Source organism: Mesorhizobium sp. M0016 (assembly GCF_040324035.1).
Lineage (GTDB): Bacteria > Pseudomonadota > Alphaproteobacteria > Rhizobiales > Rhizobiaceae > Mesorhizobium.
The window spans coordinates 1-56,924 of record NZ_JAMYVM010000005.1 but is presented as its reverse complement, the minus strand read 5'-3'; the positions used below and the strand labels follow the sequence as shown (position 1 = coordinate 56,924).

At 63.8% G+C, this 56,924-nt stretch carries 49 protein-coding genes (1 of these 49 running past the window's edge); 26 read left to right on the top strand and 23 right to left on the bottom strand.

The window, feature by feature from the left end:
• Positions 1–308, top strand: partial view of a phosphotransferase gene (locus NKJ88_RS09480; RefSeq protein ID WP_352443977.1) — the 3' end only. 595 nt of this gene lie to the left of the window's left edge; the window shows 308 of its 903 coding nt (coding positions 596–903); its start codon lies off the left edge, out of view; the stop codon is at positions 306–308.
• A 1-nt stretch (position 309) separates the two neighbouring features.
• Here the strand turns inward: NKJ88_RS09480 and NKJ88_RS09475 are convergent, their stop codons facing one another.
• Complete coding sequence (locus NKJ88_RS09475) at positions 310–1,233, bottom strand: DMT family transporter (RefSeq protein WP_023712613.1); 924 nt, start codon at positions 1,231–1,233, stop codon at positions 310–312.
• Between the two features lie 72 nt (positions 1,234–1,305).
• A complete protein-coding gene (locus tag NKJ88_RS09470; RefSeq protein ID WP_023712614.1) occupies positions 1,306–2,586 on the bottom strand; it encodes an amidohydrolase family protein in 1,281 nt (426 codons plus the stop codon).
• Positions 2,587–2,761: 175 nt separating this feature from the next.
• Here NKJ88_RS09470 and NKJ88_RS09465 point away from each other — a divergent pair, with 175 nt between their 5' ends.
• A complete protein-coding gene (locus NKJ88_RS09465) occupies positions 2,762–4,519 on the top strand; it encodes an ABC transporter ATP-binding protein (RefSeq protein WP_023698913.1) in 1,758 nt (585 codons plus the stop codon).
• 528 nt (positions 4,520–5,047) lie between these two features.
• Here the strand turns inward: NKJ88_RS09465 and ilvD are convergent.
• Complete coding sequence (gene ilvD, locus NKJ88_RS09460) at positions 5,048–6,892, bottom strand: dihydroxy-acid dehydratase (RefSeq protein WP_352443976.1); 1,845 nt, start codon at positions 6,890–6,892, stop codon at positions 5,048–5,050.
• A 270-nt stretch (positions 6,893–7,162) separates the two neighbouring features.
• On the opposite strand from ilvD, the gene NKJ88_RS09455 reads away from it, so the two are divergent.
• Positions 7,163–7,633 carry a VOC family protein gene (locus NKJ88_RS09455; RefSeq protein WP_023688814.1) on the top strand — a complete coding sequence of 157 codons (471 nt, stop codon included), beginning with the start codon at positions 7,163–7,165 and terminating at the stop codon, positions 7,631–7,633.
• 83 nt (positions 7,634–7,716) lie between these two features.
• Here the strand turns inward: NKJ88_RS09455 and NKJ88_RS09450 are convergent, their stop codons facing one another.
• Positions 7,717–9,309, bottom strand: a complete 1,593-nt coding sequence (locus NKJ88_RS09450; RefSeq protein ID WP_286461313.1) for a peptide chain release factor 3 — start codon at positions 9,307–9,309, stop codon at positions 7,717–7,719.
• A gap of 138 nt (positions 9,310–9,447) precedes the next feature.
• Here NKJ88_RS09450 and NKJ88_RS09445 point away from each other — a divergent pair, with 138 nt between their 5' ends.
• Positions 9,448–10,521 carry an NAD(P)/FAD-dependent oxidoreductase gene (locus tag NKJ88_RS09445; protein ID WP_352443975.1) on the top strand — a complete coding sequence of 358 codons (1,074 nt, stop codon included), beginning with the start codon at positions 9,448–9,450 and terminating at the stop codon, positions 10,519–10,521.
• Here the strand turns inward: NKJ88_RS09445 and NKJ88_RS09440 are convergent.
• The 3 genes from NKJ88_RS09440 to NKJ88_RS09430 all read right to left on the bottom strand — a co-directional run bounded on the left by NKJ88_RS09440 (position 10,515) and on the right by NKJ88_RS09430 (position 13,246).
• Entirely contained in the window at positions 10,515–11,888 is a 1,374-nt protein-coding gene (locus tag NKJ88_RS09440) for an amidase (RefSeq protein ID WP_023823796.1), read from the bottom strand. The genes NKJ88_RS09445 and NKJ88_RS09440 overlap by 7 nt on opposite strands.
• Positions 11,889–12,181: 293 nt before the next feature.
• Positions 12,182–12,976 (bottom strand): class II glutamine amidotransferase, encoded by a 795-nt coding sequence (locus NKJ88_RS09435; RefSeq protein WP_023823797.1) that lies wholly within the window; start codon positions 12,974–12,976, stop codon positions 12,182–12,184.
• Positions 12,977–12,991: 15 nt separating this feature from the next.
• Positions 12,992–13,246 (bottom strand): DUF6356 family protein, encoded by a 255-nt coding sequence (locus tag NKJ88_RS09430; RefSeq protein ID WP_031199307.1) that lies wholly within the window; start codon positions 13,244–13,246, stop codon positions 12,992–12,994.
• A gap of 114 nt (positions 13,247–13,360) precedes the next feature.
• On the opposite strand from NKJ88_RS09430, the gene NKJ88_RS09425 reads away from it, so the two are divergent.
• From NKJ88_RS09425 to NKJ88_RS09400, 6 genes are all read left to right on the top strand, one after another.
• On the top strand, positions 13,361–13,831 hold the full coding sequence (locus NKJ88_RS09425; protein ID WP_023690042.1) for an Lrp/AsnC family transcriptional regulator: 471 nt from the start codon (positions 13,361–13,363) through the stop codon (positions 13,829–13,831).
• 85 nt (positions 13,832–13,916) lie between these two features.
• Positions 13,917–14,402 carry a dUTP diphosphatase gene (gene dut, locus NKJ88_RS09420; RefSeq protein WP_023698959.1) on the top strand — a complete coding sequence of 162 codons (486 nt, stop codon included), beginning with the start codon at positions 13,917–13,919 and terminating at the stop codon, positions 14,400–14,402.
• The gene (locus NKJ88_RS09415) at positions 14,403–15,062 is read left to right on the top strand and encodes an HAD family hydrolase (protein WP_023725825.1); all 660 of its coding nucleotides are present in this window, start codon (positions 14,403–14,405) and stop codon (positions 15,060–15,062) included. It abuts the gene before it with no gap.
• Positions 15,063–15,238: 176 nt separating this feature from the next.
• Positions 15,239–16,057 carry a hypothetical protein gene (locus NKJ88_RS09410; RefSeq protein WP_352443974.1) on the top strand — a complete coding sequence of 273 codons (819 nt, stop codon included), beginning with the start codon at positions 15,239–15,241 and terminating at the stop codon, positions 16,055–16,057.
• A gap of 77 nt (positions 16,058–16,134) precedes the next feature.
• Positions 16,135–16,938: an isocitrate lyase/PEP mutase family protein gene (locus NKJ88_RS09405; protein WP_352443973.1), complete on the top strand. Its 804-nt coding sequence runs from the start codon at positions 16,135–16,137 to the stop codon at positions 16,936–16,938.
• 13 nt (positions 16,939–16,951) lie between these two features.
• Entirely contained in the window at positions 16,952–17,950 is a 999-nt protein-coding gene (locus NKJ88_RS09400; protein WP_352443972.1) for a proline racemase family protein, read from the top strand.
• 5 nt (positions 17,951–17,955) lie between these two features.
• Here NKJ88_RS09400 and NKJ88_RS09395 read toward each other — a convergent pair whose 3' ends face one another.
• Together NKJ88_RS09395 and NKJ88_RS09390 are read right to left on the bottom strand one after the other, a co-directional pair.
• Entirely contained in the window at positions 17,956–18,657 is a 702-nt protein-coding gene (locus NKJ88_RS09395; protein WP_023692652.1) for a sulfate transporter family protein, read from the bottom strand.
• Positions 18,658–18,855: 198 nt separating this feature from the next.
• Positions 18,856–19,758: a DMT family transporter gene (locus NKJ88_RS09390; protein WP_023690035.1), complete on the bottom strand. Its 903-nt coding sequence runs from the start codon at positions 19,756–19,758 to the stop codon at positions 18,856–18,858.
• Positions 19,759–19,973: 215 nt separating this feature from the next.
• Here NKJ88_RS09390 and NKJ88_RS09385 point away from each other — a divergent pair, with 215 nt between their 5' ends.
• The gene (locus NKJ88_RS09385; RefSeq protein WP_023738127.1) at positions 19,974–20,966 is read left to right on the top strand and encodes an adenosine kinase; all 993 of its coding nucleotides are present in this window, start codon (positions 19,974–19,976) and stop codon (positions 20,964–20,966) included.
• Between the two features lie 71 nt (positions 20,967–21,037).
• Here the strand turns inward: NKJ88_RS09385 and NKJ88_RS09380 are convergent, their stop codons facing one another.
• From NKJ88_RS09380 to NKJ88_RS09370, 3 genes are all read right to left on the bottom strand, one after another.
• On the bottom strand, positions 21,038–22,117 hold the full coding sequence (locus NKJ88_RS09380) for a GGDEF domain-containing protein (protein ID WP_023685126.1): 1,080 nt from the start codon (positions 22,115–22,117) through the stop codon (positions 21,038–21,040).
• A gap of 124 nt (positions 22,118–22,241) precedes the next feature.
• The gene (locus NKJ88_RS09375) at positions 22,242–24,521 is read right to left on the bottom strand and encodes an NADP-dependent malic enzyme (protein ID WP_023685127.1); all 2,280 of its coding nucleotides are present in this window, start codon (positions 24,519–24,521) and stop codon (positions 22,242–22,244) included.
• Between the two features lie 144 nt (positions 24,522–24,665).
• Positions 24,666–25,847: a glycosyltransferase family protein gene (locus NKJ88_RS09370; protein WP_031204317.1), complete on the bottom strand. Its 1,182-nt coding sequence runs from the start codon at positions 25,845–25,847 to the stop codon at positions 24,666–24,668.
• Positions 25,848–26,012: 165 nt separating this feature from the next.
• Between NKJ88_RS09370 and mutS the strand changes: the two genes are divergently transcribed.
• The 3 genes from mutS (at position 26,013) to NKJ88_RS09355 (ending at position 29,901) form a co-directional block, all read left to right on the top strand.
• Positions 26,013–28,742, top strand: a complete 2,730-nt coding sequence (gene mutS / locus NKJ88_RS09365; protein ID WP_352443971.1) for a DNA mismatch repair protein MutS — start codon at positions 26,013–26,015, stop codon at positions 28,740–28,742.
• Between the two features lie 73 nt (positions 28,743–28,815).
• Entirely contained in the window at positions 28,816–29,280 is a 465-nt protein-coding gene (locus NKJ88_RS09360) for a nuclear transport factor 2 family protein (RefSeq protein WP_023834362.1), read from the top strand.
• Positions 29,281–29,346: 66 nt separating this feature from the next.
• Positions 29,347–29,901, top strand: coding sequence for a TetR/AcrR family transcriptional regulator (locus tag NKJ88_RS09355; protein ID WP_023834363.1), 555 nt, complete (start codon positions 29,347–29,349; stop codon positions 29,899–29,901).
• Between the two features lie 4 nt (positions 29,902–29,905).
• On the opposite strand, the gene NKJ88_RS09350 is transcribed toward NKJ88_RS09355, so the two are convergent.
• The 4 genes from NKJ88_RS09350 to NKJ88_RS09335 form a co-directional block, all read right to left on the bottom strand.
• The gene (locus NKJ88_RS09350) at positions 29,906–30,664 is read right to left on the bottom strand and encodes an MBL fold metallo-hydrolase (protein WP_023698948.1); all 759 of its coding nucleotides are present in this window, start codon (positions 30,662–30,664) and stop codon (positions 29,906–29,908) included.
• 52 nt (positions 30,665–30,716) lie between these two features.
• Complete coding sequence (locus NKJ88_RS09345) at positions 30,717–31,562, bottom strand: aldo/keto reductase (RefSeq protein WP_023698947.1); 846 nt, start codon at positions 31,560–31,562, stop codon at positions 30,717–30,719.
• 92 nt (positions 31,563–31,654) lie between these two features.
• Complete coding sequence (gene copM / locus NKJ88_RS09340; RefSeq protein ID WP_352443970.1) at positions 31,655–32,038, bottom strand: CopM family metallochaperone; 384 nt, start codon at positions 32,036–32,038, stop codon at positions 31,655–31,657.
• 43 nt (positions 32,039–32,081) lie between these two features.
• Positions 32,082–34,595: a heavy metal translocating P-type ATPase gene (locus NKJ88_RS09335; protein WP_023834366.1), complete on the bottom strand. Its 2,514-nt coding sequence runs from the start codon at positions 34,593–34,595 to the stop codon at positions 32,082–32,084.
• Between the two features lie 176 nt (positions 34,596–34,771).
• Between NKJ88_RS09335 and NKJ88_RS09330 the strand changes: the two genes are divergently transcribed.
• From NKJ88_RS09330 to NKJ88_RS09305, 6 genes are all read left to right on the top strand, one after another.
• Positions 34,772–35,614: a glycosyltransferase family 25 protein gene (locus tag NKJ88_RS09330; protein WP_023698944.1), complete on the top strand. Its 843-nt coding sequence runs from the start codon at positions 34,772–34,774 to the stop codon at positions 35,612–35,614.
• 33 nt (positions 35,615–35,647) lie between these two features.
• Complete coding sequence (locus NKJ88_RS09325) at positions 35,648–38,443, top strand: [protein-PII] uridylyltransferase (RefSeq protein ID WP_352443969.1); 2,796 nt, start codon at positions 35,648–35,650, stop codon at positions 38,441–38,443.
• Between the two features lie 76 nt (positions 38,444–38,519).
• Complete coding sequence (gene murJ, locus NKJ88_RS09320) at positions 38,520–40,127, top strand: murein biosynthesis integral membrane protein MurJ (RefSeq protein ID WP_352443968.1); 1,608 nt, start codon at positions 38,520–38,522, stop codon at positions 40,125–40,127.
• Between the two features lie 172 nt (positions 40,128–40,299).
• Entirely contained in the window at positions 40,300–41,367 is a 1,068-nt protein-coding gene (trpS, locus tag NKJ88_RS09315; protein ID WP_023672858.1) for a tryptophan--tRNA ligase, read from the top strand.
• Between the two features lie 101 nt (positions 41,368–41,468).
• The gene (locus tag NKJ88_RS09310; protein WP_023672856.1) at positions 41,469–41,960 is read left to right on the top strand and encodes a universal stress protein; all 492 of its coding nucleotides are present in this window, start codon (positions 41,469–41,471) and stop codon (positions 41,958–41,960) included.
• A gap of 200 nt (positions 41,961–42,160) precedes the next feature.
• Positions 42,161–42,730: a NifU family protein gene (locus tag NKJ88_RS09305; protein WP_023685140.1), complete on the top strand. Its 570-nt coding sequence runs from the start codon at positions 42,161–42,163 to the stop codon at positions 42,728–42,730.
• A 182-nt stretch (positions 42,731–42,912) separates the two neighbouring features.
• On the opposite strand, the gene NKJ88_RS09300 is transcribed toward NKJ88_RS09305, so the two are convergent.
• Positions 42,913–43,530 (bottom strand): L,D-transpeptidase, encoded by a 618-nt coding sequence (locus NKJ88_RS09300; protein WP_023692663.1) that lies wholly within the window; start codon positions 43,528–43,530, stop codon positions 42,913–42,915.
• A 238-nt stretch (positions 43,531–43,768) separates the two neighbouring features.
• Between NKJ88_RS09300 and cueR the strand changes: the two genes are divergently transcribed.
• The gene (cueR, locus tag NKJ88_RS09295; protein WP_023823809.1) at positions 43,769–44,188 is read left to right on the top strand and encodes a Cu(I)-responsive transcriptional regulator; all 420 of its coding nucleotides are present in this window, start codon (positions 43,769–43,771) and stop codon (positions 44,186–44,188) included.
• Positions 44,189–44,447: 259 nt separating this feature from the next.
• Here the strand turns inward: cueR and NKJ88_RS09290 are convergent, their stop codons facing one another.
• Positions 44,448–44,795: a hypothetical protein gene (locus NKJ88_RS09290; RefSeq protein ID WP_023823810.1), complete on the bottom strand. Its 348-nt coding sequence runs from the start codon at positions 44,793–44,795 to the stop codon at positions 44,448–44,450.
• 59 nt (positions 44,796–44,854) lie between these two features.
• On the opposite strand from NKJ88_RS09290, the gene NKJ88_RS09285 reads away from it, so the two are divergent.
• Positions 44,855–45,355, top strand: a complete 501-nt coding sequence (locus tag NKJ88_RS09285) for an MmcB family DNA repair protein (protein WP_023713558.1) — start codon at positions 44,855–44,857, stop codon at positions 45,353–45,355.
• 53 nt (positions 45,356–45,408) lie between these two features.
• Here NKJ88_RS09285 and nhaA read toward each other — a convergent pair whose 3' ends face one another.
• From nhaA to NKJ88_RS09260, 5 genes are all read right to left on the bottom strand, one after another.
• Positions 45,409–46,596 carry a Na+/H+ antiporter NhaA gene (gene nhaA, locus NKJ88_RS09280; RefSeq protein WP_023732524.1) on the bottom strand — a complete coding sequence of 396 codons (1,188 nt, stop codon included), beginning with the start codon at positions 46,594–46,596 and terminating at the stop codon, positions 45,409–45,411.
• Between the two features lie 370 nt (positions 46,597–46,966).
• Positions 46,967–47,530 (bottom strand): ActR/PrrA/RegA family redox response regulator transcription factor, encoded by a 564-nt coding sequence (locus tag NKJ88_RS09275; RefSeq protein ID WP_023672848.1) that lies wholly within the window; start codon positions 47,528–47,530, stop codon positions 46,967–46,969.
• 86 nt (positions 47,531–47,616) lie between these two features.
• Positions 47,617–48,942 (bottom strand): ActS/PrrB/RegB family redox-sensitive histidine kinase, encoded by a 1,326-nt coding sequence (locus tag NKJ88_RS09270; protein ID WP_023823811.1) that lies wholly within the window; start codon positions 48,940–48,942, stop codon positions 47,617–47,619.
• A 32-nt stretch (positions 48,943–48,974) separates the two neighbouring features.
• Entirely contained in the window at positions 48,975–51,437 is a 2,463-nt protein-coding gene (gene hrpB / locus NKJ88_RS09265; RefSeq protein ID WP_023823812.1) for an ATP-dependent helicase HrpB, read from the bottom strand.
• A gap of 41 nt (positions 51,438–51,478) precedes the next feature.
• Positions 51,479–52,369: a DMT family transporter gene (locus tag NKJ88_RS09260; protein ID WP_023694178.1), complete on the bottom strand. Its 891-nt coding sequence runs from the start codon at positions 52,367–52,369 to the stop codon at positions 51,479–51,481.
• Between the two features lie 26 nt (positions 52,370–52,395).
• On the opposite strand from NKJ88_RS09260, the gene NKJ88_RS09255 reads away from it, so the two are divergent.
• The 4 genes from NKJ88_RS09255 (at position 52,396) to NKJ88_RS09240 (ending at position 56,802) form a co-directional block, all read left to right on the top strand.
• A complete protein-coding gene (locus NKJ88_RS09255; RefSeq protein ID WP_023711244.1) occupies positions 52,396–53,094 on the top strand; it encodes a PIG-L deacetylase family protein in 699 nt (232 codons plus the stop codon).
• A 254-nt stretch (positions 53,095–53,348) separates the two neighbouring features.
• Positions 53,349–54,680, top strand: a complete 1,332-nt coding sequence (locus NKJ88_RS09250; RefSeq protein WP_023713419.1) for an ABC transporter substrate-binding protein — start codon at positions 53,349–53,351, stop codon at positions 54,678–54,680.
• A 227-nt stretch (positions 54,681–54,907) separates the two neighbouring features.
• Entirely contained in the window at positions 54,908–55,855 is a 948-nt protein-coding gene (locus tag NKJ88_RS09245) for a carbohydrate ABC transporter permease (RefSeq protein WP_032886129.1), read from the top strand.
• The gene (locus NKJ88_RS09240) at positions 55,852–56,802 is read left to right on the top strand and encodes a carbohydrate ABC transporter permease (RefSeq protein WP_023711245.1); all 951 of its coding nucleotides are present in this window, start codon (positions 55,852–55,854) and stop codon (positions 56,800–56,802) included. Before NKJ88_RS09245 ends, NKJ88_RS09240 begins: the two co-directional genes overlap by 4 nt.
• Positions 56,803–56,924: the final 122 nt, after the last annotated feature.

The window sequence follows — 56,924 nt, the reverse complement described above, 5'->3', positions numbered from 1 at the left end:
CGGGGATGAATGACCCGCTCTGGGATCTCGGCGACCTCTCGGTCGAAGGCCGGTTCGACACCGCGCAGGAGGAAGAGATGATGCGCGCCTATTTCGGCGGCGAGGCGAAACCGGCCGAGCGCGGCCGCGTCGTCACCTACAAGGCGATGTGCGACCTGTTGTGGACGCTGTGGGGGCTGATCCAGCTTGCCAACAACAACCCGGTCGAGGACTTCCGCGCCTATGCCGACGGCCGCTTCGCCCGTTGCAAGGCGCTGATGGAAACGCCTGAGTTTTCACGGCATTTGGCGGCGGTGCGCCAAGGTTAGGTCAATTCACGCCTTTCGGCACGTTCTCCCGCGGCACGACTGTTTCGACCACCTTCTGGCGGTGGAAGATGAACAGGCCGGCGAGCACGACGATGGCCGAGCCGATCAGGATGCGCGGTCCCGGCACGTCGCCGAAGAAGGCCAGGCCGAAGATCACCGCCCATAGAAGCAGGCTGTAGTGCAGCGGCGCCAGCGTCGAGGCAGGGGCCAGTTTCAGCGCCCTGGTAATCATCAGATGCGCGCTGCAGGAGACGATGCCGAGCAGGAGCATGGCGCCGAAATCGAGTGCCGAGGGCGTCTGCCAGGCGCCGATGGTCATCACGCCGCCGACCAGCAGCGTGCCGATAGTCTGCCAGGTTACCAGCGTTGTGTCGCTGGTGCCGCGCAGGCGGCGGCTGAGGATGATGGCGAAGGCGAAGGCAATGCTGCCGACCAGTGCGAACAGCGAGGACTGCGAGAACGCAGCCGAAGAGGGCTTCAAGATGATCAGCACGCCGCAGAAGCCGACCAGGATGGCGGCCCAGCGGCGCCAGCCGACCTTTTCGCCGAGCAGGAAATGCGACAGCGCCGCCACATAGATCGGCCCGGCCATGTAGAAGCTCATCACATCGGCCAGCGGCAGATAGACGACGGCGGCGTAGAACAAGGCTGTGTCGACCGTCGTCGCCACCACGCGCAGAAGCTGGAGGACTGGCCGCTCCATCTGGAACAGCTTTGCGGCGCCCTGGTTGGCGATCATCGGGCCGAGCACGATGAAGGCCCCGATCGATCGGATCAGCACCACCTGCCCCACCGAGAAGCTGGCGACCAGCCATTTGCCCATCGCGTCGTTCAGCGCGAACATGAAGTCGCCGGCCAGCATCAAAAGGATGCCGGCCAAAAGCACGTTCCTGATGGTAAAGGTGCGGACGAGCGACTGGGCCATGCGGCTCCCTAGCTGCAAGCGGCCGCTTTGACGAGGCAAATCGGTAAGACCAGCGGCGGAAATCGGCTGTTTCTACGCAGCTTTGTGCCGCCGGTTCACCTGTCCGGGACGGCCGGCGATCGACAGCCGTGTCTCCTGCTTCGTGCGCTCGGCCACCACCTTGCCCCTGGCGACGACGCACAGCCGTTCGGCACGCAGCCTCAAGGCCTCGATCGGGTTGCCTGCATCGAGGATGACGAAGCTGGCGCGCTTGCCCACGGCAAGGCCGAGATGATCGAGGCCCATGATGGCGGCGTTGACGTTGGTGACCATGTCGAAGCAGCGCGCCATGTCGGCAGGGCTCGACATCTGAGCGACGTGGAGGCCCATGAAGGCGACGTCGAGCATGTCGGCGGTGCCGAGCGAATACCAGGGGTCGAGAACGCAATCCTGGCCCCAGCCGACGCGGATGCCGAGCGCCTGCATCTCCTTCACCCGGGTCATGCCGCGGCGTTTGGGAAACGTGTCGTGGCGGCCCTGCAGCATGATGTTGATCAGCGGATTGGGGATCGCCGAGACACCGGTCTCGGCGATCAGCGGCAGCAGCTTGGAGACGTAATAATTGTCCATCGAGTGCATGGAAGTCAGGTGCGAGCCGGCCACCTTGCCCTGCAGGCCAAGGCGCTGCGTCTCATAGGCAAGCTGCTCGATGTGGCGCGACAACGGATCGTCGGTCTCGTCGCAATGCAGGTCGACCATCAGCCCGCGCTTCGCCGCGATTTCGCAAAGTTCGGTGACCGAGCGCGTGCCGTCGGCCATGGTGCGTTCGAAATGCGGGATGCCGCCGACGATGTCGACGCCCATGTCGAGCGCGCGCAGCGTGTTCTGGCGCGCCGTCGGCGAACGGTAGAAGCCATCCTGCGGGAAAGCGACCAGTTGCAGATCGATATAGGGCGCGACAATCTTCTTGACGTCGAGCAGCGCCTCGACCGCCAGCAGCCGGTCGTCGCAGACATCGACATGGGTACGGATGGCGAGCAGGCCCATCGAGACCGCCCAGTCGCAATAGGCGAGCGCCCGCTCGCGCACCGCGTCATGGGTCAAGAGCGGCTTCAGTTCGCCCCACAGCGAAATGCCTTCCAGCAGCGTGCCCGAAGCGTTGATGCGTGGAATGCCGTAGGACAGCGTGGCGTCCATATGGAAATGCGGATCGACGAAGGGCGGCGAGATCAGATTGCCACGGGCGTCGATCGCCGTGCCGGCGCTGACATGCAGTTCGGACTCGATGGCGACGATCGTCTCGCCGATGATGCCCAGGTCGGCGACGGTGCCGTCGGGCAGCGTTCCGCCGCGCACAACAAGGTCGAAATCCATCTGTCGTCATCTCCCTGCAGATCAGTCGCCGCAATCGTGGCGCAAAAGACACCGTGCCGCAGCCGATTGTCTCCGCGACAGCGAAAGGTTCCATCCGGCCACAACTCGCTCTATAAGCCGCCTTTCGCCCCGGTGGCGAATCCGAAATTCGTCAGTCAGGCATGGGATCGGCCATTTGTTTCGCTTCTTCCGTTCGACGGAAAACCAGCGCCTTATCGCAAGGCTTTTGCGGGAATCCTTTCACGCGCATAGATTTGGCTACGCTGCGGCCATTCTGTCGATGCTGGTTGTGGCGGCAACGACAGCAGCCAGCGCCTATATGCTGCGCGAAATCACCAATGAATTCGTGGTTTACAAGCGGATTGGGCAGGTCAATCTGATCGCGGCGGCGACCGGAGCGATTTTCATTCTCAAGGGCTTCGCAAACTTCATCCAGGCCTACTTCATGAGCAGGGTCGGCAATGCCATCATCGCCGACCGGCAGCGCAAGATCTATGACAGCATTCTTGCGCAAGGCATCGAATTCTATCATTCGACCTCTTCGTCCGAACTGATTTCGCGCATGACGAACAATGCCCAGGCCGCGCGCAGCGTGCTCGACCAAATCGTCACGTCCTATGTTCGCGACCTGGTGACGCTGGCTGCGCTGGTGGGGGTGATGGTCTGGCAGCAGCCGGCGCTGTCCCTGATCTGTCTGGTGATCGGGCCGATCGCCATTTACGGCGTCAATCGTATCCTGAAGCGCGTCCGAAAAATTGCCTCGCAAGAATTCCGTTCGCTCGGCCAGATCGTGCAGGTGATGCAGGAAACGGCGATCGGCGTGCGCGTCGTCAAATCCTTCGGTCTCGAAGGCGCCATGCGCAAGCGCATGTACAAGGCCGTGTCGGACGTGGAGAGCCGCGCCAACAACATCGCCACGCTGGAGGCCGCCACCAGCCCGGTGATGGAAACGCTTGCGGGGCTGGCCATCGCTGGCGCCGTTTTTGTCAGCGGCTTCCTGGTTCTGGGCGGCGGCGGTCAGATGCCGGGCAACATCATGGCGTTCATCGCGGCGCTGCTGTTGGCCTATGAGCCGGCCAAGCGCCTGGCCCGCGTACGCATCTCGCTTGAAACCGGCATTGTCGGCGTGCGCATGATGTTCCAGCTCGCCGACCGGCCGCTGACGCTGGCCGAAAAGCCGGATGCAAAGCCGCTGCGGGCCGGGCCGGGCGAGATCCATTTCGACAATGTCAGCTTCGCCTACCCCGAAAGCGCGCCGGTGTTCGAGGGACTGGACCTGACGCTTGCCGCAGGCAAGATGACGGCGCTGGTCGGACCCTCGGGCAGCGGCAAGTCGACCATCCTCAACCTGATCATGCGCATGTACGACCCGCAGGTCGGCAGGGTGATGTTCGACGGGCAGGACATTTCTTGTGCCACGCTCACCTCGGTCAGGGAAAAGATCGCCTATGTCAGCCAGGACACGTTCCTGTTTGCCGGCACGATCATGCACAACATCAGGCTCGGGCGCGAGGGCGCCACGGACGAGGAAGTAATGGCCGCCGCAAGGGCCGCCAATGCACATGACTTCATCAGCGCCCAGGCGAAAGGGTACGACACGGATGTCGGCGAGAATGGCGCGCTGCTGTCAGGCGGCCAGCGCCAGCGCATCTCGATCGCGCGCGCCATGCTGCGCAATGCCGAAATCCTGCTGCTAGACGAGGCGACCAGCGCGCTCGACGCCGAATCCGAGGCGCTTTTCCGCGACGCGCTGCAGCAGCTGACGGTCGGGCGCACCACCATCGTCATTGCCCACCGCCTGTCGACCGTGCACCAGGCCGACACGATCGTGGTGCTGGAGGCCGGCAAGGTGGTGGAAAGCGGCGCGCATCGCACGCTGCTCAACCAAGGCGGGCTGTATCAGAAGCTTTATGAATATCAGCTGATGCCATAACGGAGTGCGAGTATGCGCGCTGCTCGGTTCATGTCCTTTCTACGATCCGTCTTGTTGGGCACCTTTGCCGCGCAATCTCCTGCCATGGCTCTCGACTACGACAAGGCGCATCACCTCGACGCGGAGAACCTCGCCGAACAAGGAATCGCAAAGACCTACCAAGAAGTTTTGCCCGAGCTTCGGCAATATGTGAAAGACCCAATCGCAATCGAGGAAAGCGTAGACATGTACGCTTCACGATATGCCGTGCGCTCGGCTGGCCAGGAGTTCGTGATATACGCCCCGGATAGTGTGGGCAGCGAAGACAAAAGCTGGGGCACGGCCACTTATGTCTTCTTCAAAATCATCAATGACCAACTCACCCATTCGGGCGTGCGATACTACGCGCTCAACGGTGGAAACGACCTGTTCGGCATCTTCTATCACAGGCGGAAGACGCAAAGCGATCGCTGCCAACCCGCACGGATTGGCCCTATCTTCCCGATCCGAAATCGCCTTGGTACGGCCAGTACCACTAGCCGGGCTGGATCACTCCGGCACGTGCCGCACCGCGCCCTTGTCGGCGCTGGTGGCGAAGGCGGCGTAAGCGCGCAGCGCGGTCGTCACCTTGCGCTTGCGCTTTTCCTCGGGCTTCCAGGCCATGGCGCCCTTTGCCTCCACGGCCGCGCGGCGCGCGTCGAGTTCAGCGTCGCTGACAGCAAGCCGGATCGTGCGGTTGGGGATGTCGATCTCGATCGTATCGCCTTCCTGCACCAGTCCGATCGTGCCGCCTTCCGCTGCTTCGGGCGAGGCATGGCCGATCGACAGGCCTGATGTGCCGCCGGAGAAGCGGCCGTCGGTGACCAGCGCGCAGGCTTTGCCGAGGCCTTTCGACTTCAGATAGCTCGTGGGGTAGAGCATTTCCTGCATGCCGGGGCCGCCACGCGGCCCTTCATAGCGGATGACGACGACATCGCCGGCCTTAATTACGTTGGACAGGATCGCTTTGACGGAAGCGTCCTGGCTTTCGAACACGCGGGCCGGGCCGGTGAACTTCAGGATCGACTCGTCAACGCCGGCCGTCTTCACGATGCAGCCGTCGAGCGCCAGATTGCCTTTCAGCACGGCAAGACCGCCGTCTTTCGAGAACGGCGTCTCGGCTGAGCGGATGACGCCCTTCTCGCGGTCGAGGTCGAGCTCGTCCCAGCGGCGGTCCTGGCTGAAGGCGACCTGTGTCGGCACGCCACCCGGAGCGGCGAGAAAGAAGTCGCGGACGCTCTGGCTTGAGGTGCGGGAAATGTCCCAATGGTCGAGCGCTTCGCCGAGGCTTGCCGTATGCACCGTCGGCAGGTTGCGGTTGAGCAGCCCGGCATTGTCGAGCTGGCCGAGGATCGCCATGATGCCGCCGGCACGATGGACATCTTCCATATGCACGTCGGACTTGGCCGGTGCGACCTTGCACAGCACCGGAACGCGGCGTGACAGCCGGTCGATGTCTTCCATGGTGAAATCGACCTCGCCCTCATGGGCGGCGGCCAGGATATGCAGCACGGTGTTGGTCGAGCCGCCCATGGCGATATCGAGCGTCATGGCGTTCTCGAAGGCGCCTTTGGAGGCGATGCTGCGCGGCAGTGCCGACTCATCATCCTGCTCGTAGTAGCGCTGGGCGAGATCGACGATGAGATGGCCGGCCTCGACGAACAGCCGCTTGCGGTCGGCGTGGGTTGCCAGGGTCGAGCCGTTGCCGGGTAGCGACAGGCCGAGCGCCTCGGTCAGGCAATTCATCGAATTGGCGGTGAACATGCCGGAGCACGAGCCGCAGGTCGGGCAGGCCGAGCGTTCGATGACCTTGACGTCCTCGTCGGAGATCTTGTCGTCGGCGGCGGCAACCATGGCGTCGACCAGGTCGAGCGCTTGTGTCTTGCCGGCGAGCACCACCTTGCCGGCTTCCATCGGCCCCCCGGAGACGAAGACGCTTGGGATATTGAGGCGCAAGGAGGCCATCAGCATGCCGGGCGTGATCTTGTCGCAATTGGAGATGCAGACCATGGCATCGGCGCAATGCGCGTTGACCATATATTCGACCGAGTCCGCGATCAGCTCGCGCGACGGCAGCGAATAGAGCATGCCGTCATGGCCCATGGCGATGCCGTCATCGACGGCGATGGTGTTGAATTCCTTGGCGACGCCGCCGGCCTTCTCGATCTCGCGCGCCACCAGCTGGCCAAGGTCTTTCAGATGGACATGACCCGGCACGAACTGGGTGAAGGAATTGACCACCGCGATGATCGGCTTGCCGAAATCCGAATCCTTCATGCCGGTGGCGCGCCACAGGCCGCGGGCGCCGGCCATGTTGCGGCCGTGGGTGGTGGTGCGGGAGCGATAGGCAGGCATGAATTTTCCTTGGCTGGCTGGCTGCGCCCGGTGCGGAGCGTGGCGGCGCGGAACTTGGATCGCAGGGTTTATAGACCGGCAAGTATGGTCTGGCCACTTTTTTGCAATGCGCCAGAGTCTCGCTGAAAATCAGGGTTTCGAAAAAGATTGCCGGCCAGTGTCGGATCGCTAGCCCGGCATCCGTCCTTGGACGACGGCAAGGGAATGGCACCATTTCTATAAGTCAGCAGCTTCACCTGTAACCGCAACCAAACACCCGAGGAGCATGACATGCAAAAGATCACCACCTGCCTGTGGTTCGATGGCCAGGCCGAAGAGGCGATGAATTTCTACGTCTCCATCTTCAAGAATTCGAAGGTGCTGAGCGTGCTGCGTTGGCCCGAAGGCCAAGCCGATGCCGGCAAGGCGCTGGTGACCACGTTCGAACTCGACGGCGTGCAGTTCCAGGCACTCAACGGCGGACCGCAATTCAAGTTCAACGAGGCGATGTCACAGTCGATCGACTGCAAGACCCAGGAAGAGGTCGATTATTTCTGGGACAAGCTCATCGAAGGCGGCGGCGAACCGTCGCAATGCAGCTGGCTGAAGGACAAGTTCGGCGTCTCCTGGCAAGTCGTGCCGGAGCAACTGCCGCGCCTGCTTCTGGATCCGGACCGGGCCAAGGCCGGGCGGGTGATGTCGGCGATGATGCAGATGAGCAAGATCGATATCGCCAAGATCGAGGAAGCTGCCAAAGGCTGAGTGAAGCCCTCAACGCCTCGCTGCCCCTCATCCGCGCTTCGGGCACCTTCTCCCAGTGAACGGGGAGAAGGCAAGATGGCGCCTTACGCCGCCTTGTCGCGGACCTGGTAGTCTTTGACGGTTGCGAAGCGGATCGCCTTCCAGCGTTCGGCTTCGTAGTTCAGCGAGAAGGCGTGCTGGGCCAGAAACACAGGGTCGTTGTCGAGGTCGCGGGCGATGTCGCCGCGATGCGCTTCGATGAAGCGAAGCGTCTCGCCCTTGTCGTCGGCCGAGATCCAGCGGCAGACCGAGAAGCGCGACATTTCGAATTCGACCGGCAGCGTGTATTCGAAATTCAGCCGCTCCTTCAAAACGTCGAGCTGCAACGCGCCGACAACGCCGACGATGGCCGGCGAGCCGTCTTCCGGCGAAAACAGCTGCACGACGCCTTCCTCGGCCATCTGGTGCAGCGCTTCCTTGAGTTTTTTCGCCTTCATCGCGTCGCCGAGGCGCACACGGCGCAGGATTTCCGGCGCGAAGTTGGGTACGCCGCGGAACAGTATCTCCTCGCCTTCGGTCAGCGTATCGCCGATACGCAGCGTGCCGTGGTTGGGAATGCCGACGACATCGCCGGCAAACGCTTCGTCGGCGGTGACGCGGGTGCGGGCAAAGAAGAACTGCGGCGCCGACAGGCTCATCGGCTTGCCGGTGCGCACCAGCTTGGCCTTCATGCCGCGCTCGAGCTTGCCCGAACAGACGCGCACGAAGGCGATGCGGTCGCGATGGTTGGGGTCCATATTGGCCTGGATCTTGAACACGAAGGACGTCATCTTCTCCTCCGTCGCCTCGACCTTGCGGGTGTCTGCGTCCTGCGCACGCGGCGGCGGGCCGAAGGCGCCGAGCGCCTCGATCAGGTCGCGCACGCCGTAATTGCGCAGCGCCGAGCCGAAATAGACCGGTGTCAGATGGCCTTCGCGGAAGGCGTCGATGTCGAGCGGGCGGCAAGCTTCGCGCGCGAGCTCCAGCTCCTCGATGAAGGCCTCGCGCTCGTTTTCCGGCAGCAGGCCGGCGACGCGGTTGGAGTCGGGGCCGTTGACCGGCGTGCGCTCTTTCTCGGCATCGCCCCTGCGCACAGCGTTGAGCGCCAGGTGGTAGGTGCCGGCAAAAGTCTTGCCGCGGCCGATCGGCCAGGTGATGGGGGCAGTGTCCAGCGCCAACTTCTGCTCGATCTCGTCGAGAATTTCGAACGGGTCGCGGCTTTCGCGGTCCATCTTGTTGATGAAGGTGATGATCGGGATGTCGCGCAGCCGGCAGACTTCGAACAGTTTCAGCGTGCGCGGCTCGATACCCTTGGCGGCGTCGATGACCATGACGGCGCTATCGACCGCCGACAGGGTGCGGTAGGTGTCGTCGGCAAAATCCTCGTGGCCGGGCGTATCGAGCAGGTTGAAGACATTGTCCTCATATTCGAAGGTCATCACCGAGGTGACGACCGAAATGCCGCGCTCGCGCTCGATCTTCATCCAGTCGGACCGGGTCTGGATGCGATCCTTCTTGGCCTTGACCTCGCCGGCAAGCTGGATGGCGCCGCCGAACAGCAGCAGCTTTTCGGTGAGCGTCGTCTTTCCGGCGTCGGGGTGGGCGATGATCGCGAAAGTGCGGCGGCGCGATACCGCCTGTTCGATGTCTTCAGCCAATTTCTGGAATCCTGTCTGTGGCGCGGGCTTCTAGCAGCGCATTGCTGGCCTGTCGACAGTTTCGGGCCGGCAGGCCGACCACACTTGAGCTTGAATCGTTACGGTGGCATCAGAGGAGCCCATTCTGAGAGGTCCGGTATGAGCAGCGCTAAAGAAGTCATCGTCATTGGCGCCGGCATTATCGGGGCGTCCATCGCCTGGCACCTGACCAAGGCCGGGGCGCGGGTGACTGTGATTTCCGATAGTGGTGCCGGCGGCGTCGCCACGCCAAACTCCTTTGCCTGGATCAACGCCAGCTGGGGCAATCCCGAAATCTATTTCCGGCTGCGCATCCGTGCGATGGCCGAATGGAAGCGGCTGGCAAACGAGCTGCCCGGCCTGCCGCTCGCCTGGTGCGGCGGGCTGTGCTGGGATCTGCCGGCCGACAGGCTCGAAGCCTACGCGGCTGAGCATGCTTCCTGGGGTTACGGCATCGAACGCGTCGACGCCGGGCGGGCAGCGCAAATCGAGCCCAATCTCGTCGAGCCGCCTGAATTCGCGGTTAATGTCGCGGAGGAAGGCGTGGCCGAACCGGTTGCGGCGGCCAAGGCGCTGCTGGCCGATGCAGAACGGCGCGGCGCGCGCATTCTTTCCAGTTCTGTAACCGCGATTGTCCAGACAGATGGCAGGATTAGCGGTGTCGATACATCGCATGGGCTGATGGCAGCCGACGAGGTGGTGATCGCAGCCGGTGTCGGGGCACCCGATATTGCCGCTACCGCCGGCATCAAGCTGCCGATCGAGACGCCGCCCGGTCTGATCGTCCACTCGCAGCCCTACAAGAAGCTCCTCAACGGGCTGGTGCATGCCGAAAAGCTGCATATGCGCCAGACGGCGGAGGGCCGCATCATCGCCGGCTCGGATTTCGCGGGGAGCGATCCCGGTGAGAATCCCGACGCCACGGCGCGCGAGCTGTTTGCAGCAATGAAGGCGGCCTTGCGCGGCGCCGACGAACTGGAATTCGATTTCCACACGGTTGGCTACCGGCCGACGCCGATCGACGGCTTTCCGATCATAGGCCGCGCCGAGGGCGCCGACGGCCTCTATGTCGCCGTCATGCATTCCGGCATCACGCTGGCGCCGGCGGTCGGGCTGTTCGCCACGCGCGAAATTCTCGACGGCGAGCGTGATCCGCTGCTGACGCCTTATGGGTTGGGTCGGTTTGCTCAGTAGCCCGGCGGACGCTTGAAGCCGCCGGTGAACGCTTCGATTGCCTTCCCGATGCCAAGCAGGCGCGATTCCGACCAGCGCTTGCCGACCAGTTGCAGGCCGATGGGCAGGCCGTCGCGGTCTTGCCCGCAGGTCAGCGAGAGTGCCGGATGGCCGGAATAATTGAAGACCGCGCCATAGGCCGGTAGCATCCAATAGCTTAGCTCCTTGCCGTCGACTTCGATCGGCGTGCCGGGCTCACAATGCGCGAAGGCCGTGGTCATGGCGACCGGGCACAGCAAGGCATCGCAGGTTTCGAAGAACCTGTCCCAGGCCAGGATGGAGCGGTCGCGGCGAGCGAGCGCCTCGAACCAATTGGTGATCGGCGTTGGCTGCTCCGGTGGTTCGGGCTGCGCTGCCTCCAACATCATGCCGATCAGATCGCCGCCCTGCTCCAGATCGTCATGCAGATCGATCTCAGGCAAGTTCGCTTCTTCCACAATCACCCCTGCTGATTGCAACCGCTTGGCCAGGATTTCGACTGCGGCAGCGATTTTGCCAGCCACCGGAAAGCCGGGAAAGGACGGCGCGGCGGCGATGCGCAATGTCTTGAGGTCGAGCCTGGGCATGGCCTCTAAATGCACCGGCGCGAGGTCGGTGTCTGCTCCGTCCGGGCCGGCGATGATTTTGTAGATCAGCGCAAGATCGTCCACGCTGCGCGCCAGCGGGCCGAGGCAGGACATCAACCGCACGCTTCGCGCCGCGCCGTTCGGATCGGGGAAGGCGCCGGCCAGCGACACGCGGTGCTCGGTCGGTTTCAACCCGTAGACACCGCAAAAAGCCGACGGCAGGCGGATCGAATCCTGCATGTCGGTTCCGACATCGAACGGCGTCATGCCGGTCGCCACCGCTGCCGCGGCGCCACCGCTGGACCCGCCTGACGTGCGCGAGCGGTTCCACGGATTGCTGGTGCGACCGAACAGCGGGTTGTCCGACTGCCAGTCGCCCAGCATGGTCGCGACATTGGTTTTGCCTATCAGGACGCCGCCTGCGGCTTTCAATCGGGAGACGACCGGGCTGTCCGATTTTGCCGTATGGTTGGCGAAAGGCGGGAAACCGACCGTGGTCTCCATGTCGGCCGTTTCGTGCGTATCCTTCAGGGTGAAGGGCACGCCATGCAGCGGGCCGAGCGCATCGCCATGCGCCAATGCCACGTCGGCGTTTTCAGCGCGCTCACGGGCGCCTTCGCGGTCGAGATTGACGATGGCGTTGACGGCCTCGTTGTGTCGGTCGATTTGGACCAGATGGGCGTCCAGAGCTTCGACGGCGGAGATCTTTCGCGCCGCGATTGCGGCGGCGAGATCGATGGTCGAGGAAAAGGCGAGGTCCATGATTGCTCCGGCTGCTGCCAAACGTATCGCGGTTTAAAACCAAGTTCAGCATTCGGAGATCATCGGCGCTTGATCAAAATTGCGCTTGCCGGTCGGTTGAGGTTGGCGCTCTACGGCGCCCCCCTCTGTCCTGCCGGACATCTCCCCCACTTTGGGGGGCGATTGGCAGCTTTGGCTTCGGCGCCCCTTTTCCTGCGTTGAAAATTGGCGAAGGCCGCCGTGACCTCCAATCTCCCCCCTCGTGGGGAGGGCAGGACAGAGGGGGGCGCGAAGAATGCGGCCTAGACTAGGGCCTAGACGACCAGTGCCAGCCTTGCCACAGCCGGCACGAACGGCCGAATGCTCATCCCATCACCCGTAATGGTCACAAAACTCGCCGGCGGGATGGCCTGCCATTCCCCGCCCTCGCGATCGAAAGGCTCCGACACGATGCAACGGCCGGCATTGCGCACCGACGTGTACAGCGTCGGCGCGTGGGCGTCGCTGGCGTAGCGCACGGCATAGAGCGCCTGCCCATCCGAGAACGCTGCGGTCAGTTTCACGGCTGGCTCCAGACCGGCGTGGCGTGACGCCTCTAGAACCCGAGCGGTGGCGCGCGATACTGCCCCTTGCGGGTCGCCAGCAAGACCCTCATCGATCATCAGCAGGAAAAACAATTCGGAATCGGTGGTGCCCTCGCGCTGGTCGAACACGGCGTCGCAGAGCGAGTTCTCCAGCGCGCGGCGGATCTTTTCGAAGCCGCCGATCTGGCCATTGTGCATGAACGACCAGCTGCCGGAGATGAAGGGATGGCAGTTCATGCGGCTGGTGGCGCCGCCGGTCGACGCCCTGACATGGGCGAGGAACAGGCCGGATTTGATCTGCCGGCACAGGCTTTTCAGATTGGGATCCGACCAGGCCGGCAGGATGTCGCGGTAGAGGCCGGGCTCGGGCCGGTCGCCATACCAGGCAAGGCCGAAACCGTCGCCATTGGTCGGCGACTTGGCTTCCTGGGCGCAATGGCTCTGGGCAATCAGCGAGTGGCAAGGCGCGGTGACGACGTCTTCGAGGAAGACCGCTTCACCCAGATAGGCCGCCCATCGGCACATCGCTTCTAACCAATCCTAGGCGCGATCCAAGAGAGCCTGGGGCTCCTTGAACGCGTGCGAGCCTCTGTTGTGCGTCCGCTCGTAGAGTTCGCGAACGATTCGGCTTGCCGCAGTTTCGAAGAGAAACGGCAAGAAAGCGTGAACGAGTGCCGCACCAGCGGCCATCAGGAGGCGCGAGCAGAACCAGGCGGCAAAGGCCATATGGCTGAAATAGGTCTCGCCCACCTTGGCCGGGTGAGAGGTGAACAGCTTCGAAAACAGCGTCGTCATGGTGATCCCTCCTGCCGGGATAAGCCCCGATGTGGGTATCCTGCCACAGGGTAAAGGTTCATCGGTCTCAATTTGTCCTTGTCTAACGCCGTGGTTCGGGACATTCATCCCAACATGGCGCTTGAATTCGATGAAATCGACCGAAGATTGCTGGCCGAGCTGCAACGCGACGGCACACTGTCGGTCGATCAGCTCTCCGAAAAAGTGTCGCTGTCGCGCAACGCCTGCTGGCGCCGCGTCAAGCGGCTTGAAGAGGACGGCGTCATCACCGGACGGGTGGCGCTGGTCGATGCCGACAAGCTCGGGCTCGGGCTCTCGGTGTTCATCCTGATCCGCACCTCCAATCATGACCCGGACTGGCTGCAGAAGTTCCGTGCGGCGGTGACTGGTTTTCCCGAGATCACCGGGGTCTATCGCATGTCCGGCGATCTCGACTACGTGCTGCGCGCCCGCGTCGCTGACATGAAGGCCTATGACCGGCTCTATCAGCGGCTGATCGCCAAGGTGGCGCTGTCGGACGTTTCCGCCTCCTTCGTCATGGAGGAGATCAAGGAGACGACCGTCGTTCCGGTGGAATTGCGCTAGGTCACACTGACGCCTGAAAGAAAGCCGTTGATAGGCCTGCGGACGAGTTGACCGAATCGCCGTTCGCGCCGATAGGATCGATTTTATGCGCGCAGCCTTCCAAAATTCCTCCGTCATTGGTCCCACTGTCGGCTTCGTCAGGTTGCCGCATGGAGATGGACTTCCTCTTCCCGCCTATGAAAGCACCGGCGCCGCCGGCATGGATCTGCGCGCCGCGGTGCCGGAAGACCGGCCGCTGCTGATCCTGCCTGGCAAGCGCGCCTTGGTGCCGACCGGTCTGATCCTGGAAATTCCCGAAGGAATGGAAGGCCAGGTGCGGCCGCGCTCCGGCCTTGCCTTCAAGCATGGGCTGACCGTCCTCAATTCACCAGGCACGGTCGACAGCGACTATCGCGGCGAGGTTAAGGTGCTGCTGGTCAACCTCGGCGACGAGGATTTCGCGGTGACGCGCGGCATGCGCATTGCCCAGATCGTCTTTGCCGCGGTGACGCAGGTGACGGTTGAGGAGCGCTCGCTGGCCGGCGCCACGACGCGCGGCGCGGGCGGGTTCGGATCGACCGGCACCGCCTGAATGAGCATACCGAAACTGGTCATCTTCGACTGCGACGGAATCCTGGTCGACACCGAGAACCTTGCCAACCGGCGGCTTGCCGAGTGGTTTGTTGCCGCCGGTTATCCCACCACATTCGAATATTGCCGCAAATATTTTTCCGGCCGCAGCATGGCTTCGGTGCAGAAGGAAATCGAAGAGACGACCACGGTGCGGCTCGGCGCCGATTTCGTCGATCGCTGGAATGCCGGCCTGCCCGATCTGTTTGCGCATGGGGTCGAGGCGATCCCCTATGTGCGCGACTTCATCGAGGCGGTTCGCGCGGCCGGCATTCCCTATTGCGTCGCCACTTCTGCGCGTATCTCGAAGATGCACATCACGCTCGGCCAGACCGGGCTACTGCCGCTGTTCGAGCATGCCATGTTCTCTTCGACCATGGTCAGCCGCGGCAAGCCGTTCCCGGACCTGTTCCTGCATGCGGCAAAGACCATGGGTTTTGCGCCGGCCGACTGCATCGTCATCGAGGACAGCGTTGCCGGCACGCAGGCCGGCATTGCCGCCGGCATGCGTGTCTATTCCTATCATGGCGATCCCTATTCCGACCGCGATGGCCTGGCCGGCGCTGGCGGCGTCCTGTTCGACGACATGCGCGAACTTGCCGGGCTGGTGCCGATCCACTGAAGCTGTGTTAGGTTCCGCGCGGCCAGCCTGAGGCACCCATGCCAACGAACCTGCTTCGCTCCATCCTAAAGCGTTTCACCGTTTCATGGAAACGGCGAACCGCTCTATCTTTTTGTTTTGTCGCAATTTCCGGCCGGAAAACCGCACACACTTTTCCTGAAATTGCTCTAGCGCTTGTGCTGCTGCCGTGGCTTTGGACCGCAGCCAGCGCGCAAGCCGTCAGCTTCCCGGAATTCGGCACCGCCATCCCCGATCACATGGATGTGACCTATCTGGACCTCGCAAGGATGGTCATTCCCGGCCTCGCAGGTGACAGCAACGGTTTCTACCGGGGTGGATTGCCGATCGAGATGCGCCACATCGAGGGACCGGATGGCGGCGGTTCGCCGCCTGAGACATCGGGCCTCTCCAACGCCGGCGTGCTCGCCATCAAGGCCGGGGGTAAGGACCGGCTGGCGATGCTCTACGACCTCGGCGACTCCCCCGACAGCGCCGAAGGCTATGCCGTGCTGGCGCTCTACGACATCACAGACAGGCCGAAGCTGCTCGACGTCGTCAATGTCGCGCTCGACCGCGGCACCTATTTCCGTGAACCGGGCAAGCTTTCCGTTGGGCCGAACGACGACATCGTGATCACCATGAGCGCGCATTTCAATTCAAGCCAAAACTACGCGATCACGCCGCTGATCATGGTGCGCGACGACAAATTCCAACTGATCGACATGATTTTCACCTTCGATGAGAACCTGTGCGCCTACAGCCGCAAGCAGGATGTTGCTTTCCAGACGATCGCTGACGGACAGCCTTATGCCGCGGTCAAAGTGACGGTGACCGACGCCACGGTGCTCAACGGCGAGAGCTGCGACGACCAGCCGCCCAAGCCTGAAGCCCACACAATTTCCGTTACCTATCATTGGGACAAGAAGACGTTGCACTACGTCAAGGATTCCGATGCGCTGGACAAATTGGCAGGAGAGAACGCCAAACGCTTCTGAGCCAACCGCATTTGTTTGCCCGGTGCATTGCTGCACGATAGAATCTGCCGGCATTTCCGCATCTGAAGGGAGCACTCATGGACAAGGGCAAGATCTTTCGCGACCTGCACGCCTCGACCTTCGTCATGCCCAACCCCTGGGATGTCGGCACGACCAAGCTCCTGGCCTCCTTCGGCTTCAAGGCGCTGGCGACGACCAGCGCCGGTTTTGCCTTCTCGCGCGGCCTGCCCGATGGCGCAGTGACCTTCGAGGCGATGATCCACCATTGCCGCGAGCTGACGGCGGCGACCAGTCTGCCGGTGTCGGCCGATCTCGAGAAAGGCAAGGGCGACAGCGCGACGAGTGCCGCCGAGACGGTTTTTGCGGCCGAAGCGGCAGGTTTCGCCGGCTGCTCGATCGAGGACCATACCGGCGATCCCGACAAGCCCATCTATGAGTTTTCACACGCCGTCGAGCGCGTTGCAGCTGCTGCTGAGGCCGCACGGGCGCTCAAGCATGATTTCGTCTTCACCGCACGGGCCGAGAATTTCCTTTGGGGCAAACCGGATCTCGACGACACGATCAAGCGGCTGCAGGCCTTCGAAAAGGCCGGCGCCGATGTGCTCTATGCGCCCGGCCTCAAAGATGTCGAGACCATCCGGAACATCTGCTCGGCGGTGAGCAGGCCGGTCAATGTCATGGCACTCCCGGCCTTCACCATCGCCGACCTTGCCATGGCCGGGGTCAAGCGCATCTCGCTCGGTCCGTGGCTGACCAATTTCGCCTTCGGCATGCTGGAAACCGCGGCGCGCGAGATCCAGCAGGACGGCACGTTCGGCTTCACCCGGGCCGCCATCCCGTTCGGCAAATTGCAGGCGCTGTTTTCCAAATCCTCAGGCTAGGGGGTCCCGGCGCATGACGCTCACCGTCGTCGACATGCACACCGGCGGCGAGCCGCTCAGGATCGTCACCGGCGGCTATCCAGACATTCCCAAAGGCACGATCCTGGAAAAGCGCGCCTATGTGCGCGACCACCTCGACCATTTGCGCAAGCTGCTGATCTTCGAGCCGCGCGGCCACTACGACATGTATGGCGCGCTGCTGGTGGAGCCCGACCTGCCCGGCGCCGAGCTGGCCGTGCTGTTCATGCACAACGAGGGCTATTCGACGATGTGCGGCCACGCCATCATTGCGCTTGGCCGCTACGCCGTCGACGAAGGCCTGGTGGCGAAACAGGAGCCAATCACCATGGTCAACATCGAGGCGCCGTGCGGCTTGGTCGTCGCTTCGGTGGAGGTCAAGGACGGCAAAGCGGGATCGGTGTCGTTCGAAAGCGTGCCGGCCTTTCTGTTTGCCCATGACCAACAAATCGAATTGGGGGGATACGGCAAGATTGCGTTCGACATCGCCTATGGCGGCGCCTTCTACGCGCTGGCCGACTGCCATCAATTCGGCCTGGAGTTCGGCCGCAGCCGGGTGCGCGATTTCGTCGACGCGGCAACCGCGCTGACCGAGCGGCTGAAGGCGGCGTTCCCTCTATCGCATCTCGACCATGCCGATCTCGCTTTCCTCTACGGCACCATCCTCACCGATGGACACGATGCGTTCTCCGGCGAGGCAACAAAAAACATCTGCGTCTTTGCCGATGCCGAGGTCGACCGCTCGCCGACCGGCTCCGGCGTCACCGCGCGGCTGGCGGCAATGCATGCCAAGGGTGAGATCAACCCTGGTCAGGAGCGGTCCTTCGAAAGCATCGCCGGCTCGCGCTTTTCCGGAGCGGTGGCGCGCACGACCATGGCCGGCCCGCATGATGCGATCATCGCCCGCGTCGGCGGCCGCGCCTACTATTCGGGCCGGGCGGAATTCACCGTCGAGCCGGATGACGAATTGGGACGCGGTTTTCTTCTGCGTTGATAGGCCTATCGCCCGGCGCTCTCCCGCGCGCCGACCGCCTTGTGCAGATGCACCATCATGGCGGCGGCAAAGAGCGGCGTCAGCAGGTTGAGCAGGGGCACGGCGAGGAAGGCAGCGATGAGCAGCCCGGCCAGAAAGACGGTGCCGGCATATTTCCGGCGCAACGCCCTCGCCTCATCTTCCGGGCGGAAGCGCATGGCGGCGAATTCGAAGAATTCACGTCCGAGCAGATAGCCGTTGACGATGAAGAAGGCGGCGATGTTGACGCCTGGAACCAACAGAAGGAGCAAGGCGACGATGTTGCCCAGGATGACGACGCCGAAGAATTTCACCGACAACACGAGCGAGCGCAGCGCCGGCATGGCGCGTCCGACGGGATCGGCCGGATAGTCGGTGCGCTCGACCACTTCGGCGATGTCGTCGAGAAACAGGCCCGCCACGATTGCCGTCACCGGCGCGATCAGCAGCGCCATCCCGAAGGCAAGAGCGATGGCCGCGATAATGCCGCCCAGCCATCCGGCCCAGGACGGCAGGCCGGGCAACAAGGAGTGAACCCATGGCAGCGCCAGCCAATCGACAAGCCCGGTCAAGACGAACCACAAGGCGACCAGCGCCAGGACGGTCAAGCCCAGCGTCTTCAGGAAAACCGCGCGGAATTCGGGAGAAAACAGCCGGCTGAAGGCGGCGCGGGCAGCGTTGGAGATCACGGCGTTTCCACCCCCAGGAACAAACGGACATCTCCGACATAGGCGGAGACCCTATCAGCCGCAAGCCTGCTGGAGCGGGCGCAATTCCGGACGGGAACTAGAGCATGATCCCAAAAAGTGGGTACCGGTTTTTGGAAAAGATCATGCTCCAACAAAGGGTTAGATCATGATGAGATTTCAACCAAATCTCATCACGATCTAGCGCGCCAGCGCCCGGGAGCGGGCGGGGATGGTCATTGCCGCAACGCCGGCGACGACGCAGCCCATGCCCCAGAAAGCTGTCGGCCCAAGGCTCTCGCCGAGGAACACGACGCCGATGCCGACGCCGATCGGCACGCGCAGATAGGCCTGCGACGTCGTGCCGACCGAACCAAGCGTGTGGATTAGGCGGAAAAAGATGCAGAAGGCCAGCGCCGTGGAGAACACCGACAATGCCAACAAGGCCAGTATCGACGCCATTGAAGGCGACAGGGTCCACGGGCGGTCGAAGGCCAGGCTCAAGGGGACGAGGATGACTGCGCCGCACAGCATCGAGCCGGCGGCCGGCAGCATCGGGTCGAGTCCCCTAAAGCCGCGGCCGAAAATGGCGGCGCCGGCATAGCAGACCGTGGCGGCAATGACGGCAAGCTGCGCCCACAATTGATGGCCGAGCCCGCCAAGCGCCTGGGTGCCGACGATCAGGCAAATACCGGCGATGCCGGCACCGACGCCGAACAGCTTGCGTGCGGTCACGGATTCGTGGCGGGTGATCAGCGCGGTCAGCAGAAAGGTGAAGATCGGCGAGGTCGCGTTGAGAATGGTGGCCAGGCCGGCATCGATGGAACGCTCGGCGGCGGCGATCAGCGTGAACGGCACGACGCTGTTGAGGCAGGCCTGGACCATGAACCGCCACAAGGTCGCGCTGTCCTTGGGCATGGCGAGGCCGCGCCAGCGGATCAGCGCGAGCAGGATGGCGCCGGCAATCAAGGTGCGGGCAGCGATGAAGGATATCGGCGGGATCGTCTCGACACCGATCTTGATGAAGGTATAGGACGCGCCCCACAGGGCGGCCAGCACGCCAAGCAGCGCCAGTTCGGTGGTCATGTCGGTCTTTGCTTGCATGCGGGTGCTTCCAGCGCTTGATTTGAGGCCAAGCTTGTAGGCGACCCGGCGGTCAGATGCTTCGGCCACGGTCGAACTGTGATGGAGCCTCGTCCCAGGCGCGCGCGCCGGCTTGGGCCGGCAAAGGATGGAAATCGGTTGCCATTTTTCGGGGTGATGCTGTAGACCCGCCCGGGCGCGGCAGAAAGCCGGCAGGTTCCGAGGCGGAGACATTGATGCCGGATTTTGACGTGCTTTGCATCGGCAATGCCATTGTCGACATCATCGCCCAGTGCGACGACGCTTTTCTCGAGACCAACGGCATCATCAAGGGTGCGATGAACCTCATCGACACCAAGCGCGCCGAGCTGCTCTACAGCCGCATGGGGCCGGCGATCGAGGCCTCGGGCGGCAGCGCCGGCAACACGGCGGCGGGCGTCGCCAGCTTCGGCGGCCGCGCCGCCTTCTTCGGCAAGGTGTCGAACGATCCGCTCGGCGAAATCTACGCCCATGACATCCATGCCCAGGGCGTTGCCTTCGACACCAGGCCGCTTGAGGGACAGCCGCCGACGGCGCGCTCGATGATATTCGTCACCCCCGACGGCGAGCGTTCGATGAACACCTATCTCGGCGCCTGTGTCGAACTCGGGCCGGAAGACGTCGAGGCCGACAAGGCGTCCGGCGCCAAGGTCACCTATTTCGAGGGCTATCTGTGGGATCCGCCGCGCGCCAAGGAGGCGATCCGGCAGACGGCGAAGCTCGCACACGAGGCCGGGCGCGAAGTGTCGATGACGTTGTCGGATTCGTTCTGCGTCGACCGCTACCGGGACGAGTTCCTTGAGCTGATGCGCTCGGGCACTGTCGACATCGTCTTTGCCAACAGCCACGAGATCAAGTCGCTCTACCAGACCAAATCCTTCGACGAGGCGCTGGCGGCGATCCGCAAGGACTGCAGAATTGCCGCCGTCACCCGCTCCGAAAAAGGCTCGGTGATCGTGCGCGGCGACGAGACTGTCACCATCCAGGCGACGACGATCCGCGAGCTGGTCGACACCACCGGCGCCGGCGACCTCTACGCCGCCGGTTTCCTCTACGGCTACACCTCGGGGCGCAGCCTGCAGGATTGCGGCGATCTTGGCTCGCTGGCCGCCGGGCTGGTCATCCAGCAGCTCGGGCCACGGCCGCGGCAGAACCTGCGCAGCGCGGCCCAATTGGCGGGGTTGCTGTAGGGCCGTCTTTCGGCGCGCAGCGCCGAGCCAGATGAGGGGTGCCCGCCGGTTCAGGCTGTCCGGCGCTCCGCTCAGGCGGTGCGGCGAAGGTCGTCGGACGTAGGCCCGGGTTCCAAAGCCCCGGCGGTGACCAGCCGGTTGCGGCCGCTCTTTTTGCCGATGTACATCAGTCGGTCGGCGAGCGTTATCAGCGCCTCCGAATCGGACGCTTCCGCCGGGTAGATGGCGACGCCAACGGTGCAACCAACATGGATGGCACCATTCGGCGTCGGCACCTTGATCCGCAGCTTTTCCAGGATACGTTCGGCGACGCCCACGGCCTTCTGTCGGGCCCGGCTAGCCTCTCCTGAAAACAGGAATGCGAACTCGTCTCCACCGAGCCGCGCCACGAAATCAGCGCTGCGCAGGACGGTGCGAAGCTGACCCGCCACCTCATGCAGCAGCGCGTCGCCGGCCTCGTGGCCGAGCGTGTCGTTGACCTTCTTGAACCTATCGAGGTCGATGAACAGCAGGCCGGCCGCCTGGCCGGTGCTGTCGCAGCGGTCGATCACCGACCTCAGCTCGTTGTGAAAGGCGCGCCGGTTGGGCAGGCCGGTCAATGCATCGTGGTTGGCCGAGTGGTCGCTGTGCTGCTTGGCCAGCTCGATCTCGCGCTTTTGTACGGAGAGTTCCTCATTGGCGGCCTTGAGTTCGAGCAGCAGCTCGGCGTTGAGATCCTCGACGACCTTGCGGTCGCTGATGTCGACGACGAAACCTTCCAGGAATTCCAGTTCGCCGGCCTCGTCCCAGACGCCGCCGCCGATCTCGCGGACCCAGAGCGGCTCGCCGACCTGCGGCACGATGCGGTAGTCGACGTTCCAGTTGCAGCGCGCCTCGAGCGCGGTATCGACGGCGGCATAGACGGCAGCGAGATCATCCGGGTGGATGGCCGAGACATAGTCGCGCACGGCATTTTGAATGAAGTCGCTCGGCCGATAACCGCTGACGGTGAAAATGCCGTCGCTGATGTAGAGCATGGTGTAGGACGCATCGTTGCGGCAACGGTAGAGATAACCGTCCATGCGGCCGGTGATGCTGAGCAGCGCATCCAGCCGCTCGTCGTGATAGACCCCCTGGCCGACCACAGATGCAGAAACCCCGTCATGCTTCATGGCCGCACCCCCGTTTTGGCGGTCTGAGCGCGCCGCCAATGCCATAAGGCCATAGGGGGCGAGAACGTTCCCTATAGCAGCCGAATATTATCAATCTCTTATGGGTTGGCTATTTTGCCGCCAATCAGGCTCCCGCGCTATAGGCCGCGATCGCAGCCATGTTGACGATGTCCGAATCCTTGGCGTTGAGCGAGACGATCTGGACCGGTTTGTTCAAGCCGACCAGCAGCGGGCCGATGACGGTGGAGCCGCCGAGTTCCTGCAGCATCTTGGTCGAGATCGAGGCCGAGTGGAACGCCGGCATGATCAGCACATTGGCAGGGCCGGTCAGCCGGATGAACGGATATTGCGCCATGGCGCGGGCATTGAGCGCGACGTCGGCGGCCATTTCGCCGTCATATTCGAAATCGACCCGGCGTTTGTCCAGGATACGCACCGCTTCCTGCACCCGCTCGGAACGTTCGCCCTGCGGGTGGCCGAAGGTCGAATAGGCAAGCATGGCGAGCCGCGGCTCGTAGCCCATGCGGCGGGCGAAGCCCGCGGCCTCCTCGGCGATATCGGCGATCTGCTCGGCATTGGGCATGTCGTGCACGGCGGTATCGGCGACGAGGACTGTTTTGCCCCGCGCGAGCACGATGGAGACGCCGATGACGCGGTGTCCGGGCTTGGCGTCGATGACGCGGCGGATATCGTCGAGCGCCGTGGAATAGTTGCGGGTGACGCCGGTGACGATGCCGTCGGCATCGCCCAGCGCCACCATGCAGGCGGCGAAATGGTTGCGGTCGTTGTTGATCAGCCTCTGGCAGTCGCGGAACAGGAAGCCTTTGCGCTGCATGCGCTCGTAGAGATAATCGGTATAGATGCCGTTGCGGCGCGACAGCCTGGCATTGATGATCTCGATGCCTTGCTTGTTGAGGTCGATGCCGGCGTGCCTGGCGTTTTCCTTGATGACATCGTCGCGGCCGAGCAGGATCGCGGTGCCGAGCTTCTGGTTCACATAGGAGACGGCGGCGCGCATCACCTGTTCTTCCTCGCCCTCGGCAAAGACGATGCGCTTGGGCTGGCGGCGGACGCGGTCGTAGATGCGCTGCAAGGTCGAGGCGATCGGGTCGCGGCGGGCCGACAGTTCCTGCGCGTAGCGGTCGAGGTCGAGGATCGGCTTGCGGGCGACGCCTGACTCCATCGCCGCCTTGGCCACAGCGAGCGGGATGGCCGAGATCAGGCGCGGATCGAACGGCACCGGGATGATGTAGTTCGGGCCGAATTTCGGCCGGTTGCCCTGATAGGCGGCGGCGACATCGTCGGGCACGTCCTTGCGCGCCAGGTCGGCCAGCGCTCTCGCTGCGGCGATCTTCATGTCGTCATTGATGGTGGTGGCCCTGACATCCAGCGCACCGCGGAAGATGTAGGGGAAGCCCAGCACATTGTTGACCTGGTTGGGGTAGTCGGAACGCCCGGTGGCCATGATGGCGTCGGTGCGGATTTCGGCCACTTCCTCCGGCGTGATCTCCGGGTCGGGATTGGCCATGGCGAAGATGATCGGGTTCTTGGCCATCGACTGCACCATCTTGGTGGTCAATGCGCCCTTGGCCGACAGGCCGAGGAAGACGTCGGCGCCGTCCAGCGCCTCGGCCAGGCTGCGCGTGTCGGTCTTGACCGCATGCGCCGACTTCCACTGGTTCATGCCTTCGGTGCGGCCCTGGTAGACGACGCCCTTGGTGTCGCACAGGATTATGTTCTCGGGGGCAAAGCCCATCGCCTTCATCAGTTCGATGCAGGCGATGCCGGCGGCGCCGGCGCCGTTGCAGACCATTTTCGTGGTCTTCATGTCGCGGCCGGTGATCTCCAGCGCGTTGATCAGCCCGGCGGCCGAGATGATGGCGGTGCCGTGCTGGTCGTCATGGAAGACCGGGATGTCCATCAATTCACGCAGGCGCTGCTCGATGATGAAGCATTCCGGCGCCTTGATGTCTTCCAGGTTGATGCCGCCGAAGGACGGGCCGAGAAAGCGCACGCAATTGATGAATTCGTCGGCATCCTCGGTGTCGACCTCGAGATCGATGGAATCGACATCGGCGAAGCGCTTGAACAGCACCGCCTTGCCTTCCATCACCGGCTTGGAGGCCAACGCGCCGAGATTGCCGAGGCCGAGAATGGCGGTGCCGTTGGAGATGACGGCGACCATGTTGCCGCGCGTCGTGTAGTCGAAGGCGCGGCTGGGGTCTTCGGCGATGGCCAGCACAGGAACCGCGACACCCGGCGAATAGGCGAGGCTCAGATCGCGCTGCGTCGCCATCGGCTTGGTGGCGACGATCTCCAGCTTGCCGGGGCGGCCCATGGCGTGGAATTCCAGCGCCTCCTCGGCGCTGACGGAGGGGCCGCTGTTTTCGGTTTTCTTGGCCATGATGCTTTTGATTTCCTCGCCGGTGTCGCCCCCTTGAGACGGGTGCGTGTTTTTGAAACGTCTGAATCAAGGCTACACGCCACCGCTGTAAATCGCCAAGCGATCTTCACGCCCGCAGCGAAATCTCCCGAGGGTCGGATGGCGTCACGTCGGCTCTGGCTCGCTGACGAAGGCAGCGATTTCGCGCACCGTTCCCCGTCGCATCATGCCGTCTGTGCCGGGGAAAGGCCACGTCTCGATGGGTGGCGCACGGCTTCCCTTGCGCCGCAGCAATGCAGTCAGGAACGCCATGAGTTCGATGCGCTGGGCGTGAACCTTCTCCAGCGTGCGGCGGCGGATGTGCTGACGCGGTATGGCACGATCTCGCAGCGTCTCGACGGCGCGGCGAATGGCAGCCGGTTCCGGATCGGCGACGATGCAATAATCCGGATCGAAATAGACGTCGCGACCGCCAAGGCTCGGCGTACTGACGATCGGCAGGCCGGCCATCAGATATTCCATCGAGGAGTACATCGCTCCTTCCACGGCCGACAGGCACAGCCCGACGGCGGCCTGGTTGTAGACGTGGTTGACCTGTTGCGCCGTCAGCTTGCCCGGCCAGCCGTCGACGAGCGGATTGGCGATCTGGTGGAGCGGCGAACGCGCCTGCAGTCGTCGAACAAAGGCGCGGGCGGCAACCGGCGGCAATTCGCCGATCGAATAGGTGATGTGGGCCAGCCGCTCTATGTCGAAGGCCAGGTGATGGCGTTTGATCGGCGAGATGCGGCCATTGTAGACCGCGTCGAATTCGACCGGCACGTCCGGCAGCGGCCGGAATATATCCTCCGACACCATCAGATTGTGGTTGGAGAAGATGGCATTGCCGCCCGCAGCCGCGACGAGACGGCGCTCTTCCTCGGTGTTGCACAGGAAGATGATTTCGTGCAGCGGAAACCGGCCGGCATACCAGGCGAGATCGCGGCCCATCCGGGCGATGACAGCCGGCCGCTCCATGGTCCAGGTCTGCATCGTCAGGAAGGTGACGCGCCGTCCCGCCAGGCGCCGGCCAAGGGCCGCCAGCGGATAGAGCGGACGGGCTCCGCCGATCGGGACATAGAGCACCAGCGGGTCGCGGCTGAGTACATGCAGCGACATCTCGATGCCGCCATCGAGATCGGACAGCGGTCCCCGTGTCGGCAGGAGGAAGGGAACGCGTTTGCGCACCGACCCGCGCAGCTTGCTTTTGGTCCGATGCACGCGCCGCGCCGCCAAAAGCAACAGGCGCGTGGCGGTCGATCCAGCCGGACCGACCAGTTCCTCGAACCCTTCCTGCTTGTCCTGATCCATGCCGCCTATCCCCGCCAGGGCGATCATAGGGTCTGGTTGTCGCCCGAAGCAACCAACGGCTTCACCCGGCGTAGAGGGAGCACAAGCCGCCGTCGAGGCCGGTCGTCCCCTGCTTTTCGAGCCGCCGGCATTAAACCCCGCACCCACATCTGCTAGCGTGCGGGCATGAACATGCACACTTCAGCAGAAACCGACGCCCCAGAGGTGACACCGCCTGCGCCCGTCGGCAGCGTCACGCCGATGATGGAGCAGTTTATCGAGATCAAGGCGGCGAACCCGGATTCGCTGCTGTTCTACCGCATGGGCGATTTCTACGAGCTGTTCTTCGACGACGCCGAAAAGGCGAGCAAGGCGCTGGGCATCGTCCTGACCAAGCGCGGCAAGCACCAGGGTAACGACATTCCGATGTGCGGCGTGCCGGTGCATGCGGCCGACGACTATCTGCAAAAGCTGATCGGCCAAGGTTTTCGCGTTGCCGTCTGCGAGCAGATCGAGGACCCGGCGGAAGCCAGGAAGCGCGGCGGCAAATCGGTCGTACGCCGTGACGTGGTGCGGCTGGTGACGCCAGGCACCATCACCGAGGATAAATTGCTGGCGCCGTCGGAATCGAGCTTCCTGATGGCGCTAGGGCGGGTGAAGGGCGGCAACAGCGGTGACGCCTTCGCCATGGCCTGGATCGAGATCTCGACCGGCGTCTTCCGCGTCGCCGAAACCACGGCCGACCGCCTGCTGGCCGATGTCTTCCGCGTCGACCCGCGCGAGCTGATCGTCGCCGAGCCGGTGTTTTACGATCCCGAGCTGAAGCCGGTGTTCGACGTCATCGGCCGCGTCGCCAGCCCGCAGCCGCCGTCGCTTTTCGATTCGGCTTCGGCAGCGGGGCGGATCGCGCGCTTCTTCGAAGTGGCGACGCCTGACAGTTTCGGTGCCTTCTCGCGCGCCGAATTGTCGGCGATCTCGGGCGCCATCGCCTACGTCGAAAAGACGCAGAAGGCCGAGCGGCCGCCTCTGTCGCGTCCCGAACGCGAGGAGCAGGGCTCGACGCTGTTCATCGATCCTGCGACACGCGGCAATCTGGAACTGTTGCGCACGCTGTCGGGCAGCCGCGACGGCTCGCTGTTCAAGGCTATAGACCGCACGGTCACCGGCGGCGGCGCCAGGCTGCTCGCCGACCGGCTGATGGCGCCGCTGACCGATCCGGCGGCGATTGCCGCCCGGCTTGATTCGGTATCGTTCTTCCGCGCCGAGACGCGGCTCTGCCAGGCGGTGCGGTCAAGCCTGAAGAGCGTCGCCGACATGCCGCGAGCGCTGTCGCGGTTGGCGCTCAACCGCGGCGGCCCGCGCGACCTCGGCGCGCTGCGTGCCGGCTTTGAAGCGGCGGGCGCCATTGCCGAAATCTTCGCCGCAACAGCGCTGCCCCATGAATTGACGGAAGCACTTGCCGCGATAAAGGCGCTGCCGCGTGCGCTGGCCAAGCATCTGGCCCAGGCTCTTGGCGAGGAACTGCCGCTGCTCAGGCGCGACGGCGGCTTCGTGCGCGGCGGCTACCATGCCGAGCTCGACGAAATGCGGGCGCTGCGCGACGAATCGCGCAAGGTGATCGCCGGACTGGAGCGCTCGCTGATCGAGGAGACCGGCATCCGCTCGCTGAAAATCCGCCACAACAATGTGCTGGGCTATTACATCGAGGTGACGGCCAACCACCATTCAATCATGACCGGAAGCGACGGCGCCAAGGCGCGCTTCATCCACCGCCAGACCATGGCCAACGCCATGCGTTTCACCACGACCGAACTTGCCGAACTCGAGACCAAAATCGCCAATGCCGCCGACCGGGCGCTGAGCATCGAGCTTGCCGCTTTCGACACGCTGACGACAAAGGCGGTCGCCGAGGCGCAAAAAATTCGCGCCGGCGCCGATGCGCTTGCCGTACTTGACGTGTCGGCGGCGCTCGCGCTGTTGTCGGAGAGTGAAGCCTGGTGTCGGCCGCTGGTCGATTCCAGCCTCGCCTTCGATATCTCGGGCGGACGCCATCCGGTGGTGGAACAGGCGCTGCGGCGCTCGGGCGAAGGGCCGTTCGTCGCCAATGATTGCGATCTGTCGCCGCAAGACGGGGCCAAGGCCGGCGCGATCTGGCTGCTCACCGGTCCGAATATGGGCGGTAAGTCGACCTTCCTGCGGCAAAACGCACTGATCGCCATCCTCGCCCAAACCGGTTCCTTCGTGCCGGCGACGTCGGCCCATATCGGCGTTGTCGACCGGCTGTTCTCGCGGGTCGGCGCCTCGGACGATCTGGCGCGCGGCCGTTCGACCTTCATGGTCGAGATGGTAGAGACGGCGGCGATCCTCAACCAGGCCGGCGAACGGGCGCTGGTGATCCTGGACGAGATCGGTCGCGGCACCGCCACGTTCGATGGCCTGTCGATCGCCTGGGCGGCAGTCGAGTATCTGCACGAGAAGAACCGCTGCCGGGCGATCTTCGCCACTCATTTCCACGAAATGACGGCACTCTCCGGCAAGCTGCCGCGACTGCACAATGTCACGATGCGGGTTAAGGAGTGGGAAGGCGACGTGGTCTTCCTGCACGAGGTCGGCAAGGGTGCCGCCGATCGCTCCTATGGCGTTCAGGTCGCTCGCCTTGCCGGTCTGCCGGAAGCGGTGGTCGGCCGGGCCAAAGAGGTGCTGCATCAGCTCGAGGAAGGCGATGTCTCCGGCAAGGCCAACCGGCTGGTCGACGATCTGCCGCTGTTTTCGGTGGCAATGAAGCGGGAAGCGGCAAAGCCTGCGAAGAGCGACGCATTGGGCGCAGCGCTGGGTGAGATCAATCCAGACGAGATGACGCCGCGCGAGGCGCTGGAAGCGCTCTACCGGCTGAAGGGGCTGGCGGGGAAAACCTAGTCCGATTTCAGCCTTGACCAATTGTACCGTTTGGTACAATGCTCGCCATCGCCTTTGCCGATGGGAGAGTGACATGAGCCGTCCGCCGCTGCCGCCCTTCACCGCCGAGACCGCCGCGCAGAAGGCGCGCATGGCCGAAGACGCCTGGAACAGCCGCGATCCCGAACGGGTTTCGCTCGCCTATACGCAAGACAGCACCTGGCGCAACCGCGCCGAGTTCGTCTCGGGCAGAAATGAGATCGTCTCCTTCCTCACGCGCAAATGGGCGCGCGAGCTGGACTACCGGCTGATCAAGGAGGTCTGGACCTGGAACGACAACCGCATCGCGGTGCGCTTTGCCTATGAATGGCGCGACAACAGTGGCCACTGGTTCCGCTCCTACGGCAATGAGAATTGGGAATTTGACGCGGATGGACTGATGCGTAGGCGCGTCGCCAGCATCAACGACCTGCCGATCGCTGAGGGTGAGCGCAAATATCACTGGCCGCTCGGCCGCCGGCCTGACGACCATCCCGGCCTGACCGAACTCGGACTTTAGAGTGTGATCCCTAGAACTGTGTCGCGGTTTTCGGCAAAGATCATGCTCAAGCGGAAAAACTAGCGCATGCGCAGGATCGCGCCCGATCGCGCCGATTTGCTCTCCATCATCGGCGAGGTTTTCCGCGAACACGGCTATGAAGGGGCGAGCCTGGCGCGGATCGGTGCGGCGACCGGCCTAGGCAAAGGCAGCCTTTACCACTTCTTCCCCGGCGGCAAGGAAGAGATGGCGGCGGCTGTCATTGCCCATATAGATGGCTGGTTCGAGGAGAATGTCTTCGTGCCGTTGCAGGACAGGGCCTACCCTCGCACGGGCATCGATCGGATGTTCGAAGCGGCCGACAGCTATTTCCGCTCGGGACGCCGGGTGTGCCTCATCGGCGCCTTCGCGCTGGACGAATCCCGCGACCTCTTCGCCATTGCGATCAAAAGCTATTTCGGCCGCTGGGTGGCGCATCTTGCCGAAGCGCTGACCCGAAGCGGGCACAGCGCTGACAGGGCGGACGAACTCGCCGAAGAAGCGGTCGGCGCCATCCAGGGCGCGCTCACGCTGGCACGCGCCTTCGACGACACCGCAGTGTTTTCGCGCGCGTTGCGACGGGCGCGGGCGGCGCTCGGCTAGAGTGCTACAAGGGCTCGAAGCGGAAAGCCGTCTCGGTTCGAAAAACCCGGCCGACGCCGGGCGAATCAAGATGCGCGCCGGCGACGTAGCAGTCGTTGTTGGCCGCAAGCGCCAGCATTTGCAACCGGCTTGCCCTCGCCTGCTGCTGGTCTGCGTCGAATTCCCACGTGATCTCGGGTCGATCGAATTGAAGCGACGGCACATGTACGATGTCGCCCCAGATCAACAGTGTTTCGCCTGCGCTCACAACGCGAAAGCAAGTGTGGCCGGCTTCATGGCCAGCGGAGCCGATCGTATCGATGTCAGCGCTGACGCGCTGTCCAGCATCGAGAGGCTGGGCGCGATCGTGGAAGCGTTCCAGCCTCGCCACGTCGCGAAACATGCCGAGCTCAGCGCGCGGGACAAGCAGGCGAGAGAGCTGCGGGAAGCCGTCGCCACCATCGGCAAGGATGAGCCCGTGTATATGGTCGAGATGGGTGTGGGTGAAAGCAACAGTCCGAATCCGGTCGGTGGCGATCTTCGCCTCGCGCAGCGCCTCGGGCAGGTGCCCCATTGTCGGGTGCCAGGCGTTCGAAGCCCCTGTGTCGATCAGCGTGATGTCGTCGCCGTCATCGATGGCGAAGGCGTTGACCGACAGCCTGAGCGCACCGTCGACGAGCGGTACATGCGAGGGCAGGTTGTCACCGAATGTCCGGTCTCCGGGCTGGCGCAGCCGCCTGATTGGCATGTCGACGTAACCGTCGCGCAGCGACGTGACCGTCATGGCTCCGACTCTATACGCCGTATGATGATACCCGGTCGAAACCCGTTCCAATCTAGATCATCTCCAGCCCGCGCTTGCGCGTCGGCGGTGGAAAGGCGCGGTCGAGTTCGGCGAGGTCTTCGGCCGTCAGCTCGATGTCGAGCGCGGCAAAATTCTGGCGGACATGCTCCTGGCTACTCGCCTTCGGGATGGCGATGACACCGGGCTGCGCCATCACCCAGGCCAAGGCGATCTGTGCCGGCGTTGCGTTGTGGCGGGCGGCAACGGTTTCCAGCCGGGGATTACGCGCCAGCGCGCCCTGCTCGACCGGCGAATAGGCCATCAGCGGGATGCCGCGCTGCCGGCTCCACGGTGCGAGATCGAATTCGGGGCCGCGCCGCGACAGATTGTAGAGTACCTGGTTGGTCTGGACATGATCTCCAGACGACAGGCCGGTCAGCTCCTCCATTTCGTCGGTGTCGAAATTGCTGACGCCCCAGTGACGGATCTTGCCGGCCTTCTTCAACGCCTCGAAAGCGTCGACCGTTTCGCCTAGAGGCACACTGCCCGGCCAATGCAGGAGATAGAGATCGATGCGGTCGGTGCGCAGGCGCTTCAAGCTGTTTTCGCAGGCCCGCGCCACGCCGGCGCGCGAGGCATTGGACGGCAATACCTTGGAGACAAGAAAGAGTTCGTCGCGGCGCCCGGCAATGGCTTCCGCCACCACCTCCTCGGCGCCGCCGCTGGCATACATTTCAGCGGTGTCGATCAACGTCATGCCGAGGTCCAGCCCGAGCTTCAGGGCATTGACCTCCCCGGCGCGGCGGCGGGAATCCTCGCCCATCTTCCATGTGCCCTGTCCCAGCACCTGGACGGCCTCGCCCGAAGGCAGCGTGGTGGCTCTTATCGTCGATGGCATGTGGGCTCCTGGCGCCGTGTAATCGATGTGAATGGCATCACAACCACGGAGAGAAATCCAGAATGGATCTCTCCGGCATGGCCGTTGCTGCCTTACTGAGCCGGATGGGCGGCGAGCCAGGCCTGCATCTTGGCGATCTCGGCTTCCTGCGCGGCGATGACATCTTCGGCCAGCTTGCGGATTTCGGGATCCTTGCCATTGGCGAGTTCCACCTTGGCCATGTCGATCGCGCCCCGATGATGCGGGATCATGCCGCGCACGAAATCGACATCGGCATTGCCGGAATATTCGATCATCATGTCGGTGTGCATCTTGTCCATCGCCGCCTTGTAGCCGTCGGTCGAAGGACCTCGCGCGCCCATAGCGCCCATGTCGTGTTTCATCTCTTCGGATTGCGCCGGGACGCTTTCGAGGAAAACGGCAAGCAGCATTCCCGCCGCCATCATCAAAAGCACGATTTTCTTAGCCAAGGTCATCCGTGATCTCCTGTTGATTGAAATTCGTATCTGGGGGCTTTGCTCAGAGTTTCAACGTCCGCAGCCGCAATGCGTTGGCGACGACCGAAACCGAAGACAGGCTCATGGCCGCCGCCGCCAGCATCGGCGACAAAAGCGTGCCGGTGAGCGGATAGAGCACGCCGGCAGCAACCGGCACGCCAAGCACATTGTAGAGGAAGGCGAAAAACAGATTCTGGCGGATGTTGCGGATCGTCCCCTGGGCGAGCGTTCGCGCCCTGACGATGCCGTTGAGATCGCCCTTGACCAGCGTAATGCCGGCGCTCTCGACAGCGACATCGGCGCCGGTGCCCATGGCGATGCCGACATCGGCGCTGGCCAGGGCCGGCGCATCGTTGACGCCGTCGCCGGCCATGGCGACGCCGGCACCTTTCGCACGCAACTCCTCGACAAGGGCTGCCTTTTGTTCCGGCAGCAGGCCGGCGCGCACCTCGTCGATACCAAGGCTTTTGGCGATGGCGCGCGCCGTGCGCTCATTGTCGCCGGTCGCCATGATGATCCGCAACCCTCTGTCGTGCAGCGCCCTGATCGCCTCGGCTGTCGTTGCCTTGACCGGATCGGCGACCGCGACAATGCCGGCCAGTCTTTTGTCCACCGCAACGAACATCGCCGTCTTGCCCTCGGCCTGCAGCGCCTCAGCTTTCGCCGAAAGGGAAGCGGTGTCCATGCCCACGTCGGCCATCATGGCGGCGTTGCCGAGAGAAACCTTCCTGCCAGACACCGTGCCGGATACGCCCTTGCCGGTGACGGCGTCGAAGCCGCTGGCCTCGATGAGCGTCAGCCCGCGTTCGCCGGCGCCGCCGACAATGGCCTCGGCCAGCGGATGCTCCGAGCCTTTTTCCAGCCCGGCGGCGAGCGCCAGCAACTCATTCTCGGACAGACCGTCGGCAGCGACGACATCGGTCAAGCGAGGCTTGCCTTCGGTCAAGGTGCCGGTCTTGTCGACGATCAACGTGTCGACCGAAGCGAAGCGCTCGAGCGCGGCCGCGTCCTTGATCAGCACGCCCGCGTGCGCCCCGCGCCCGGTGGCGGTCATGATCGACATCGGCGTCGCCAGGCCGAGCGCGCAGGGGCAGGCGATGATCAGCACCGAGACCGCCGAGACGATGGCAAAGATCAAGCTGGGTTCGGGACCGAAGATCGCCCAGGCGGCAAAGGCCGCGAGCGCGACCAGCACGACGGCCGGCACGAAGTAGAAGGAGACGCGATCGGCTAAACCTTGAATCGGCGCGCGCGAACGCTGCGCCTTTGCGACCAGCTCGACGATGCGCGAAAGCGTCGTTTCGGAGCCGACCTTTTCGGCGCGCATGATCAGCGAACCGTTCTTGTTGAGCGTGCCGCCGGTCAAGGCATCGCCTTTCGTTTTTTCGACCGGCAGCGGCTCGCCCGAGATCATCGATTCGTCGATGGAGGAACGGCCTTCCGTTACAGTGCCGTCGACCGGCACGGCGTCGCCCGGACGGAGGCGCAGGTGGTCGCCGGTCTTGACCGCAACGAGCGGCACGTCGGTGTCGGAGCCGTCCTCCCCGATCAGCCGTGCCGTCTTCGGCGCCAGGTCGAGCAGCGCACGGATGGCCGAGCCGGTCTTTTCGCGCGCCCGCAATTCGAGCACCTGACCGAGGAATACCAGCGCGACGATGACGGCGGCTGCCTCGAAATAGACCGGCACTGTGCCGCCATGACCGCGGAACTGGTGTGGAAAAATGTCCGGGAACAGAGTGGCCGCCACGCTGTAGAGATAGGCAGCGCCGACACCGAGCGAAATCAGCGTCCACATATTGGGGCTGCGGTTGACCAGCGACTCCCAGCCTCGGTGGAAGAACGGGAAGGCCGCCCACAGCACGACGGGGCTGGCCAGCGCCAATTCCAGCCAGACCATCGTTCGCCCGTCGACAAACGCCTGGAACGTCAGGCCGAGCATCGGCGCCATGGCAACGATCAGCAGCGGCAGGGACAGCACCGCGCTGACCCAGAACCGTCTGGTGAAGTCTACCAGTTCGGGGTTCGGGCCCTCATCGCCAGTGGGAACGCCCATCGGCTCAAGCGCCATGCCGCAGATCGGGCAGGAGCCGGGCTTGTCTCTTATCACTTCGGGATGCATCGGGCAGGTGTATTGCGTGCCTTTCCGCACTGGCGACGGCGTCGGCCTGTCGCCGAGATAGTTTTGCGGCTCGGCCTCGAACTTCGCCCGGCAGCCGGCCGAGCAGAAATAGAAACCCTGGCCTTCGTGGCGGAAAAAATGCCTGGCGGTAGCGCGGTCGACACTCATGCCACAGACGGGGTCGGTGGCGGTCAGGTATTTTTCGGGCCCGGCGACGAATTTCGTACGGCAACCCTCGCTGCAGAAGTGAAAGAGACGGCCGCCATGCTCGGCCGTCGGCTTACCGGCTGCCGGATCGACGCTCATGCCGCAGACCGGATCGCGCACCACTGCTTCGGCGGCCGGCTCAGCAGCCTTTGCCGTACAGCAGTTGCCATCGGCCGCGTGCGCGTGGTGGTGATGCTCGGAATGCGCCATCGAAAAGTGCCTTATATCTGTCTGGGTGAGGAGGTAGTGCTTCCAGTAACTGGAAGGTCAAGGGGCGATTTCCACTTTTCGATCGTGGCCGTCATCGCGCACATCGAGGGAAAATCGCTTACGCAACTTTGTTCCCATGCTATGGACGCGCGTCCCACTGCATCGATCCCACCCAAATGAAATGCCTGATTATCAATCTCGATCGGTCCCGCGATCGCCTCGCCCATGTAACGGCGGAGTTCGCGCGCATCGGCATCGCCTTCGAGCGGGTCGCCGCCATCGATGCGCGAGATCGGCCGGATCTGGCCGAAATGCCGCAGGGCAAGAAGCATTTGCGCCTGGCCGACGCCGAGATTGCCTGCCTGCTCAGCCACCAACAGTGTTGGTCGATGATCGCGACAGGTGAGGATGCTTACGCGGCGATTTTCGAGGACGATGTCGTTTTCCCGGACAAAGCCGGTGCTTTGCTTGCCGATGCGGGCTGGATTCCCGCCGATGCGGACATCGTCAAGTTGGAAACGTTCTTCAACCGGACCGTAATTTCACGCAAGCAAGTCGCCTGCGGCCACGGTTTTTCTGCGAGCAGACTGCACGGGCTCCATATCGGTACGGCGGGATACATCCTGTCCAGACAGGCCGCGCAGGACCTTCTTGCGGCAACGAAGGAGATCAGCATTCCCGTCGATCACCTCATCTTCAATCCGCGTTTTGCGACCTCGTCCGACAAGGTCATTTACCAACTCGTCCCGGCATTGTGCCTGCAGGCACAATTCCTCGGCGACAGTCCGGTGAGATTGCCAAGCCTGCTGAAGCAGGAGCGAACAGAGGAATGGGTGGCAAGCGGGATAGGCAAACAGCGCCAGAAGCCAATCACCGCCAAGGTAAGGATCGAGGCCAGGCGGTTGACGCGGCAGATCGCCGATCTCTTCCGGCTCCGGCGCGAGATGATCATCCCTTTCTGGTATCGCGGCCGACGCGTCCGTCCGCCCCATACACAGCGCCGTGAAAACGCGCTATAGACGCCGCGCAAAGGCGAGGCCCACCGGCAATCCATGGCAAAAATCTCCCTCAAGCTCGACGCGCTGATCGACAGCGAGGCTTTGCGCCGCGACATGACGGCGCTGATCTCGGCGGCCAGCGGCGCCGAGCCCGGCGCGCGCGTCGGCGCGCTCCGGCTGCTGAAGGATCGGCTGACCGAGGGCCGCAAGGTTGCCGAGCGCATGCTGATGGACGATGGCAGCGGCACGGCATGCGCCGCCCGGCTGTCGCATCTGATGGACGAGATCATCCGCGCCCTCTACGAGTTCGCCGCGACCCACGTCTACCGGGTGAAAAGCCCCTCGACCGCAGAGCGCATGGCGGTCGTTGCCGTCGGCGGCTATGGCCGCGGCACGCTGGCGCCGGGCTCCGACATCGACCTGTTGTTCCTGCTGCCCTACAAGCAGACGCCGTGGGGCGAACAGATCGTCGAATATATGCTCTATATGCTGTGGGACCTCGGGTTGAAGGTTGGCCACGCCACCCGCAACATCGACGAGTGTCTCAGGCTGTCGCGCAGCGATATCACCATCCGCACCACGATCCTGGAAGCGCGGTTCCTGTGGGGCGAACAGAAGCTCTTCGACGAATTGCTCGCTCGCTTCGACCATGAAGTGGTGCGCACCACCGGACCGGAATATGTGCAGGCCAAGCTCGCCGAACGCGATGATCGCCATGCCAAGGCCGGCGAAAGCCGCTATCTGGTCGAGCCCAACGTCAAGGACGGCAAGGGCGGCCTGCGCGATTTGCAGACGCTGTTCTGGATCGCCAAATACTTCTATCGCGTGCGCACCGGCGAGGAATTGGTCGAAAAGGGTGTCTTCACCGAGGCCGAGTACCGCGAATTCCAGAAGGCCGAAGACTTCCTGTGGGCGGTGCGCTGCCACATGCATTTCCTCACCGGCAAGCCAGAGGAACGGCTGCATTTCGATATCCAGCGCGAGATCGCCGAACGTCTGGGCTACACCACCCATCCCGGTCTGTCGGCGGTCGAGCGCTTCATGAAGCATTACTTCCTCGTCGCCAAGGATGTCGGCGACCTCACCCGCATCTTCTGCGCCGCGCTCGAGGAAGAGCAGGCCAAGCATGTGCCCGGCTTCAACCGCATCTTCCTCACCTTCCAGCGCCGCAAGCGCAAGCTGGCAGGCACGTCGGACTTCATTGTCGACAATCACCGCATCAACGTCGCCGACGACAGCGTGTTCGAGCGCGACCCGGTCAATCTGCTCAGGCTGTTCTGGTTCGCCGACAAGCACGGGCTGGAGTTCCATCCCGATGCGCTGAAGCTGCTCACCCGCTCGCTCGGTCTGGTCAACAAGTCGCTGCGGCGCGACGAGGAGGCCAACCGGCTGTTCCTCGACATCCTGACCTCGGACCGCAATGCCGAGCTTAATTTGCGGCGCATGAACGAGGCCGGCCTGCTCGGCAGGCTGATCCCCGATTTCGGCAGAATAGTCGCCATGATGCAGTTCTCGATGTATCACCACTATACGGTGGACGAGCACCTGATTCGGTGCATCGGCGTCTTGGCCGAGATCGAGCGCGGCGACGGCGAAAAGGTGCATCCGCTCTCGCACACGCTGATGCCGGGGCTAGAGAAGAGCCGCGAGGCACTCTATGTCGCGGTGCTGCTGCACGACATCGCCAAGGGCCGGCCGGAGGATCACTCAGAGGCCGGCGCCCGGATCGCACGCCGCATCTGCCCGCATATGGGGCTGTCGGCCGCCGACACCGAGACCGTCGCCTGGCTGGTCGAGAACCATCTGGTCATGTCGATGACGGCGCAGACGCGGGACCTCAACGACCGCAAGACGATCGAGGATTTCGCCTCGATCGTGCAATCGGTCGAGCGGCTGAAAATGCTGTTGATCCTGACCGTCTGCGACATCAGGGGTGTCGGGCCGGGCGTGTGGAACGGCTGGAAGGGCCAGCTCCTGCGCACGCTCTACTACGAGACCGAACTGCTTTTGACCGGCGGCTTCTCGGAAGTGTCGCGCGCCAAGCGGACGGCGGCGGCGCGCGAGCGGCTGGCCGAGGCGCTGGCCGATTGGCCGGACAAGGCCCGCAAGCGCTATGTCGGCCTGCATTACGAGAACTATCTGCTGACGGTCGACCTCCCCGATCAGCTGCGTCATGCCGAATTCATCCGCGAAGCCGACGCGGCAGGCAAGAAGCTCGCCACCGTGGTCAGGACCCACCAATTCGAGGCGGTGACCGAGATCACCGTGCTGGCGCAGGATCATCCGCGCCTGCTTTCGGTTATTGCCGGCGCCTGTGCCGGCGCCGGCGGCAACATCGTCGACGCGCAGATATTCACCACGTCCGACGGCCGCGCGCTGGACATCATCCTGATCTCACGGGAATTCGACCGCGACGAGGATGAGCGCCGTCGCGCCGAGCGCGTCGGCCGGCTGATCGAGGACGTGCTGTCGGGCAAGAGCTGGTTGCCGGAGATGATCGAGAAGCGCACCCGGCCGCGGCGCGGCGCCAAGGTGTTCAAGATTCCGCCGCGCGCCGAAATCCGCAACACGCTGTCGAACCGGTTTTCGGTGATCGAGGTCGAGGGACTGGACCGGCCTGGGCTGTTGTCGGAAATCACCAGTGCGTTGTCCGATCTCTCGCTCGACATCGCCTCGGCCCACATCACCACCTTCGGCGAGAAGGTGATCGACACTTTCTATGTCACCGACCTGACGGGGCAGAAGATCGACAATCCGGCGCGCACCGCCGCCATCCACACAAGGCTGATCGCGGCACTTGAAGGCGTTGTCCCGGAGCGCGGCGGCAAGGCCAAGGCGGCGGCCGAGTGACCATCACTTTGTCCCAATCACCCCCTTTGTCCCAATCGTCCCCTTTGTCCCAATCATCCAGGCAATCTCCCCGCGCATGAGCCTCGTCAAGAAATTCGCCACGGTTGCGTCCGGCACGCTGATGAGCCGCGCCCTTGGCTTTGGCCGCGAAATGCTGATGGCGGCCGCACTCGGCACCGGGCCGGTGGCGGACGCCTTCAACGCCGCCTTCCAGTTTCCCAACACGTTTCGCCGGCTGTTTGCCGAAGGCGCCTTCAACGCCGCTTTCGTGCCGCTGTTTGCCAAGGAGATCGAGATTCACGGCACCGAGGGCGCCAAGCGCTTTTCGGAGGAAGTGTTCGGCGTGCTGTTTTCGGCGCTCTTGGCCCTGACCATCGTCATGGAGCTGGCGATGCCGCTGATCGTGCGCTATCTCGTGGCGCCGGGCTTTGCCGACACCCCGGGCAAGTTCGAGACGACCGTCCTGCTGGCGACGATCATGTTCCCGTATCTCATCTGCATGTCGCTCGCAGCCATGATGGCGGGCATGCTGAATTCGCTGCGCCGCTATTTCGCGGCTGCCGTGGCGCCGGCTTTCCTCAACATCATCCTGATCAGCGTGCTCGGCTACGCCTGGTACCACGGCATGGATGCCCGTGAGGTCGGTTTCAGCCTGTCCTGGGGCGTGCTGGCAGCGGGGCTGGTACAGCTCGCAATTGTCTGGGTGGCGGTGCGCAATGCCGGCATCGCCATCGGTTTTCGCCGGCCGAAGATGACGCCCAATGTCAAGCGCCTGCTGATCCTGGCCCTGCCGGCGGCGATCACCGGCGGCATCACCCAGATCAACCAGCTGATCGGCACGGCGATCGCGTCGGCGCAGGACAGCGCCGTGTCCTCGCTCGCTTACGCTGACCGCATCTACCAGCTGCCGCTTGGCGTCGTCGGCGTTGCCGTTGCCATCGTGCTGCTGCCGGAGCTGTCGCGGGCGCTGAAATCGGGCAATCTGGTCGAGGCGGCCAATCTGCAGAACCGCTCGGTCGAGTTCACCCTGTTCATGACCTTGCCGGCGGCGGCGGCACTGTGGGTGATGGCGGAGCCGATCGTGCGGCTGGTCTATGAGCGCGGCGCCTTCGCCGCCAACGGCTCGACGCCGACAGTGGCCGCAATCCTGGCGATCTTTGGCCTCGGCCTGCCGGCCTTCGTGCTGATCAAGGCTTTCACTCCCGGCTATTTCGCCCGCGAGGACACGCGCACGCCGATGATGTTCGCCGCCATCTCGGTCGGCGTGAACGTGATCACCGCGCTGACGCTGTTCCCCAAAATGGGCGCGCCCGGCATTGCGGTGGCCTCGGCCGTCGCCGGCTGGGTCAACGCGGTGATGCTGCTTGCGGTGCTGATCCGACGTGGCCATTGGGGCCGCGACGTGCCGCTGTTGAAGCGCATTCCGCGTCTTGTGCTGTCGGCGGCGGTGATGGCGGTGGCGCTCTATTTCGCCGAGCATTGGCTGGCCGTCAGGCTCGGCCCCGGCTCGCCACTGGTGATCAAGGCCGTGACGCTTCTCTCATTGGTGGCCGGCGGGGCGCTGCTCTACTTCGTCACGGCTTTCGCCACCGGCGGCGCCGATTTCGGAATGATCCGGCGCAATGTGAAACGCGGCTCGGACAAGGCAGCGGCGCCAGCGCCAAACGCCGATCTGGACGAATAGTCCGGGCGAGCTAACAGCAACACCGGTCTTGATCCTCTCCGCCCCTTCGTCCATAAGCGCGCCGTCGCAAGACTTTCGCCGCGCGTGGTTTCCAGCCGCGTGATTGGCTCCGAAAAGTCTGCAACTTTTCGGAATCACGCTTATACGGCCCTCCACAAGCCATGAGGACATCATGACCGCCTTCAAACAGCTCGTCTTTTCCGGGGTACAGCCGACCGGCAATCTGCATCTCGGCAACTATCTCGGCGCCATCAAGAAATTCGTCGCCCTGCAGGACACGTCAGACTGCATCTATTGCGTCGTCGACCTGCATTCGCTGACGGCACAGCTCGTCCATGACGACCTCGCCGACCAGACCCGCTCGATTACCGCGGCCTTCCTTGCCTCCGGCATCGACCCGAAGAAGCACATCGTCTTCAACCAGTCGCGGGTGATGCAGCATGCCGAGCTTGCCTGGATCTTCAACTGCGTGGCGCGCATCGGCTGGATGAACAAGATGACGCAGTTCAAGGACAAGGCCGGCAAGGACCGCGAGAACGCCTCGCTGGGCCTGCTTGCCTATCCCTCGCTGATGGCGGCCGACATCCTGCTCTACCGCGCCACCCATGTGCCGGTGGGCGAGGACCAAAAGCAGCATCTGGAGCTGACCCGCGACATCGCGCAAAAGTTCAATAATGATTTTTCGAGCCGCATCGCCAGTCTTGGCGTCGGCGTCGAGATGCAGGTTGGCGAAGAGACGGTAAACGGGTTCTTCCCGATAACCGAACCGGTGATCGGCGGGCCGGCGGCGCGCATCATGAGCCTGCGCGACGGCTCCAAGAAGATGTCGAAGTCGGACCCGTCGGATCTGTCCCGCATCAATTTGACCGACGATGCCGACACCATCTCGAAGAAGATCCGCAAGGCCAAGACCGACCCGGAAGCGTTGCCAAGCGAAGTCGACGGCCTGGAAAGCCGCCCGGAAGCGGAAAACCTGGTCGGCATCTATGCAGGGCTGGCCGAGATGTCGAAGGCGGACGTGCTGAAGGAATTCGGCGGCCAGCAGTTTTCCGTGTTCAAGCCGGCGCTCGCCGACCTTGCCGTGGAAAAACTGGCGCCGATCGCCGGCGAGATGCGCCGTATCGAGGGCGACCGCGCCTATGTCGACGCGGTGCTGAGAGACGGCGGCGAACGCGCCGGCGCGCTGGCTGAGACCACCATGAAGACGGTACGCGACATTATCGGCCTGTTGCAGGGCTGATCCTACCGTCAGTGCACCGCACCATTCTGGCCCAAGGCCGGCGGCTTGCCGCCGGTCTGTCGCGGTGGCAGATTGCGGTCGAAAACATCGAGTAGATAGACATGGTCTCCAAACGCCTCAGTCGCGAAGCCGGCCATCGCAGGAAATTCCTGACGATCATCGACGACACGCCGGAGTGCGAGCGCGCCGTCGCCTACGCCTCCAAGCGGGCGCAGAGCACCAGCGGCACGCTGGTGCTGCTCTACATCATCACACCGGACGACTTTCAGCACTGGCTGGGCGTCGAGAAGATCATGCGCGAGGAAGCCAATGCCACGGCACGCGCGGCACTCGACGGCTACGCCAACAAGGTGCGCCAGAAGCTCGGCATCGAGCCCGAGATGGTGGTGCGCGAAGGCAAGCCGACCGAGGAGATCCACAAGCTGATCGAGGAAGACCAGGACATCGCCATCCTGGTGCTGGCGGCAGGTGCCGGCAAGGAAGGACCCGGGCCGCTGGTCGGGGCTGTTGCCGGCAAGGGCGCCGCCTTCCCTATTCCGGTCACAGTGGTGCCGCAGAACCTGTCTGACGAGGAGATCGACAGCCTCGCATAGAGAGTGATGCCGGAAGTGTGAAGCGGTTTCGGATAACATCACGATCCTGGATTTATAGCCCGCGCGGGATTCATTCCCAGCCAGCAAAAACATTCCGCCAGCCAGCCGTTTTGAGCGACGCGTTTCGCTTGAATGTCCAGCCGATTGAGCCTATTTAGAACTATTCCAAACTAGCTGCCCGACTGGGCACGGAGACGGCCATGTTCATCCAGACCGAATCGACGCCGAACCCGGCAACGCTGAAGTTCCTGCCCGGCAAGGAAGTCCTTGTTGAAGGCACCGCCGATTTCCGCGACGCCGACAGTGCAGCCAGCGCCTCGCCGCTGGCCGGCCGGCTGTTCGAGATCCCCGGCGTGACCGGCGTCTTCTTCGGCTATGACTTCATCACCGTGACCAAGGACGGCCCGGACTGGCAGCACCTGAAGCCGGCGATCCTGGGCGCCATCATGGAGCATTTCATGTCGGGCGCGCCCGTCATGGTCAATGCCGGCCCCGCCGCCGAGACCAGCCAGACCGGCGAATTCTACGACAAGGCCGATGAGCAACTGGTCATCACCATCAAGGAACTGCTCGACACCAGGGTGCGCCCGGCGGTTGCCCAGGATGGCGGCGACATCACCTTCCGCGGCTTCGAGAACGGCACCGTGTTCCTGCACATGAAGGGCGCCTGCGCCGGCTGCCCGTCCTCGACGGCGACGCTGAAGCACGGCATCCAGAACCTGCTCCGCCACTTCGTGCCGGAAGTACAGCAGGTCGAGCAGGTCTCCTAAGACCCCTTCACGCATTCGAGCGAGCAACAAAAAACCGGGCCAGATTGCCCGGTTTTCTGTTTTGGACGTCCGTTGTTGCCTAGACGGTCCGCGTACGAAGGGTAACGCCTATTTTGACCATGGTCTTCCCGAAAACCGGTTCCACTTTTCGCTTTCGTGGACCTCGGTTCCGGATCATGGTCCTACATCACGATGACCTTGGCGCCGACCGACGTGCGGTCGTAGAGGTCGATGATGTCCTGGTTCATCAGCCGGATGCAGCCTGACGACATCGCCTTGCCGATCGAATTCCATTCCGGACTGCCGTGCAGGCGGTAGCCCATGTCGCCGCCCTTGTTGAACAGATACATGGCGCGCGCGCCGAGCGGGTTCTTCAAGCCCGGCTCCATGCCGCTCGCGAACTTCGCTAGCTCCGGCTGGCGCTGGATCATCTGCCGCGGCGGCGTCCAGGTCGGCCATTCGCGCTTCAGCGCGATATGGGCGGTGCCGTGCCATTCAAAGCCTTCGCGGCCGACGCCGATCCCGTAGCGGATCGCCCGGCCGTCGCCTTCGACGAAGTAGAGAAACTTGTTCTGGGTATCGACGACGATGGTGCCCGGCTTTTCCGAGGTGTCGTAGTTCACCTCTTGCCGGTGGTACTTCAGCGGCACCCTCTCGATCGGGATGCGCGGCAGTTGGTAGCCTGCATCGTTCACCGAACCGTAGTTGTTGGTGAACAGCTGCGAGCCGATCGTGCTGCAACCCGAGATCGCGGCCGACAACGCAAGTGCGGCGACGATTGCAAATGACTTCATGCGCATGAAATGGTCCGATGCCCCGCCAAGATGTCGCGACACGTTACGGCCGCTTTTCCTGAAATCATTCATGCTGGCATTTGCTTTGCTTGCCAAGCGCGCGATGCCTATATGCAGGAGCTTACGTGCCGGTAAGCCATCAACTATGGCATTTCGGCAACAGGACTCACGGGATTGTGAAGGAAAAACAATGGGCGGCCCTGTCGGATAGCCTAGAATCAGGGAACCACATCGAGGAATCACAATGAATGTAGGCGATGCCGCGGCGCGGTCCGGCCTGCCGGCCAAGACCATCCGCTACTATGAAGAGATCGGCCTGATCGCGCCGGCGCGCGCCGGCAATGGCTATCGCAATTATTCCAGCGACGACATCCATCGGCTGGCCTTCCTGCGCCGCGCCCGCAACCTCGGCTTTTCAATCGAAGATTGCCGCCAGCTGATGGCGCTCTACCGGGATCGCAGCCGCGCCAGCCACGATGTGCGCGAGATCGCCGCCGCCCATGTCAGCGCCATCGAGGAAAAGGTGCGCGAGCTGCAGTCGATGCGCACGACCTTGCAGACGCTGATCCAGGCCTGCCATGGCGACGACCGGCCGGACTGCCCGATTTTGGATGATATTGCGGGGGCTGCGCTGCTCGAGAACAGGCCGGCTTCGGCCATATAGGTAGTATCTCGACTGACTAAAATACGGGAACGTCCAAGGGACAAGAACGGAACCAAAGCGGTTACATCAGACCTTTGCGTTCACGGCGCAAGACTTTAGTCCGGCCGCCTTATAGCTAAGAACGGAAGTTGATCGGCGGACGCAGGGGCGTTCCGGAGCAATACCAGACCGCGCCGATACAGATATGGTGCGATCGCGGAAGGCGCTCGGATCAAGTCGTAGCCTCAGTTCTGTAAACCGTATAATCGCCGCCATTCCCCTACGGCTGGGTAGCGCTCGTGAGCAGTGGGTCATCTAGCTCTGCCTTTGTCTTCAGGACGGCATCAACGAGGGAACCGAACTCCTCGACGCTGAATGTGCAACTATCCTGGACCGCTCCCATATGGCTGAGGCGGAAGCGTGCGAATTTCCGGTTTTCGGCTGGGATGCGCTTCACCAGAAACATGAATGAATAGGGACCCGCGATCGCTGAGTACCGGCGCAACTCTTCGGTCGCGGGGAAAAGCCGGTTGATGAATCCCAAAAACCCCATGGTGTCTCCCCTCGTGCCAAGGACCGTGCTTCTTATCATTGCGAGAGAAAATTCGCCTATGGGTTTGTCAACCATACGATCGCCATGGTCACACAGGGTTCAAACCGTGAACAAAATCTGGCATGGTGGCTGCCATGCCGATCATTTCACCGATTCCCCTCAATCCGCTGATCGATGGCCGCCAGTCGGAACGCGCCATGCTGGTGCGGCGTGGCGTGCAGAGGCTGTTGATGCAAATGGGCATGCATGTGCTGCCCGAACTGTCGCTGGCCACCGGGCGGCGCGCCGACCTTGTGGCGCTGACCAGGCAGGGCGACATCTGGATCATCGAGATCAAATCCTCGATCGAGGATTTTCGCGTCGACCGCAAATGGCCTGATTACCGGTTGCACTCCGACCGCTTCTTCTTCGCCACGCATCCCGGCGTGCCCTCGGATATTTTTCCGGAGGAATGCGGCTTCATCCTGTCCGACGGCTACGGCGCCGAGATTTTGCGCGAGGCGCCCGAGCACCGCATGGCCGCAGCAACGCGCAAGGCGCTGATGCTGCGCATTGCACGGGCGGGTGCGGCGCGGCTGCTGGCGGCGGAGCTGGCGGGTGTGGCGGTGCCGGCGCTGGCGGGAGAGAGCGAGTAGACGAAGCTCAAGTTCCTCGCCCCGCTTTGCGGGGGCGAGGAACCCAAGAACACCTACTCCACCACCTCCTCCACCCCTGCCGCCGGCGCCATCAGGAGCACGGCGGCACCCAGCAGCGCTGCAACGAAGGACCCCGCCAGGATGCCGACCTTGACGGCGTCCTGCAGCGCCATGTCGTTGGCGAAGGCGAGCAGGCCGATGAACAGGCTCATGGTGAAGCCGATGCCGCAGAGCAGCGAAATGCCGATCATGTGCAGCCAGCCGGCATTGACCGGCAGGTCGGCGAAGCCGAGCCGGATCGCCAGCGCCGAGGAGCCGAAGACGCCGGCCAGCTTGCCCAGCACCAGGCCGGCGGCAACGCCGAGCGTCAGCGGCTCGACCAGGGCAGAGGCGCTGAGGCCGGCCAGCGACACGCCGGCATTGGCAAAGCCGAAAATCGGGATGACGAAGAACGGCACGATCTTGTGCAGGCCGTGCTCCAACCGGTGCAGCGGCGAATGGTCGAGATCGTGCCCGCTGCCGGGAGAAGTTTTCAGCGGAATGGTGAGCGCCAGCGCCACGCCGGCCAGCGTCGCATGCACACCCGATTTCAGCACGAGCACCCACAGCACGGCGCCGAGCACGAGGTAAGGCGTCAGCCTCGTCACCCGCATGCGGTTGAGCACGATGAGCACCGCGATGACGGCGAAGGCCGCACCGAGATAGGCCAGCGACAGGCCGCTTGTGTAGAAGATGGCGATGATGATGACGGCGCCGAGATCGTCGATGATGGCGAGCGCGGTGAGAAATATCTTGAGCGACGCCGGCACGCGGTTGCCGAGCAGCGACAGTACGCCGAGCGCAAAGGCGATATCGGTGGCGGTCGGGATCGCCCAGCCGGAGAGCGCGGCGGCGTTGTTGCGGTTGATGGCGACATAGACCAGCGCGGGAACCAGCATGCCGCCGGCGGCGGCGACGCCCGGCAGCACGCGGCGCGGCCAGGTCGAGAGCTGGCCGTCGAGCATCTCGCGCTTGATCTCGAGGCCGACCAGCAGGAAGAACACCGCCATCAGCCCATCATTGATCCAGTGCGACACGCTGAGCGGGCCGAGATAGGCGTGGAGAGCGGCGAAATAGGTTTCGGCCAATGGTGAATTGGCGACGATCAGCGCAAGGGCTGCCGCAACCATCAGGATGATGCCGCCCGCCGCCTCGCCATCGAGGAATTCGCGAAGGATGGATTTCGGCTGCTTGTCGCGCATCTGTGCTCCGTTGCCGGGTTTTCCGGCGGCGTTATTGCCGATGATGGGCAAAGGTCGATGGCACGGCAAGCGCAACTGTTTCCAGCGTTGGCGCCCCCCTCATTGTCCTGCCGGACGTTCGTCATTCGAAAAGCCAAGCAGTTGGCTTTTCGTCCGCTTCGCACACCATTCCTCAACTCCCCGCATAGCGACGGGGAGAAAGAGGCAGCTTCAGCCTCGCCGTCGTCTCCTGCAACGCCGGCGATTGGCGAAACCGGCGATGAGAGCGCCCCTCTCCCCCGTCTCTATACGGGGAGAGGATGCCGGCAGGCAGGTGAGGGGCAGCGCTGAGGTTCGGCAATTGGCGGCCGGCGCCGCCGGCGCGTGAACCTCAGCGTGGTGCGCGCTTGGCGAGTATGCGCTGCAGCGTGCGGCGATGCATGTTGAGCCGGCGCGCGGTTTCCGACACGTTGCGGTCGCACATTTCGTAGACGCGCTGGATGTGTTCCCAGCGCACGCGGTCGGCCGACATCGGATTTTCCGGGGGGGCGGCGCGCTCGCCGGCGGTGCGGGTGAGCGCTGCAAACACGTCGTCGGCGTCAGCCGGCTTCGACAGATAGTCGATGGCGCCGAGCTTCACCGCGGTCACCGCGGTGGCGATGTTGCCGTAGCCGGTGAGGATGACGGTGCGGGCATCGTCGCGCTTCTCGCGGATGGCGGCGACGACGTCGAGGCCGTTGCCGTCGCCAAGCCGCATGTCGACCACCGCATAGGCTGGCGGGTGGGCGCGCGCCTTGGCCACTGCCTCCTCGACGCTCTCGGCCGTCTCGACCACGAAACCCCTGGTTTCCATGGCGCGGGCCAGCCGCGTCAGGAACGGCTTGTCGTCGTCGACGATGAGCAGCGAGGTGTCCTCGCCTTCGACCATTGCGCCAATTGCTTCTTCGCCAGTCATTATCTTAAAAAATCCTGCTGCCTTAATTTTACGCAGATATAGTTCCTGAACGCCATTGTCCAATTTTGCCGCCTCCGCCAAGGCTTTTACGCGGTGTCGAACATCGAGATCCCCACCGATTCCGGGTTGAGGAAGACCGTGCGCGGCCACGATATCTGCACGATCGCGCCTTCGCCCAGTCCGCTCGAATTGCGGAAATCGAGCGTGGCGCCGGAGCGTTCGAGCAAGGTCTTGGCGATGAACAGCCCGAGACCCAGGCCACCGCCGGCCTCGTTGCCCTGGCGCGTCGACATATAGGGCTCGCCGATGCGGTCGATGATTTCGGGCGGAAAGCCCGGCCCGTCGTCGATGATCGAGAAGGTGACGTCGAGCTCGTCCCAGCTCCAGCGCACCGTCACACTGGTGCGGGCGAAGTCGACCGCGTTCTCGACGAGATTGCCGAGGCCGTAGATGACGCCGGGGTTGCGCCGTCCCACCGGTTCGGGGCCGACGCGCTCGCCCGGCCGAAGCTTGATCGAGATGCCGAAATCGCGGTGCGGCGCCGTCACCTCCTCGACCAGCGAGGTCAGCGGCAGACGCGACAGATGCGCCTCGCCCTCGGAGGACAGGCTGGTCAGCCGCTTCAGGATCTCGCGGCAGCGCTCGCTCTGCGAGCGCAACAGCTTCACATCCTCACCATATTTCGGATCGTTACCCAGCGCCTTCTCCATTTCCTTGGAGACAAGCGCGATGGTGGCGAGCGGCGTGCCGAGTTCGTGCGCGGCGGCGGCGGCGAGGCCATCGAGCGCCGACAGATGCTGCTCGCGCTGCAACACCAGTTCGGTGGCGGCAAGCGCATTGGCGAGCAGGCGGGCTTCCTCGGCAACGCGGAAGGCATAGATGGCAGTGAAGGCGATCGAGGAAAACACCGCCATCCATATGCCGGCGACATAGATGAATGGCATGGGCAGCGGCGCGCCCTCGTACCATGGCAGCGGCTGGTGGAAGAAGACCAGCAACGTGGCCGCCGCCATGACCAGCGCGCCGAGCACCGCAGTTAACCGCAGCGGCAGCGACGCCGCCGAGATGACGACGGGCACGGTCATCAGCACCGAGAACGGGTTGGTGAGGCCGCCAGTCAAAAAGAGCAGGCCGGCAAGCTGCAGGCTGTCGAAGGTCAGGATGAAAAAGGCTGAGAACGGGGTCAGCCGGTGCGCTGCCGGATAGCGGAAGGTCAGCACCAGGTTAAGCCAGGCCGAGCAGGCGACCAGCGCGAAGCAGAGGCTGACCGGCAGCGGGAATTTGAGCCCATAGGCGACGACCAGCACCGCCAGGCTCTGGCCCACGATGGCCAGCCAGCGCAGCCGGATCAGCGTGTTGAGGCGCAGCCGCTGGCTTTGCTGGAAGTCTGGCGCGTGCACGATGTTGATCATGGCCAAGGATTATAGCCGGGAAAGGACGAGCGCTAGGTCCCTCGCGGTTTGGCGCGGGCGGTGGCCGCAGCGAGCAGCGGATTTTCCGGCCAGACATGGCGGGGATAGCGGCCGCGCATGTCGGTGCGCACATCGGCCCAGGAGCCGCGCCAGAAGCCGGGCAGGTCGCGCGTCGTCTGGATTGGCCGGTGCGCCGGCGACAACAGCTCGAGCGTCAGCGGCACGGTGCCGTTGGCGACTGCCGGATGGCGGTCAAGGCCGAATAGTTCCTGCACGCGGATCGCCAGCACCGGCCATTCGCCGTCATAGCGGATCGGCACATGGCTGCCGGACGGCGCGTCGAAATGGGTCGGCGCCAGTGTGCCGATCTTGCGCTGCAAATCATGCGGCACCAGCGCCATCAGGCCCGATGACAGCGTGCCGGGGTCGATGGCGGCGAAGGACGCCTTGCCCGACAGGAACGGCAGCAGCCAGTCGTCGAGGCGTTCGAGCAGGGCGGCTTCCGAAACATCGGGCCAAGGCGCGCCTAGGCCGCGATGCAGCCAGCCAAGCCGTTGGCGCAGCGTCTCGCCGTCCTTGCTCCATTCCAGCAGCGACAGGCCGTGCTCGCGCAAGGCATCCAGGATGGCGCGGTCGGCGTCTGTTCCAGTTGGTGCGGGCAGCATGCGCTCCGACAAAGTGATGGCGCCGAGCCTGGCGGTCTCGCGCACGCGCACCGCGCGCCGCTCGCGGTCGAAGCTTGTCTCGCGGCGCGTCTCGATCCTGTCGGCGAGAGCGGCACGGATGTCGGTCTCGTGGACCGCGGCCGCGGCGGTTATACGGGCGTTTTGCGCCTTGCCTTGCAGATCGGCGACGACCAGCCAGGTCTCACCGGCCAGCGGATCGGCGGCTTCGAGCATGGCGCCGGAGCCGTTGGCGAGCACGAAACGCCCGCGCTCGCCGCGCGCTCTGGCGACACGGTCCGGCCAGGCGTGGATGAGGAGAAGACCGGCAGAAGCGGTTTCGCTGCTCTTGGGGCCGCCCGCCTCCTTCGCCAATCGCCCGGCAAGCTGCCTTGCCGCAACGGCGCGCGGTGACTTTTCGGTGCGGAAGCGCATCAAGCGCCGTTCGAGGTCGGCGCCGTCGCCGCCGAGACCACGCTCGGTGAGCAGGACGGCTAGCATCGCAGCCTCGAGCGCTTGGCCGCCGCCAGCGGCTTCAGCGACCATGTGTGCGAGCCGCACGGGCAGGGCCAGCTTGCGCATCGCGCCGCCCGCCTCCGTCAGCCGGCCGGCCGCATCGATGGCGTGCAGCGCCAGGAGCAGCGCCCGCGCCTCGTTGAGCGCGGGAATGGGCGGCGGATCGAGGAAGGACAGGCTTGCGGGATCGGCGACGCCGAAGGCGGCGCAATCGAGCAGTAGGCCGGACAGGTCGGCTTCGAGAATCTCGGGTGGGGTGAAGGCGGGAAGGGCCGCCGTCTGCTCGGCCCGCCACAGGCGGATGGCGACGCCTGGCTGTGTACGCCCGGCGCGGCCGGCACGCTGATCGGCCGACGCCCTGGAGACACGCACCGTCTCCAGCCGCGTCAGGCCGCTCGCCGGTTCGTATCGTGGCAGCCGCGACAGGCCGGAATCGATGACGACGCGCACGCCGTCGATGGTGATCGAGGTCTCGGCGATCGACGTCGCCAGCACCACCTTGCGGCGGCCGGGCGGCGCCGGTTTGATGGCGGCATCCTGCGCCCTGTTGTCGAGCTGGCCGTAGAGCGGCACGATGTCGGTGTCGGCGCCGAGGCGGCCCTGCAGCCGCTCGGCGGTGCGCTCGATCTCGCGCTGGCCGGGCAGGAAGGCGAGCACGCTGCCGCTCTCCTCGGCAAGGGTGGAGCGGATAGCCTTGGCCATGGTGTCTTCGACGGGAACGCCGGCCGGCCGTTCGTCGTAACGGATGTCGACGGGAAAGGCGCGGCCTTGGCTTTCGATCACCGGGGCGCCGGACAGGAGTTTCGCGACGCGCGCGCCATCGAGCGTTGCCGACATCACCAGCAGCCGCAAATCCGGCCGCAGCGCGCCCTGCACGTCGAGCGCCAGCGCCAGGCCGAAATCGCCGTCGAGCGAGCGCTCGTGGAATTCGTCGAAAATCACCGCCGAGACGCCGGGCAGCTCGGGATCGTCTAGGATCATGCGCGCCAGGACGCCTTCGGTGACGACCAGGATTTTTGTCCGGGCCGATGTGCGGTTTTCCATGCGCATGGCATAGCCGACAGTGGCGCCGGGCTCTTCATCAAGCAATTCGGCCATGCGGCGGGCGGCGGCGCGGGCGGCGAGCCGGCGCGGTTCGAGCAGGACGATCTTGCCGGCGACCAGCCAGGGCGCATCGAGCAGCGCCAGCGGCACCAGCGTCGTCTTGCCGGCGCCGGGCGGCGCCATCAGGACGGCGCTGTTGCCGGAGCCGAGCGCCTCGCTCAGGGCCGGCAGCACGGCGGATACCGGAAGCTCCGGCAAGGATCTCGTCGTCATTGCGTCCGCATATCAGCGGTCACTATGGCCATGCAACCGGATCAAAGCCTCGTGCGCGCAAACGGGTTCCAGCGCACCGTGCCCAGCCGCACCTCCTCGCGCACCATGGTGAGCAGGCCGGACGCGCCAACGACGGCCAAGCCGACCAGCGATATCCAGTCCGGATACTCCTGGAAGAACAACGCACCGAGGATCACCGCCCAGACGATCTGCGAATAATGCGTCGGCGCGATGCGGTTGGCCGGTGCGTATTTGGCGGCCAGCAGCTGCAGCAATTGGCCGCCGGCGGTAAAGGCGCCGCCCAGCACCAGCCACAGCAGTTGCATGGCGTTGGGGAGGGTGAACGATGTGGCGATGGTGCCGGCCCCGTTGAACAGCAGCCCGTAACCGATGAGCACGCCGAGCATGGTGGTGCGCTTTTCCTGCTGGGCGAGCGACCGCATCAGGATGACGCTGGCCGCGGCAAGGAAGGCCACCGTGAACGCGGCAAGGTGTCCGAGATGCAACTCGCGAAAACCTGGCCGCACCACCAGCATGACGCCTGCAAAGCCGGCAACCACCGCCAGCCAGCGCCATGGACCGACCTTTTCTTTCAGGATGACGGTCGAGAGAATGGTAACGCAAAGCGGCGCCAGGAAGATCAGTGCATAGGTCTCGGCCAGCGGAATGGTGGTGAAGGCGTAGACGCTGAGCACGCCCGAGGCGATGCCGGCCCAGGCGCGGGCCTGCACCGCCCATGGCCGCCCGGTGCGCCAGAAGTCGCGCCAGCGCTCATCGACTGGGCGGCTGAAAAACAGGAAGCAGCCGGCAAACAGCGTGATGAAGAAGCCGATCTCGAAGACGGTGAACTGTCCGCCAAGGCTCTTGATAACGGCATCGCTGCACGAATAGCTTGCATAGGCGATGAGGGCGAGCAGGATTCCGTTCGTCACGTTTTTCCATTTCCGGGGAGAGTGCAGTGAAGGTATTGGCGCTCGGCGCGCATCCCGACGACATCGAGATATTCATGTTCGGTACGCTGGCTGCCTATGCCACGCAAGGCGCAGAACTGACTTTTGCCGTGGCCACGGATGGCGCCAGGGGCGGCATGGGCGACCCGAGCGTTCTGGCTCGTGTCCGCCGCGACGAGGCGGCGACCGCTGCGGCGTTGCTCGGCGCAACCCTTCGCTTTCTCGACTTCCCCGACAGCGAACTGGTGGCCGATGCGGCGCTGATCGCTTCGCTGAAAGCGCTGATACGCGAGACAGCGGCGGATCTGGTGATCACGCATGCCCCCAACGACTATCACGCCGACCATCGCGCTTTGTCGGACGGCGTGCGCATCGCGGCCTCGTTCGGCGTCCCCGTGCTGCATGCCGACACAATGGGCGGCACCGGCTTTGCGCCGACGCATTATGTCGACATTTCCGCCTACGGCGATATCAAGACGCAGGCGATCCGCGCGCACCAGTCGCAGTGGCCGGAGCAGTATGTCGACAGAGCGCGCGTCCAGAATGAGTTTCGCGCCGGGCAATGCAACAGCGTTCCCGGCTCCCTGGCCGAGGCCTTCCGATTCGAGCCGACATTTCCCTTCGCCGACATCCGCGCGCTGCTGCCGCCCGCGCCCCCTGTTCGGCCGGTGACGCCGCAGACGAAAATTATAGGCGACCCCGGCTAAGCAACTTCCGGGCGAGCCGTCCGGCAATCATTTCCCAACGATTTCAATCGCCGTTTCGCCATGTTGCGGCGCAGCGACGAATTCGCTTGCCTTGTTTAGTAAAAATTGCATCACTAAACAAATTACTAAACATCTGCGGCGCACCGCGCCGCCCTGGCGACGCATAGCGCGCCGTGTTTAGCCCCTCGGAGGAGCGAGGGTTGAGGGGTTCTTGAAACGGCCATCCGGGCGCGTTTCGCAAATGGGAGGAAGGCATGAAATCGAGCTTGAAACTGGCGTTGGGACTGACCTCGGCGATTACCGCGTCGACAGCCGTCTCGAACGTTGCGCACGCTGAAGACCTGACGCTTTGCTGGGCCGCCTGGGATCCGGCAAACGCGCTGGTCGAACTGTCCAAGGATTTTACCAAGGAAACCGGCATCGGCATGAAATTCGAATTCGTGCCGTGGACCAACTATGCCGACCGCTTCCTCAACGAGCTCAACTCGCACGGCAAACTGTGCGACCTGATCATCGGCGACAGCCAGTGGATCGGCGGCTCGGCCGAGAACGGCCACTACGTCAAGCTGAACGACTTCTTCGACAAGGAGAAGATCAGCATGGACGACTTTGTGCCGGCAACAGTCGTCGGCTATTCCGAATGGCCGAAGAACACGCCGAATTACTGGGCGCTGCCGGCCATGGGCGACGTCGTCGGCTGGACCTACCGCAAGGATTGGTTCTCCAAGCCGGAGCTGCAAAAGGAATTCAAGGAAAAATATGGCTGGGATCTCGGCCCGCCGACCACCTTCGACCAACTGAAGCAGGTCGCCGAATTCTTCCAGAAGCGCGAGATCGACGGCAAGACCGTCTATGGCGCTTCGATCTACACCGAGCGTGGCTCGGAAGGCATCACCATGGGCGCCATGGACGTGCTCTACAGCTACGGCTTCCAGTATGAAAACCCCAAGAAGCCCTACGAGATGGAAGGCTTCGTCAATTCGCCAGACGCGGTCAAAGGCCTGGAGTTCTACAAGTCGCTCTACGATTGCTGCACGCCTCCGGGTGCCTCGAACAGCTATATGGGCGAAGGCGTCGACGCCTTCAAATCCGGTCAGGTGGCCATGCACATGAACTTCGCCTTCACCTGGCCCGGCCTGCAGAAGGACGAGAATGTCGGCGGCGACAAGATCGGCTACTTCGTCAATCCGAAGGGTCCCGGCGGCGCCCAGTTTGCGCAGCTTGGCGGCCAGGGCATTTCGGTCGTGTCCTATTCAGACAAGCAGGAATCGGCGCTGAAATACATCAAGTGGTTCGCCAACAAGGATGTGCAGGCCAAATGGTGGTCGCTCGGCGGCTATTCCTGCCTGAACGCGGTGGTCAAGGACCCGGCCTTCCCGTCCAGCCAGCCTTATGCGCAGACCTTCCTCGACTCGATGGCGATCGTGAAGGACTTCTGGGCCGAGCCGAGCTACGCACCGCTGCTGCAGGCGTCGCAGAAGCGCTTCCACGACTATGTCGTTGCCGGCCAGGGTTCGGCCAAGGACGCGCTTGACGGCCTGGTCAAGGACTGGACGCAAGTGTTCCAGGACGACGGCAAGATGTAACCGGACCAACGGCTCCTCCCGAGCCTGACCCCAGAGGCGGATGATTTTCAGGCCGAATCGACCAGAAATCATCCGCCTCGGGCTAAAAAGAGAGAGAGCATGATGTCGTCCGAAACCGCTTCACACTTTTCGGCTTCATGCTCTTGGTCCCGTGCCGCCCTTGGCACGGGACGCAGTTCAGATAAATTCCAGTGTCGAGACTTGACGTGACCGAAGCAGGACTCACCATGCTCAATCGGACTGCGGAGAACGTTGCCCGGGCGACCCCGGAGCCGTTGGCCCGCAAGGTCCGGGGCATCAGCGACAAGGGCCTCGCCTGGCTGTTCATCTCGCCGACGATCCTGTTGCTCTTGGCCATCAACATCTTCCCGCTGTTCTGGGCGATCTACCTGTCCTTCACCAACTTCCGGGCGAACCGCCCGAACGAGGTGGTGAAGAACCTCGGCTTCGCCAATTACCAGCGCATCCTCGGCGACCAGGACATCTGGATCGCCATGCAGACGACGGCGCATTTCGTGTTCTGGACGATCCTGCTGCAGACGCTGATCGGTTTCACGCTGGCATGGCTGATCGACAGGAAGTTTCGCGGCCACGCCTTCTGGACGACCATCATCCTGGTGCCGATGATGCTGTCGCCGGCGGTGGTCGGCAATTTCTGGCGCTTCCTCTACGAGCCGCAGATCGGCCTGTTCGCCTATGCCATCTCGTTCGTCACCCGGATAGCACCGACCGACATCCAGATGCTGTCCAACGTGTCGCTGGCGCCGTGGTCGATCATCATCGTCGACACCTGGATGTGGACGCCCTATGTCATGCTGATCTGTCTCGCCGGCCTGCGCTCCATCCCCGAATACATCTATGAAGCCGCCGAGGTCGACCGCGCGTCCAACTGGCGGCAGTTCTGGTCGATCACGCTGCCCATGGCGCTGCCCTTCATCATGCTGGCGGTGCTGTTTCGCGGCATCGAGAACTTCAAGATGTTCGACATGGTCAACCTGCTGACCGGTGGCGGGCCGGGCTCGACCACCGAGGTCGCCTCGATCACGCTGAAGCGGCAGGCCTTCGAGAGCTGGCGCACCGGATATTCCTCGGCCTTCGCCATCATCCTGTTCGTCGCGGTGTTTGGGCTGGCCAACATCTACGTCAAGGCGCTGAACAAGGTGAAGCAGAGATGAGCCTGACCACCGCCCACTCCGTCGTCGCCCCCTCGGCCAATTCGAAGCGGATCGCCGGCACGATCATCGTGCTCTACGCGCTGATCTCGATCGTGCCGTTGCTGTGGATCTTCGCCACCAGCTTCAAGACGCCGCCGGATTCGATCGCCTATCCGCCCAAGATTCTGTTCCAGCCGAGCATCGAGGGCTATTGCAACCTGTTCACGACGCGCACCAGGCAAACGCCCGAGTATATCAACTCGCTCGGACCCGCGACCGGTTTCTGCGACGAGACCTCGCGCAAGCGCAACATGGTGATTGCCGGCCCGTCCAATTTCCTGCCGCGCTTCGTCAATTCGCTGATAATCGCCTTCGGCTCGACCTTCTGCGCGGTCTTCCTCGGCACGCTGTCTGCCTATGGTTTCTCGCGCTTCAAGGTGCCGCTGGCCGATGACCTTCTGTTCTTCATCCTGTCGACGCGCTTCATGCCGCCGATCGCGGTCGCGATTCCCATCTACCTGATGTACCGCGAGCTCGGCCTGTCCGACACCGCGCTGGGCATGATCCTGCTCTACACGGCGGTAAACGTGTCGCTGGCGGTGTGGCTGCTGAAAGGCTTCATCGACGAGATCCCGCGCGAGTATGAGGAAGCGGCGATGATCGACGGCTACACCAGGCTGCAGGCCTTTTGGCGCACCGTGCTGCCGCAAGCGACTACCGGCATCGCCGCGACCGCCATCTTCTGCCTGATCTTCGCCTGGAACGAATATGCGTTCGCCGCACTCCTGACCTCCGGCACCGCGCAGACCGCGCCGCCCTTCATCCCGACCATCATCGGCGAAGGCGGCCAGGACTGGCCGGCGGTGGCGGCCGGCACGACGATCTTCCTGGTGCCGATCCTGGTCTTCACCATCCTGCTTCGCAAACAATTGCTGCGCGGCATCACCTTCGGCGCGGTACGCAAATGATTGGTGTGTCAAGTCGACCCCCACACCCTGGCGCGTGGGGCGACACCACGACCCCCCAGGGCGGGGGTGAGGGGAGGCGCGAACATGATTGAGGCAGGGGGGCGTTCAGTCCCCGCCGGGGG

Excerpts from the sequence above, each read along its gene's own strand:
- NKJ88_RS09330 (WP_023698944.1), top strand. The coding sequence starts at position 34,772 with ATGAAATGCCTGATTATCAATCTCGATCGGTCCCGCGATCGCCTCGCC.
- NKJ88_RS09455 (WP_023688814.1), top strand. The coding sequence starts at position 7,163 with ATGCAAAAGATCACCACCTGCCTGTGGTTCGATGGCCAGGCCGAAGAG.
- NKJ88_RS09355 (WP_023834363.1), top strand. The coding sequence starts at position 29,347 with ATGCGCAGGATCGCGCCCGATCGCGCCGATTTGCTCTCCATCATCGGC.
- NKJ88_RS09425 (WP_023690042.1), top strand. The coding sequence starts at position 13,361 with ATGGCGCTTGAATTCGATGAAATCGACCGAAGATTGCTGGCCGAGCTG.
- NKJ88_RS09245 (WP_032886129.1), top strand. The coding sequence starts at position 54,908 with ATGCTCAATCGGACTGCGGAGAACGTTGCCCGGGCGACCCCGGAGCCG.
- NKJ88_RS09380 (WP_023685126.1), bottom strand. The coding sequence starts at position 22,117 with ATGAAGCATGACGGGGTTTCTGCATCTGTGGTCGGCCAGGGGGTCTAT.
- cueR (WP_023823809.1), top strand. The coding sequence starts at position 43,769 with ATGAATGTAGGCGATGCCGCGGCGCGGTCCGGCCTGCCGGCCAAGACC.
- NKJ88_RS09470 (WP_023712614.1), bottom strand. The coding sequence starts at position 2,586 with ATGGATTTCGACCTTGTTGTGCGCGGCGGAACGCTGCCCGACGGCACC.
- NKJ88_RS09375 (WP_023685127.1), bottom strand. The coding sequence starts at position 24,521 with ATGGCCAAGAAAACCGAAAACAGCGGCCCCTCCGTCAGCGCCGAGGAG.
- trpS (WP_023672858.1), top strand. The coding sequence starts at position 40,300 with ATGACCGCCTTCAAACAGCTCGTCTTTTCCGGGGTACAGCCGACCGGC.
- NKJ88_RS09445 (WP_352443975.1), top strand. The coding sequence starts at position 9,448 with ATGAGCAGCGCTAAAGAAGTCATCGTCATTGGCGCCGGCATTATCGGG.
- NKJ88_RS09300 (WP_023692663.1), bottom strand. The coding sequence starts at position 43,530 with ATGCGCATGAAGTCATTTGCAATCGTCGCCGCACTTGCGTTGTCGGCC.
- NKJ88_RS09345 (WP_023698947.1), bottom strand. The coding sequence starts at position 31,562 with ATGCCATCGACGATAAGAGCCACCACGCTGCCTTCGGGCGAGGCCGTC.
- NKJ88_RS09390 (WP_023690035.1), bottom strand. The coding sequence starts at position 19,758 with ATGCAAGCAAAGACCGACATGACCACCGAACTGGCGCTGCTTGGCGTG.
- NKJ88_RS09335 (WP_023834366.1), bottom strand. The coding sequence starts at position 34,595 with ATGGCGCATTCCGAGCATCACCACCACGCGCACGCGGCCGATGGCAAC.
- NKJ88_RS09475 (WP_023712613.1), bottom strand. The coding sequence starts at position 1,233 with ATGGCCCAGTCGCTCGTCCGCACCTTTACCATCAGGAACGTGCTTTTG.
- NKJ88_RS09270 (WP_023823811.1), bottom strand. The coding sequence starts at position 48,942 with ATGATCAACATCGTGCACGCGCCAGACTTCCAGCAAAGCCAGCGGCTG.
- NKJ88_RS09360 (WP_023834362.1), top strand. The coding sequence starts at position 28,816 with ATGAGCCGTCCGCCGCTGCCGCCCTTCACCGCCGAGACCGCCGCGCAG.
- NKJ88_RS09325 (WP_352443969.1), top strand. The coding sequence starts at position 35,648 with ATGGCAAAAATCTCCCTCAAGCTCGACGCGCTGATCGACAGCGAGGCT.
- NKJ88_RS09240 (WP_023711245.1), top strand. The coding sequence starts at position 55,852 with ATGAGCCTGACCACCGCCCACTCCGTCGTCGCCCCCTCGGCCAATTCG.
- NKJ88_RS09250 (WP_023713419.1), top strand. The coding sequence starts at position 53,349 with ATGAAATCGAGCTTGAAACTGGCGTTGGGACTGACCTCGGCGATTACC.
- murJ (WP_352443968.1), top strand. The coding sequence starts at position 38,520 with ATGAGCCTCGTCAAGAAATTCGCCACGGTTGCGTCCGGCACGCTGATG.
- dut (WP_023698959.1), top strand. The coding sequence starts at position 13,917 with ATGCGCGCAGCCTTCCAAAATTCCTCCGTCATTGGTCCCACTGTCGGC.
- NKJ88_RS09305 (WP_023685140.1), top strand. The coding sequence starts at position 42,161 with ATGTTCATCCAGACCGAATCGACGCCGAACCCGGCAACGCTGAAGTTC.
- mutS (WP_352443971.1), top strand. The coding sequence starts at position 26,013 with ATGAACATGCACACTTCAGCAGAAACCGACGCCCCAGAGGTGACACCG.
- hrpB (WP_023823812.1), bottom strand. The coding sequence starts at position 51,437 with ATGACGACGAGATCCTTGCCGGAGCTTCCGGTATCCGCCGTGCTGCCG.
- nhaA (WP_023732524.1), bottom strand. The coding sequence starts at position 46,596 with ATGCGCGACAAGCAGCCGAAATCCATCCTTCGCGAATTCCTCGATGGC.
- NKJ88_RS09435 (WP_023823797.1), bottom strand. The coding sequence starts at position 12,976 with ATGTGCCGATGGGCGGCCTATCTGGGTGAAGCGGTCTTCCTCGAAGAC.
- NKJ88_RS09385 (WP_023738127.1), top strand. The coding sequence starts at position 19,974 with ATGCCGGATTTTGACGTGCTTTGCATCGGCAATGCCATTGTCGACATC.
- NKJ88_RS09440 (WP_023823796.1), bottom strand. The coding sequence starts at position 11,888 with ATGGACCTCGCCTTTTCCTCGACCATCGATCTCGCCGCCGCAATCGCG.
- NKJ88_RS09415 (WP_023725825.1), top strand. The coding sequence starts at position 14,403 with ATGAGCATACCGAAACTGGTCATCTTCGACTGCGACGGAATCCTGGTC.
- NKJ88_RS09400 (WP_352443972.1), top strand. The coding sequence starts at position 16,952 with ATGACGCTCACCGTCGTCGACATGCACACCGGCGGCGAGCCGCTCAGG.
- NKJ88_RS09370 (WP_031204317.1), bottom strand. The coding sequence starts at position 25,847 with ATGGATCAGGACAAGCAGGAAGGGTTCGAGGAACTGGTCGGTCCGGCT.
- NKJ88_RS09275 (WP_023672848.1), bottom strand. The coding sequence starts at position 47,530 with ATGACTGGCGAAGAAGCAATTGGCGCAATGGTCGAAGGCGAGGACACC.
- NKJ88_RS09430 (WP_031199307.1), bottom strand. The coding sequence starts at position 13,246 with ATGACGACGCTGTTTTCGAAGCTGTTCACCTCTCACCCGGCCAAGGTG.
- ilvD (WP_352443976.1), bottom strand. The coding sequence starts at position 6,892 with ATGCCTGCCTATCGCTCCCGCACCACCACCCACGGCCGCAACATGGCC.
- NKJ88_RS09405 (WP_352443973.1), top strand. The coding sequence starts at position 16,135 with ATGGACAAGGGCAAGATCTTTCGCGACCTGCACGCCTCGACCTTCGTC.
- copM (WP_352443970.1), bottom strand. The coding sequence starts at position 32,038 with ATGACCTTGGCTAAGAAAATCGTGCTTTTGATGATGGCGGCGGGAATG.
- NKJ88_RS09350 (WP_023698948.1), bottom strand. The coding sequence starts at position 30,664 with ATGACGGTCACGTCGCTGCGCGACGGTTACGTCGACATGCCAATCAGG.
- NKJ88_RS09310 (WP_023672856.1), top strand. The coding sequence starts at position 41,469 with ATGGTCTCCAAACGCCTCAGTCGCGAAGCCGGCCATCGCAGGAAATTC.
- NKJ88_RS09290 (WP_023823810.1), bottom strand. The coding sequence starts at position 44,795 with ATGGTTGACAAACCCATAGGCGAATTTTCTCTCGCAATGATAAGAAGC.
- NKJ88_RS09285 (WP_023713558.1), top strand. The coding sequence starts at position 44,855 with ATGCCGATCATTTCACCGATTCCCCTCAATCCGCTGATCGATGGCCGC.